The organism is Proteus myxofaciens ATCC 19692 (assembly GCF_001654855.1).
GTDB lineage: Bacteria > Pseudomonadota > Gammaproteobacteria > Enterobacterales > Enterobacteriaceae > Proteus > Proteus myxofaciens.
Genome location: NZ_LXEN01000040.1, coordinates 1 through 54,891, shown reverse-complemented (window position 1 = coordinate 54,891; position 54,891 = coordinate 1). Strand labels below are relative to the sequence as shown.

43 protein-coding genes and 1 riboswitch are annotated in these 54,891 nt (G+C 34.7%); of the genes, 25 read left to right on the top strand and 18 right to left on the bottom strand.

Going from position 1 to position 54,891, the window contains the following annotated elements; translation table 11 throughout:
- The 3 genes from M983_RS04840 to M983_RS04830 form a co-directional block, all read left to right on the top strand.
- A partial coding sequence (locus tag M983_RS04840) for an OB-fold protein (RefSeq protein WP_066747875.1) occupies positions 1 to 600 on the top strand: 600 nt, incomplete at its 5' end.
- A gap of 211 nt (positions 601 to 811) precedes the next feature.
- The gene (locus tag M983_RS04835; RefSeq protein WP_066747873.1) at positions 812 to 1,495 is read left to right on the top strand and encodes a hypothetical protein; all 684 of its coding nucleotides are present in this window, start codon (positions 812 to 814) and stop codon (positions 1,493 to 1,495) included.
- Between the two features lie 613 nt (positions 1,496 to 2,108).
- On the top strand, positions 2,109 to 3,524 hold the full coding sequence (locus tag M983_RS04830) for an NAD(P)/FAD-dependent oxidoreductase (RefSeq protein WP_066747871.1): 1,416 nt from the start codon (positions 2,109 to 2,111) through the stop codon (positions 3,522 to 3,524).
- A 131-nt stretch (positions 3,525 to 3,655) separates the two neighbouring features.
- On the opposite strand, the gene M983_RS17365 is transcribed toward M983_RS04830, so the two are convergent.
- The 3 genes from M983_RS17365 to M983_RS04820 form a co-directional block, all read right to left on the bottom strand.
- The gene (locus M983_RS17365) at positions 3,656 to 3,802 is read right to left on the bottom strand and encodes a Hok/Gef family protein (RefSeq protein ID WP_157091929.1); all 147 of its coding nucleotides are present in this window, start codon (positions 3,800 to 3,802) and stop codon (positions 3,656 to 3,658) included.
- 282 nt (positions 3,803 to 4,084) lie between these two features.
- Complete coding sequence (locus M983_RS04825; protein ID WP_066747868.1) at positions 4,085 to 4,576, bottom strand: acetyltransferase; 492 nt, start codon at positions 4,574 to 4,576, stop codon at positions 4,085 to 4,087.
- 163 nt (positions 4,577 to 4,739) lie between these two features.
- Complete coding sequence (locus M983_RS04820) at positions 4,740 to 5,492, bottom strand: YadA-like family protein (RefSeq protein ID WP_066747866.1); 753 nt, start codon at positions 5,490 to 5,492, stop codon at positions 4,740 to 4,742.
- Between the two features lie 559 nt (positions 5,493 to 6,051).
- Between M983_RS04820 and M983_RS04815 the strand changes: the two genes are divergently transcribed.
- The 5 genes from M983_RS04815 (at position 6,052) to tehB (ending at position 10,693) form a co-directional block, all read left to right on the top strand.
- A complete protein-coding gene (locus M983_RS04815; RefSeq protein WP_066747863.1) occupies positions 6,052 to 6,606 on the top strand; it encodes a cytochrome b in 555 nt (184 codons plus the stop codon).
- Between the two features lie 35 nt (positions 6,607 to 6,641).
- Complete coding sequence (locus tag M983_RS04810) at positions 6,642 to 7,220, top strand: YceI family protein (RefSeq protein WP_066747860.1); 579 nt, start codon at positions 6,642 to 6,644, stop codon at positions 7,218 to 7,220.
- Between the two features lie 261 nt (positions 7,221 to 7,481).
- Positions 7,482 to 8,564, top strand: a complete 1,083-nt coding sequence (locus M983_RS04805; RefSeq protein ID WP_066747857.1) for a linear amide C-N hydrolase — start codon at positions 7,482 to 7,484, stop codon at positions 8,562 to 8,564.
- Positions 8,565 to 8,584: 20 nt separating this feature from the next.
- On the top strand, positions 8,585 to 9,760 hold the full coding sequence (locus M983_RS04800) for an NAD-binding protein (RefSeq protein WP_245684011.1): 1,176 nt from the start codon (positions 8,585 to 8,587) through the stop codon (positions 9,758 to 9,760).
- Positions 9,761 to 9,838: 78 nt separating this feature from the next.
- Positions 9,839 to 10,693, top strand: coding sequence for an SAM-dependent methyltransferase TehB (gene tehB / locus M983_RS04795; protein WP_066747854.1), 855 nt, complete (start codon positions 9,839 to 9,841; stop codon positions 10,691 to 10,693).
- Between the two features lie 72 nt (positions 10,694 to 10,765).
- Here tehB and clcA read toward each other — a convergent pair whose 3' ends face one another.
- Positions 10,766 to 12,205 (bottom strand): H(+)/Cl(-) exchange transporter ClcA, encoded by a 1,440-nt coding sequence (gene clcA, locus M983_RS04790; protein WP_066747851.1) that lies wholly within the window; start codon positions 12,203 to 12,205, stop codon positions 10,766 to 10,768.
- A gap of 193 nt (positions 12,206 to 12,398) precedes the next feature.
- Between clcA and M983_RS04785 the strand changes: the two genes are divergently transcribed.
- A complete protein-coding gene (locus M983_RS04785) occupies positions 12,399 to 13,799 on the top strand; it encodes an alanine/glycine:cation symporter family protein (RefSeq protein WP_066747848.1) in 1,401 nt (466 codons plus the stop codon).
- A gap of 164 nt (positions 13,800 to 13,963) precedes the next feature.
- Here the strand turns inward: M983_RS04785 and M983_RS04780 are convergent, their stop codons facing one another.
- Entirely contained in the window at positions 13,964 to 15,445 is a 1,482-nt protein-coding gene (locus M983_RS04780; RefSeq protein WP_066747845.1) for an aldehyde dehydrogenase family protein, read from the bottom strand.
- 468 nt (positions 15,446 to 15,913) lie between these two features.
- On the opposite strand from M983_RS04780, the gene hcp reads away from it, so the two are divergent.
- The 4 genes from hcp (at position 15,914) to M983_RS04760 (ending at position 20,748) form a co-directional block, all read left to right on the top strand.
- On the top strand, positions 15,914 to 17,566 hold the full coding sequence (gene hcp, locus M983_RS04775) for a hydroxylamine reductase (protein WP_066747842.1): 1,653 nt from the start codon (positions 15,914 to 15,916) through the stop codon (positions 17,564 to 17,566).
- A gap of 57 nt (positions 17,567 to 17,623) precedes the next feature.
- On the top strand, positions 17,624 to 18,628 hold the full coding sequence (gene hcr, locus M983_RS04770) for an NADH oxidoreductase (RefSeq protein ID WP_066747833.1): 1,005 nt from the start codon (positions 17,624 to 17,626) through the stop codon (positions 18,626 to 18,628).
- Positions 18,629 to 18,885: 257 nt separating this feature from the next.
- On the top strand, positions 18,886 to 19,212 hold the full coding sequence (locus M983_RS04765; RefSeq protein WP_066747830.1) for a DUF6694 family lipoprotein: 327 nt from the start codon (positions 18,886 to 18,888) through the stop codon (positions 19,210 to 19,212).
- Positions 19,213 to 19,410: 198 nt separating this feature from the next.
- Positions 19,411 to 19,599, top strand: a riboswitch (M-box (ykoK) riboswitch).
- 75 nt (positions 19,600 to 19,674) lie between these two features.
- Complete coding sequence (locus M983_RS04760; RefSeq protein ID WP_066747827.1) at positions 19,675 to 20,748, top strand: magnesium transporter; 1,074 nt, start codon at positions 19,675 to 19,677, stop codon at positions 20,746 to 20,748.
- A gap of 73 nt (positions 20,749 to 20,821) precedes the next feature.
- On the opposite strand, the gene M983_RS04755 is transcribed toward M983_RS04760, so the two are convergent.
- Positions 20,822 to 21,328: a SprT family zinc-dependent metalloprotease gene (locus M983_RS04755; protein ID WP_157091928.1), complete on the bottom strand. Its 507-nt coding sequence runs from the start codon at positions 21,326 to 21,328 to the stop codon at positions 20,822 to 20,824.
- A 104-nt stretch (positions 21,329 to 21,432) separates the two neighbouring features.
- Here M983_RS04755 and M983_RS04750 point away from each other — a divergent pair, with 104 nt between their 5' ends.
- The 3 genes from M983_RS04750 to M983_RS04740 are packed head-to-tail and all read left to right on the top strand — an operon-like array spanning position 21,433 to position 22,612.
- A complete protein-coding gene (locus tag M983_RS04750; protein WP_066747821.1) occupies positions 21,433 to 21,750 on the top strand; it encodes an ArsR/SmtB family transcription factor in 318 nt (105 codons plus the stop codon).
- Between the two features lie 11 nt (positions 21,751 to 21,761).
- Entirely contained in the window at positions 21,762 to 22,187 is a 426-nt protein-coding gene (locus M983_RS04745) for a YeeE/YedE family protein (RefSeq protein WP_066747817.1), read from the top strand.
- 11 nt (positions 22,188 to 22,198) lie between these two features.
- Positions 22,199 to 22,612, top strand: coding sequence for a DUF6691 family protein (locus M983_RS04740; RefSeq protein ID WP_066747815.1), 414 nt, complete (start codon positions 22,199 to 22,201; stop codon positions 22,610 to 22,612).
- A gap of 76 nt (positions 22,613 to 22,688) precedes the next feature.
- Here M983_RS04740 and bcsC read toward each other — a convergent pair whose 3' ends face one another.
- The 5 genes from bcsC to bcsR are packed head-to-tail and all read right to left on the bottom strand — an operon-like array spanning position 22,689 to position 31,840.
- Positions 22,689 to 25,961, bottom strand: a complete 3,273-nt coding sequence (gene bcsC / locus M983_RS04735) for a cellulose synthase complex outer membrane protein BcsC (RefSeq protein ID WP_083954550.1) — start codon at positions 25,959 to 25,961, stop codon at positions 22,689 to 22,691.
- Positions 25,962 to 25,964: 3 nt separating this feature from the next.
- Positions 25,965 to 28,262: a cellulose biosynthesis cyclic di-GMP-binding regulatory protein BcsB gene (bcsB, locus tag M983_RS04730; protein WP_066747813.1), complete on the bottom strand. Its 2,298-nt coding sequence runs from the start codon at positions 28,260 to 28,262 to the stop codon at positions 25,965 to 25,967.
- A gap of 47 nt (positions 28,263 to 28,309) precedes the next feature.
- Entirely contained in the window at positions 28,310 to 30,895 is a 2,586-nt protein-coding gene (bcsA, locus tag M983_RS04725) for a UDP-forming cellulose synthase catalytic subunit (protein WP_066747811.1), read from the bottom strand.
- 5 nt (positions 30,896 to 30,900) lie between these two features.
- Positions 30,901 to 31,638, bottom strand: coding sequence for a cellulose synthase operon protein YhjQ/BcsQ (locus tag M983_RS04720; protein WP_066747809.1), 738 nt, complete (start codon positions 31,636 to 31,638; stop codon positions 30,901 to 30,903).
- 4 nt (positions 31,639 to 31,642) lie between these two features.
- On the bottom strand, positions 31,643 to 31,840 hold the full coding sequence (gene bcsR / locus M983_RS04715) for a BcsR/BcsP family cellulose biosynthesis protein (RefSeq protein ID WP_066747799.1): 198 nt from the start codon (positions 31,838 to 31,840) through the stop codon (positions 31,643 to 31,645).
- A gap of 749 nt (positions 31,841 to 32,589) precedes the next feature.
- Here bcsR and bcsG point away from each other — a divergent pair.
- Positions 32,590 to 34,302 carry a cellulose biosynthesis protein BcsG gene (bcsG, locus tag M983_RS04710; RefSeq protein ID WP_066747796.1) on the top strand — a complete coding sequence of 571 codons (1,713 nt, stop codon included), beginning with the start codon at positions 32,590 to 32,592 and terminating at the stop codon, positions 34,300 to 34,302.
- A gap of 163 nt (positions 34,303 to 34,465) precedes the next feature.
- Here the strand turns inward: bcsG and metK are convergent, their stop codons facing one another.
- Complete coding sequence (gene metK, locus M983_RS04705) at positions 34,466 to 35,620, bottom strand: methionine adenosyltransferase (protein WP_066747793.1); 1,155 nt, start codon at positions 35,618 to 35,620, stop codon at positions 34,466 to 34,468.
- A 694-nt stretch (positions 35,621 to 36,314) separates the two neighbouring features.
- Between metK and speA the strand changes: the two genes are divergently transcribed.
- From speA to M983_RS04680, 5 genes are all read left to right on the top strand, one after another.
- Positions 36,315 to 38,222, top strand: coding sequence for a biosynthetic arginine decarboxylase (speA, locus tag M983_RS04700; RefSeq protein ID WP_066747790.1), 1,908 nt, complete (start codon positions 36,315 to 36,317; stop codon positions 38,220 to 38,222).
- Between the two features lie 106 nt (positions 38,223 to 38,328).
- A complete protein-coding gene (gene speB / locus M983_RS04695; protein ID WP_066747787.1) occupies positions 38,329 to 39,249 on the top strand; it encodes an agmatinase in 921 nt (306 codons plus the stop codon).
- A 327-nt stretch (positions 39,250 to 39,576) separates the two neighbouring features.
- Positions 39,577 to 40,356: an acetoin reductase gene (locus tag M983_RS04690; protein WP_066747784.1), complete on the top strand. Its 780-nt coding sequence runs from the start codon at positions 39,577 to 39,579 to the stop codon at positions 40,354 to 40,356.
- A gap of 168 nt (positions 40,357 to 40,524) precedes the next feature.
- On the top strand, positions 40,525 to 40,860 hold the full coding sequence (locus M983_RS04685; protein ID WP_066747781.1) for a type II toxin-antitoxin system RelE/ParE family toxin: 336 nt from the start codon (positions 40,525 to 40,527) through the stop codon (positions 40,858 to 40,860).
- A gap of 14 nt (positions 40,861 to 40,874) precedes the next feature.
- Entirely contained in the window at positions 40,875 to 41,219 is a 345-nt protein-coding gene (locus tag M983_RS04680; RefSeq protein ID WP_066747877.1) for a helix-turn-helix domain-containing transcriptional regulator, read from the top strand.
- Between the two features lie 72 nt (positions 41,220 to 41,291).
- On the opposite strand, the gene mutH is transcribed toward M983_RS04680, so the two are convergent.
- The 6 genes from mutH to leuA form a co-directional block, all read right to left on the bottom strand.
- The gene (mutH, locus tag M983_RS04675) at positions 41,292 to 41,969 is read right to left on the bottom strand and encodes a DNA mismatch repair endonuclease MutH (protein WP_066747778.1); all 678 of its coding nucleotides are present in this window, start codon (positions 41,967 to 41,969) and stop codon (positions 41,292 to 41,294) included.
- 631 nt (positions 41,970 to 42,600) lie between these two features.
- Positions 42,601 to 44,277: an HTH-type transcriptional regulator SgrR gene (sgrR, locus tag M983_RS04670; protein ID WP_066747775.1), complete on the bottom strand. Its 1,677-nt coding sequence runs from the start codon at positions 44,275 to 44,277 to the stop codon at positions 42,601 to 42,603.
- A gap of 262 nt (positions 44,278 to 44,539) precedes the next feature.
- Positions 44,540 to 45,142 carry a 3-isopropylmalate dehydratase small subunit gene (gene leuD / locus M983_RS04665; RefSeq protein WP_066747772.1) on the bottom strand — a complete coding sequence of 201 codons (603 nt, stop codon included), beginning with the start codon at positions 45,140 to 45,142 and terminating at the stop codon, positions 44,540 to 44,542.
- Between the two features lie 12 nt (positions 45,143 to 45,154).
- A complete protein-coding gene (gene leuC, locus M983_RS04660; protein WP_066747769.1) occupies positions 45,155 to 46,567 on the bottom strand; it encodes a 3-isopropylmalate dehydratase large subunit in 1,413 nt (470 codons plus the stop codon).
- A gap of 2 nt (positions 46,568 to 46,569) precedes the next feature.
- Positions 46,570 to 47,661, bottom strand: coding sequence for a 3-isopropylmalate dehydrogenase (gene leuB / locus M983_RS04655; RefSeq protein WP_066747766.1), 1,092 nt, complete (start codon positions 47,659 to 47,661; stop codon positions 46,570 to 46,572).
- A 2-nt stretch (positions 47,662 to 47,663) separates the two neighbouring features.
- Positions 47,664 to 49,223 carry a 2-isopropylmalate synthase gene (gene leuA / locus M983_RS04650; RefSeq protein WP_066747764.1) on the bottom strand — a complete coding sequence of 520 codons (1,560 nt, stop codon included), beginning with the start codon at positions 49,221 to 49,223 and terminating at the stop codon, positions 47,664 to 47,666.
- 871 nt (positions 49,224 to 50,094) lie between these two features.
- Between leuA and leuO the strand changes: the two genes are divergently transcribed.
- The 3 genes from leuO (at position 50,095) to cra (ending at position 54,631) form a co-directional block, all read left to right on the top strand.
- Positions 50,095 to 51,039 carry a transcriptional regulator LeuO gene (leuO, locus tag M983_RS04645; protein WP_066747761.1) on the top strand — a complete coding sequence of 315 codons (945 nt, stop codon included), beginning with the start codon at positions 50,095 to 50,097 and terminating at the stop codon, positions 51,037 to 51,039.
- A gap of 516 nt (positions 51,040 to 51,555) precedes the next feature.
- Positions 51,556 to 53,361, top strand: coding sequence for an AMP-dependent synthetase/ligase (locus tag M983_RS04640; RefSeq protein WP_066747758.1), 1,806 nt, complete (start codon positions 51,556 to 51,558; stop codon positions 53,359 to 53,361).
- Between the two features lie 262 nt (positions 53,362 to 53,623).
- Entirely contained in the window at positions 53,624 to 54,631 is a 1,008-nt protein-coding gene (gene cra, locus M983_RS04635) for a catabolite repressor/activator (RefSeq protein WP_066747755.1), read from the top strand.
- Positions 54,632 to 54,891: the final 260 nt, after the last annotated feature.

Sequence of the window (54,891 nt, the reverse complement as noted above, 5' to 3'; positions counted from 1 at the left end):
GATGATGTTATTGCTTCTTTAAATGGTGATTCATCTACAGTGAAAACGGATTACATCTCGCTTTCTGCAAAAGAATTACAACAATCTTATGCAAGTAATGAAGCCAGAGGCGATAAAAATTATAAAGGAAAAAATATCATTATTACCGGCATTGTTGAGTCTATCGATTCTCGTTTTGGTGATATCCCTGTAATTCGTTTGAAAACAGGTGAAATGTTTTCAAATGTGATGGTGAATTTAGCTAAAAAATATAGAGATATCGCCGTTGATGTCGATAAAAATCAAAAAGTCACTCTTGCGTGTATTGGAGATGGCATCATTATTGGTTCGCCAACGCTTAAAGAGTGCATTCCTGTATCTACAGTTGTTTCAAAAATAACAAATGAGCAAATGGGGTTGGTGAATAAATTTATAAAAGGTAGTCATGATGTGCCTGATTTTACAAAAATGATTGTTTTAGCGACTAAAATTATGGGAAAAACAACGAATGACTTTACGCAATGCAAAGAAATAAATAGCCAATGTTTAAATGATGCAGCAAAAGCTATCAATTCAGAAAAAATGCAAGAAGAAGCTAAAATTTTAAATGTAGAAATTTAATAATTAGGCTTTAATTAAGTCTCTTTTATAAGGGGCTTAATCTTGATTTAACAACATGATTATTAGACTATTTTATTTTCCTTCAAACATATAAAATGGAGTGCTATTAATGGTGATAAAATGACAAAACAATAAATAAATCGACTTGAATAACTAAGGTTATATACTTACGCTTTGTTTATTCTGATTTTTACTACGGATTTTTATCAATATGCGAATTTTATTTATACCTTTCCTTGTTATTAGTACCTTATCGGGTTGTGCCATAACTGAATATAATTATGAACCCGATCACCTTAAAATTAGTGAGCCGAAAGTGGGAAGTATTAAGCATGTCACTATTGGACAAGCATTAATTAGAGAGGGGGATATTAGTGAAATCGATGGAATAAAAATTAGCAACCCTATTCAAATTGATATGGCCTATAAAATTATTCCTGGTGTATTTAAAAAAGTTGGTTCTAGCAATAAAGGTGATTTCTATATGCCTGAAGGGACAATTGATTCAGGTTCAGTTTCTGTTGAAGTATTAGGTCAGCCTTGGAACTCTCTTTTAATTAAGAAAAATGCTAATAATAATGAAATTTGTATCGTCACCGATGTCAATGTTCCAGTTTGTAGTGATAAAGCGCAGATCCAACATTTAAAGCTGAATAATGCTGACGGAAATTCTTTTGAACAGGCGCTAATCTTTAATGGTATAAATAACAATGTTGTTAATGTGAGCTATAGAAAAATAGGCTCAAATATTGAAAGTGAAGGTTTTGGCGATAGTATTCAATATAATATTGAAAAGAACGATATAATTTCATATAAAAATGTGAAATTAAAAGTACTTGATAGTAACGACAATTCAATTACTTACAAAGTAATTAGTGATTTTTCTAATAAGTAACTGATTATAGTCTTAATTTTCATCTAATCAAAATTGTCATTTACAATTGAAAAATAGCGTTAATCTAGTTTGTTATGAATGTTTAACGCTATAATGAAAACATAAATAATAATTAGGTGATTTTTTCCCTTTCTTTCTTCTATTTAATGAATTATTAGTTCATTGCTACTTCATATACTGATGACTTAATTATTTTCTCTTCAAAATCATTTTGATAACCCTTTGTTATTATAAACTCATATTTAATTTCATATTGTTAATAAATCGTAACAATAAATAACTACTCTCCTTCATAAAAAGATAGTCGCTATGCGTGATAAATAGTCACATTGTGCGAAAACCCTCCTATTAAATATTTTCATAAAAAAATTATAAAGTTAGTATATATCTATATGATTATACAAATATTATGTATGTATAATCAAAATATATTATATATATCAATGTAATAAGTCTTGTACTTTCCTTTCAAATAAATTTAACAATACAAAACATGTTGAAATAATTTACAGCAAAAATAGTTACAAGTGGTTTACTTACGATTCACAAATAAAATAAAATGATGTGACTATTAAAATGATAATTATTCACCATGTGGAAGGATCGTTTCAAAATGGCAATAAGTAGAAGAAAATTTATTCTTGGAGGAACTGTTGTTGCAGTTGCTGCTGGTGCTGGGATTTTAACACCAATGTTAACGCGTGAAGGCCGATTTGTGCCTGGTACGCCAAGACATGGCTTTGTTGAAGGAACCGAAGGCCCATTACCAAAACAAGATGATGTTGTAGTGATTGGCGCCGGTATTCTAGGGATTATGACAGCGATTAATCTTGTTGAGCGTGGATTATCTGTAACTATCGTTGAAAAAGGTAATATTGCAGGTGAGCAGTCTTCAAGATTCTATGGGCAAGCAATTACCTATAAAATGCCTGATGAAACGTTCCTGCTTCATCATTTAGGAAAACATCGTTGGCGAGAAATGAATGCCAAAGTAGGCGTTGATACTAGCTATCGTACACAAGGGCGTGTTGAGGTTCCTCTTGATGAGGAAGATTTAGCAAATGTAAGAAAATGGATTGATGCCAAAAGTAAAGATGTAGGTTCTGATATTCCATTTAAAACGCGTATTATTGAAGGTAGTGAATTAGAAACTCGTCTTAAAGGTGCTAAATCATCTTGGAAAATTGCCGGTTTTGAAGAAGATTCAGGTAGTTTAGATGCAGAAATTACAACTTTCGTTATGGCTGAATATGCTAAGAAATTAGGTGTTAAAATATTCACTAATTGTGCAGCGAGAGGATTAGAAACACAGGCTGGTGTTATTTCTGATGTTGTGACAGAAAAAGGACCAATTAAAACATCTCGCGTTGTAGTTGCAGGGGGTGTGTGGTCTAGATTATTTATGCAGAATTTAAATGTTGATATTCCAACATTACCTGCTTATCAATCTCAACAGTTAATTAGTGCTGCCCCTAATGCGCCAGGTGGCAACGTAGCTTTACCTGGTAATATTTATTTCCGTGAGCAAGCTGATGGAACATATGCTACCTCTCCTCGAGTTATTGTTGCACCAGTAATCAAAGAATCCTTCATGTATGGCTATAAATATTTGCCATTACTTGCTCTTCCAGATTTCCCAGTTCATATTTCATTAAATGAGCAATTAATTAATTCATTTATGCAACCAACTAGTTGGGCGTTGAATGAAGAATCTCCATTTGAAAAATATAGAGATATGACAGCATTACCTGATACACCAGAGCTTAATGCTTCTCTTGAAAAACTAAAAACAGAATTCCCAGCATTTAAAGATTCTAAATTAGTGGATCAATGGAGTGGTGCAATGGCAATTGCACCAGATGAAAATCCAATTATTTCAGAAGTTAAAGAATACCCTGGTTTAGTTATTAATACGGCGACTGGTTGGGGTATGACAGAAAGCCCAGTATCTTCAGAAATTACAGCAGATTTATTACTTGGCAAGAAACCTGTTATTGATGCTAAACCATTTAGCCTTTATCGTTTCTAACGCGATTTTATTTATTATATTATTAGCCCTCTATTTAGAGGGCTTTTTAATAAAAAGAATAACTAGGGTGCTTAAATCAATATACCGCGACATTTTAAATAGAAATTGCGGGAGATAGCTCCCCCACAAAATTAATGACGATTAAAATCGAAATTAACTTGAACGTTTAAATATTCACTGATTATTGATAATGACTGAATACGATCATTATTTAAAATAGAAATAGTGATCAGTGTTGAGCACACTACCATAATACCGAATAAAAAATAAGAGTTCATTTCTATTGACTGCTCCTTTAAAAGGAGGCAAAATCAAATTGTCTGCTTTGATCATGCCTCGGTTAATATACTATATTACCGGGGCTTTTCTCATTCTGGAACAAATTAGTTGCTTGAACCAGATTGATTCAAACACCCGTAAAGAGAATAGCAAAATACTTTTATTGAGCAACACATTTATTATCAATAATAATATTATAAATAAATATATCGTACTCTTAATTATTAATTAATTTCTTAAATTAAATATATTAAGTTTTAAATTTACATTTTATAGTCATTTTAATTTCCCACCATTATCCACCATAATTTATCTTCAAATTTAAAGCTAGTAACAGGTTGCATACCTATTTTTTTGTGAGCTTTTAATGACGGAATATTTTCACTATTAATAAATGCAACAGGGTGCCCGCCTTGTAATGCACAAATATGTTGATATATAGTTAAAAGCAACGATTTTCCTCTATGTCTTTTATCAATACACACAGGACCATAAAACCAGTTATTTTTCGTTATTTGAGGGAATTGTAAATGTATTTGCCGGGCTATAGGAGGAAGAGATAACGAGGTCACAGGAAAGCTAAAGACTACAGCAACAATTTTTTGGTTAAAAAGAGCAATAATAGTATTTGTACTACTTTGATACATTGCCTCAACTTTTTGGTAGGGATACTCACCATATAGTCCACCATGTTGAGAGGTTGAATTAGCTTGTAAAAGCTGCGTTACAGAAGATAAATCCTCGTAGATCATTTTTCTAAATGTATAGTTCATTTTTAGTTCCTTTTATAACGGACTACTTATTAAAAGAATACCTAAAAAATAAAATATCGCATTAAAAATTAAATAAAAACGAGAGTTTATCTTTTTCAAAAAAGATAAATGCAGTAATAAATGATGAATATTACTGCATTATTAATCAAAGAATTATCCTTTTTTACCAACCATAGGCAAGACCACCCCCTATAATTATTTCACTTTCACTATTTATAGATGAATTTATCCTGACAGCAATATCATCGGCAGGTTTATATTGAATACCACCTGCAATAGCAGTTCCCGTTCGATAATTACTAATGCCAATCCCACTACTGAATCTATCATGAGCAAGATAAGGAATACTGGCTATAGCGACTGAAGAGGCAATACCGGCAAATACTTTTTTTTCTAATGAGATTATTTTTTTATCAACGACTTCGATAGCATCAGTAATAGTGGCTTGTCTTTCTCTATAATATCTATCGAAGTCTGTTAAATTTGTTTTAAGTTGACTAATTTGCGTTGTTACCGTTCTTTTTAATTGGTTAACAGCGTTATCTCCGATTCTTTTATTTTTATCTACTAATGTTTTCATTTGAATAACATTAACAGCATCATTATTTTCTTTACCTTCACTGATGTTTACTAGCCGAGATGTGACTTTTTTTTCTTTATTACCAAATGAAACTGTTTTTTCTTCAGTTGCCAATGATTGATAACCTATAGCTACTGATTGTGACGCTTTAGCCTGGCTATCTATACCAATTGCTGTAGATTTATTTCCTTGTGCATGGCTATCTAAGCCTAATGAATAACCTGGTACTATTTTTTCTGGTAACGTGTTTTCTTTCTTATCTAAAGGTGTATTAGAGTATGCTAAAAGAGGAAAAAGTAGAGGAATAAGTATTAATGTATATTTTTTTAGTGCCATTTTATTAAATCCTATTAATAATTAGGAGAGAATGAAAATGCTAAATGATTATATTTATCATCTCAAATGAAATGGAGTGAAATTACTCTTAAAAATAAATAGCTTGTATATTTTTATTTAATTTATTTATTATGTAATAAATAAATATTGTATCGAAATAAGATGTGGAATAAGTTAAATGATAAATTTACTAAATATTTTTCTTGATTGGCTCTAATTTAGAATGATTGAGTTTCTGTCATTTTATTCTGAAAGCTCAATTCTTCATCCATTATTCTAGTTATATTTTGTTACTCTTTTTAATAAAGAGTCATTAATCATGTTCTCTTTAATATAATCGTTATTGTCTATTTTTGATGTAAAAGAAATTAATATAAATTATAAGTAAAAGTTATATGTATAATAATCAACAAGGTGACTATTAAATGGTTATTACTTATTGATTATTATTGAAAAAGATATACAAATTATTTGTTGAAGTAAACACTAACATTTTATTTTCAATCAACTAATATAGATATAACACAATATCGATAAATGAACTTACTGGAATTTAATTATGCAATGGCGAAATAATGCGTCTCGCTATGGTCACTTGTCACTCCTTTTGCATTGGGGTGTTGCGTTAACTGTCTATGGCATGTTTGCGCTAGGATTGTGGATGGTTACGCTTGGATATTATGATAGTTGGTATCATTCAGCACCTGAAATACACAAAAGTATTGGGATATTATTATTTATTGTTTTGATTTTTAGAGTTATATGGCGTTGGATTTCACCGCCACCAAAAGCATTATCAAGTTACAGTAAATTAACGCGTATTAGTGCACATGTTGCACATATGCTTTTATATCTGATTCTATTTTCTATTCTTATTAGTGGATATTTAATTTCTACAGCGGATGGTCAAGCAATATCTGTTTTTGATTGGTTTACTGTTCCTGCTCTATTTAAAGGTGAGGGTGAACAAGCCGATTTAGCAGGAAATATTCACCTTTATTTAGCATGGGCTGTTGTTGTGTTATCTCTATTACATGCGGCGGGTGCTTTAAAACATCACTTTATTGATAAAGATATTACGTTAAAGCGTATGTTAGGAATGAAAAATAAATAATTAAATATATTTATAACGATATTATGGAGAGAATAATGTTAAGAAAAACACTATTAGGTTTAACTGCAGGTGCTTTATTATTTAATGCAAGTTCAGCGTTAGCTGCTGACTATGCAATTGATAAACAAGGCCAGCATGCATTTGTTCAATTTCGTATTCAACATCTGGGCTATAGCTGGTTATACGGTACTTTTAAAGACTTTGATGGATCATTTAGCTACGATAAAGAAGATCCTTCAAAAGATAAAGTTGATGTTGTTATCAAAACAGCAAGTTTAGATACTAATCACGCTGAACGCGATAAACATTTACGTGGTGCTGATTTCTTTAATTCAAGTAAATATCCTGAAGCTAAATTTGTATCAACAGATGTGACTCGTCAAGGTGAAGACTATATTGTTAAAGGTGATTTAACATTAAATGGTGTGACTAAGCCTGTTACATTAAATGCAAAATTAATTGGCGAAGGTGCTGATCCTTGGAAAGGTTATCGTGCTGGTTTTGAAGCAACAGGTAAAGTGAACTTAAAAGAATTTAATTTTAAATCTGATTTAGGGCCAAAATCTCAAGATGCAGAGTTAATTATCTCTGTTGAAGGTGTTAGAAAAAGCTAATTTAATAAAATTAGATTGAAATATAACCATAGTACTTACCTATGTAGCTTATAAACCGATGCTTATTGCAGTATCGGTTTTTTTGTGGGCTAATTAGACTAATCATCTTGATATAACAGCATAATCATACTTATTATCTTAAGCTGTTGATGAATAGTTAATTGCGGTTTTGTCTATTTTTAAGTAAGGTCAAAACGGTAAGAATAAAATTTATTTATAATAAATATCCTAAATTTCTAATTAACAATAAATGAGCTAACAATGAAAAAATTACGACATGCGATTTTGAGTACTTTGCTTACATCCAGTTTTTTTCTTGCTGGTATTACACAAGCTGATGCGTGTACGCGACTCGTTTATTTAGGAGATAACGATCAAATCATGACAGCCCGTTCCATGGACTGGAAATATGATATTGGTACTAATTTGTGGATTTTCCCTCAAGGTATGGAACGCTCTGGTGAGGCCGGTGATAATTCAGTTAAATGGGTATCTAAATACGGTAGTGTGATTGCATCAGGATATGATATTTCAACAACTGATGGCATGAACGAAAAAGGTTTAGTGGCTAATTTACTTTGGTTAGCAGAGTCAGATTATCCTAAGTATACAAAAGAGAAGCCTGCTATTTCTATTTCTGCATGGGCGCAATATGTGTTGGATAATTTTGCAACTGTTGATGAAGCCATTAAAGCGCTAGAAAGTGAGCCATTTATAGTGATAACAGATAAAGTGCCAGGACAAGATAGAATGGCGACATTACATCTTTCGCTTTCTGATGCCTCTGGTGATAGTGCAATTATTGAATATGTAAATGGTAAGCAAGTTATTCATCATAGCAGGGAATATCAAGTGATGACTAATTCACCACTTTTTGCTGAGCAACTAGCACTAAATAGCTATTGGCAACAAATTGGTGGAACGGTAATGTTACCTGGTACAAACCGTGCATCAGACCGTTTTGCAAGAGCATCTTTCTATGTAAATGCGATTCCTAAAAATCAATCTAATAAAAAATCACTGGCTAGTGTTTTTGGTGTGATTAGAAATGTATCGGTTCCTTATGGATTAAGTACGGTTGAATCCCCAGAGATTTCATCAACTCGTTGGAGAACCGTTGCCGATCATAAAAATAAACGTTATTTCTTTGAATCAGCGTTATCACCAAATATTTTCTGGGTTGATTTAAACGAAATCGATTTTTCTAAAAATACCGGTAAAGTAAAAATGCTATCGTTAGGTGAAGAACAATCGACAATTTATTCTGCAGATGCAACGGGTGCATTTAAACCAGCTAAGCCCTTTAAATTCCAGGGATTAGACCATATACCGTTACATGATTAATTGGTAATTTATGATAAAAAATGATGAAAATATCGTCAGTCGTTAATTTTATAGAGGCATCGTCATTTATTAGAAAGATGATGTCTTTATTACTCATTTGTAATGGGCTATTTATAATCTACTCGATATTACTTTCTCGAGGCGTTTATCTTGATTGGGAAGTACATGGATTTTCTGCATGGTTAAAATCATTAGGTATATTGAAATTACTTGATATACCTAAAGTATTATTGGCCTGTGCACTTATTTTGCTTTCTATCTTTATGTATTTAGGTGCGAGGATTGCCTGGTGTGTGTCTCTTATTTTATTGGCAACAGTCGTTTTTTTAGATGTTGCGGTCTATAAAGAAATAGGTACACAAGCTTATTGTTCATTTGCATTAGGTATTGGGCTGCTAATTAGTTGGCGAGCATTCCCTCACCATAGTTTAACGAGTGCTGGTTTTGTTGCTTTTATTTGTATTATCTCCTTGTTGTCATTTTCTATGCTTGGCAGTCTTTATATTGGTGAGGAATTTAAACCGCATATTACAAGTTTAATGGATGCGTTTTATTTTTCTATTGTTTGTATGACAACATTAGGATTTGGCGATATTGTTCCTATAACAAGTAATTCTCGTATATTTACACTGACTGTGGTGATTTTAGGTATTACCGTTTTTACCACATCTATTGTTTATGTGATGGGATTTCTTGCTCGTGGTACTCGAGATATTGTTAAGAAAAGGATAGCTAAGATGCACAACCATTTTATTATTATTGGGTCTTCTGTATTGGCCTCTCAATTAGAAAAAGGATTAAGAGAACAGGGAAAACCTGTTATTGCCATTTGTTCTGATAAGAATAATGCGTTTTATGATGCAAGCGCTAATATTGTTGAAGGTGATCCTACAAATATTAAAACCTTACAAGCAGCAAATATTAGTCGAGCAAATTGGGTCGCAACGCTATCAGAAAGTGATGCAGAAAATACTTTTATTTTACTCACTATTCAAGAATGTCCAGAAACCAGTGCAAAGCTTATTACTATCATCAATAAAGATGAAAACAGGGATAAAATCAGTCGGTTACGTCCTGATATGCTCTTTTCATTAGCCTCTCTTGGTAAAGAAATTATGATGAAAGTATTATGTGATGAATCAATAAAATCATCAGATGTAACGGATTTACTTTTAAATAAATACTTAAAATCATAAATTGAGTAAAACGGCTTTACCTAACTAGGGGATTGCCATAAGATGTATTTAATATACATCTTATTAAAGGGTTGAATTATGGAACTGGTTAGTTATAAAGAAATGCCTGAATGGACACGTACTGCTATTCCTTTAGCATTCTTAGAGCGTCATAACACGAAAGAAGGTACTTACGCACAAATGAAAGTGCTACAAGGTAGCATGACATTTATTGTATTCAATGATGATGGGTCACAAGTTTCTGTTAAGTGTGATGTTGAGCATCAACCACCATTAATTCAGCCTCAACAATGGCATAAAATAGATTCAGCCAGTGATGATATTCGTTGCCAACTCTCTTTTTTATGTCACCCTGAAGATAAGTTTTTTAAAGAAAATGATCTTTCTTTGCCTCACTCAGAGGTTCGTTTTATGACAACATTTACTGAGCCTTGTAAGGTATTAGATTTAGGCGCAGGACGTGGTCGTAATAGCTTTTACCTGGCATCTAAAGGGTATGATGTTACTTCATTAGATATTAATGCTTCTCATATTGATGCAATTGAATCCGTTAAAGCTAAGACGGGTTTAAATGTGAAAAGTGGATTATATGATATTAATGACGCTACTTTAAAAGAAAAATATGACATTATTATCTCTACAGTCGTTTTGATGTTCTGTCAGCGCGAGTGTATTGAAGCAATTATTAAAAATATGCAAGAGAGTACAAATGATAATGGAATAAATTTGATTGTTTGTCCTGTTCAAACACAAGGAAGCAATCTTGCAGAAATTCCATTTAAAACATTTTTACGTGAAGGTGAGTTAGTCGATTATTATAAGGACTGGGAAATTATTAAATATAATGAAAATCCAGGGCACCTACATAAAACAGATGCAAACGGTAATCGAATTAAGCTTAATTTTGCAACATTAATTGCCCGTAAAAAATAGTTATCTATCTTACTTAAAAATATCCCAGTTCACATATTACTGGGATATTTTTTATGAAAAGAATGATTTCAATTATACTGTTTTTTCAGCATTTTTATTTTCATTCTTATTCTCATCAGCTTGCGTTTTATTCTCTGTATTATCTTTATTTTCTGAGCGTTGTAAGATTCGTTCTAATAAAACAGTGTAAATAGGGCGACCACCTAATAATTGAGCTAACATTGTGGCACCAAGACAGGTAATTATCATAGGAAGAATAAGTTGATAGTTATCGGTCATCTCTAGAACAAGAACAATACCTGTTAGAGGAGCCCTTACTGTAGCCGCAAATAAAGCCCCCATTCCTGCAATAGCAAAGGTTCCCACTTCAATGTGGTATTCAGGGAACAGCATATTTGCAATTAATCCGAATGCACTACCAAATAAAGTTCCTAATGCTAGTGTTGGTGCGAAAATACCACCTGGTGCACCTGATGCAAAGCTTACAATAGAGGTAATAATACGCAAAACAAAGAAAATTAATAAAGCAATCAGTGAATATTGACCACTGCTTAATGCAGGAATTAAATCAAAACCACCACCTGTAATTTCAGGAACAATCAGTGCAAGCAAACCACATAGCCCACCAATTACGCCCCCAGTTAAGATAAAACGAGATGTTTTATTTTGATAGAAGTTTTGAAAATGTGTTTGAACATAAAAAAGTAATTTATTAAAAATAGCACCAAGAACACCAAAAGACATACCTAAAATTAAATAAAGCCAGAGTGTATTGAGTGGTGCTGATGAAAATTTACCAATATGAATAATTCCGCCTTCACCGTTAAATAAGCGAAAAACAATGCAAGACATGATAACGCCAATAAATATCGCTTTTATTGAAATAAGGCTATATTTAAATTGAGGTCGCATTTCTTCAATAATAAATAAAATACCCGCAAGTGGTGCATTAAATGCTGCTGTTAAGCCAGCAGCTGCACCTGTTGCTAATAACGTATGTCGAGATTCTGGATCTTTAGTTCGAGACACATCATTAACAAGTTGCCCTATATTTGCACCTAATTGTACTGTGGGGCCTTCTCTTCCTAATACCATGCCAGAACCTAATGTACCGATACTGGCAAGAAATTTTACAGGTAAGACTCTCCACCAACGAACAGGACGAATATCTATCATTGCCCCTTCAATTTCTGGTATTCCTGAGCCACCTGATTCTGGTGAGAATTTTTTGACTAAATAATATCCTAGCATGGCAATAACAAAGGAAAAAATTAAAGTCACAATAGCGAGAACATAGGGATTACTAATAAATTGTTTGAGATCTTCTTGTCTAAAGTGAATTACCCAGCTAACACTTTTTTCAAATAAGACACCGACAAATCCGGCAAGAGCTCCGACTATGGCTGAAAGTAAAAGCGTTTTTACTGGAGCAAGATTAGCCTCTTGCACTTTTTTAAACAAATTGAAACGCAGTTCATTTTGAGTTTTGGGGGTAAGTTTGCGTTTATACATGATTTTATTTTATTAGTCTTGAAAGTGTTTTCTATAATAGCCTAAATTTATAGCTAAGTGATATTTCTCACATAATGTAATCAATTTTAAATTTAGCCGTTTTTTTTCTCGCATATTTCCCTTTTTTGATCTTAAGTATTAATGATAACAAAAAATATACATTTTAATAACAAATAACTCAAAAGGGCAATTTATGGATTTTATCACAAATATCTTAAGCACCATTAATGGGGTTGTATGGGGTGTTCCCATGCTTGTTGGTATTTTAGGAATTGGTCTTTTCATGCAATTTAGACTTTCTTTTTTACCAATAAGAAAGTTAGGAACTGGGTTTAAACTTTTATTTGAAAAAAATGACAAAAGAGGTGAAGGGCAAATATCACCTTTTAATGCATTAATGACAGCACTTTCAGCCACAATAGGAACAGGAAATATCGCAGGTGTAGCAACAGCGGTTGTGCTTGGTGGTCCTGGCGCTCTTTTTTGGATGTGGATGACCGCATTAGTCGGCATGGCAACAAAATATTCAGAAGCGGTACTCGCAGTACGTTTTCGAGAAGTTGATAAAAGTGGAAATTATGTTGGTGGCCCTATGTATTATATTAAAAATGGGCTAGGAAAAAATTGGATTTGGTTAGGAACTTTATTCGCTATTTTTGGAAGTATTGCTGGGTTCGGTATTGGTAATACAGTTCAAGCTAATTCAGTGGCTGATGTGCTACAAAGTAATTTTGGTATTTCAACTACTATAACAGCTATTATCCTCGTTATATTAGTGGGTGCTGTTTTAATCGGTGGTATTAATCGTATTGCAGATGTTGCTGGCAAGTTAGTCCCTTTTATGACTGTGGGTTATTTCGGAGCAGGGATAATTGTTTTAGCATTAAATATATCTGCTATCCCTGATGCTTTTATTTTAATTGTAAAATCTGCATTTACACCCGTTGCTGCGCAAGGTGGTTTTGCAGGAGCTGCAGTTTGGGCCGCTATTCGTTTTGGTGTCGCTCGCGGTGTATTTTCTAATGAGGCAGGACTTGGTAGTGCGCCTATTGCTCATGCAACAGCTAAAACACAAAATCCAATTCGACAAGGATTGATTGCGATGTTGGGCACATTCATTGATACCATTATTGTGTGCTCTGTAACAGGATTAACTATTGTTATTACAGGACAGTGGTTAACAGGACAAAGTGGCGCAACATTAACAGCAAGCTCATTTTCTGTTGCTATTCCTGGTGGGAATTACATTGTAGCCATAGCATTAGCTATTTTCGCTTTCACCACCATTTTAGGATGGAGTTTTTATGGTGAAAAATGTGTGCAATATCTTTTCGGTCCTAAAGCTATTATGCCTTTTCGTATTGCATGGTTAATTGCATTGCCTATTGGCGCGACACAATCACTTGAGTTTGTGTGGTTACTTGCTGATACGCTTAATGCAATGATGGCTATCCCTAACTTAATTGCATTAGCATTATTAAGTCCCGTTGTTTATAAACTAACGAAAGAATATATAAAAGATATCAATGCAGATCAGATTGAAATAAAAGAAGAAGATTCATCGTTAATAAAAGATAAAGCGGGATCAGAGTAACGCCTTTGAGAGTATATTTATTCTAAACCTTAATAACCATATGTTTTAAAAGGTTTTAAATATATGGTTTTTTTATAAGTAGAAAATAAAAAGCCTTCTGGGGAGAAGGCAAAGAGATGAGTATAGCTATTTATAATTATTAGGATATTGAAAATAGAGATTATTTATTCTTTTGTACTGATAAAAATATTTTTTACTTGGGTATAAGCATCTAACATCATTTTATGTGTCTCGCGACCTAAACCTGATTTTTTATACCCACCAAATGGCGCATGAGCAGGAAGTTCATGATAGGTGTTAACCCACATACGACCTGTTTCAACGGCTCTAGCAACACGTAATGCACGATTAATATCTTGAGTCCAAACAGCACCACCCAGTCCATAATCAGAGTCGTTTGCCATATCAATGACATTTTGTTCATTATCAAATGGAATAACACATAAAACTGGGCCAAAAATCTCTTCACGAGCAACACGCATTTGGTTATTTACATTGGTAATAATAGTTGGACGAATGAAGAAACCTTCGTCAAACCCATCACCTGTAATACGCTCGCCACCTGTTAGAATGGTTGCCCCTTCTTTTTTAGCGATATCGATATAACCTAAAATTGTATCCATTTGATCTTGGCTAACTTGAGTTCCCATTTGAGTATTCGGATCAAGTGGATCACCAACACGAATGTTTTCAAATTCAGTTTTTAACTCTTTTAAAAAGTCATCATGAATATCTTTATGTAAGAACAGACGAGAACCGGATTCACACGCTTGTCCTTGATTCATTAATATGGCCAATGCTGCATATTTGACTGCTTTTTTCATGTTAGCATCAGGGAAGACAATATTTGCAGACTTACCACCTAATTCAAGAGTAGCTGGCACCATTTTCTTGGCAGCAGCTTCTGCAACGGTGTAACCTATACTAGTTGAACCTGTAAACGCGAGTTTATCAATATCTTTATGTTCTAAAATTGCTTGTCCTGCGACAGATCCGCGACCCGTTACAATATTTATAACACCTGCTGGTAATATTTCATTCAAAATACGACCTAGTTCTAATAATGAAAGTGAGGTGAGTGTTGCTGGGTTGATAACAACAGTATCGCCAGCAGCAATTGCTGGAGCAAGTTTCCATGCTGCCATCAATAATGGGAAATTCCATGGAATAACTTGACCTACAACACCAATAGGTTCGCGAATAACCAGGCTAATTGTATTTTCATCAAGGATGGCACTTTCATCTGTATGAGAGCGTATCACACCTGCAAAATATCGAAAATGGTCAATACAGGCAGGTAAATCAATGTTTTTCGACTCATTGAGTGGTTTACCGTTATCCAGTGATTCAATCCACGCTAGACGTTCTTGTTCTTCCTCTAATCGATCAGCAATTTTTAATAAGAATGTTTGTCGCTCAGCCGGTGAGGTTTTACTCCATGTCGCAAATGCTTTTCTAGCCGCGCTTACAGCACGATCAACATCTTTTGCATCACCTAGTGCATATTCACTGAGTAACTGGCCTGTTGCAGGATTAAATGTCTGCGTTGTTTTTTGTGAAAGGCTAGAGACCCATTCTCCACCAATGAGCATTTTATAGCTTTCTAAAGGACGGAATTGAGATGGAACATTATCTAATTTGATCATTTTCTTCTCCGGTGTAGGGTGATTAGTATTCGGCACTATAATTTTTTTCATCACTCTTTGGTTAATAAAATATAACAATTAACGTCATTTTATTACCTATTACTACAATAGGTGATATTAACTAGAAAAAACAATAAAGAATATTTCTTAAATAGTCAGTTAAATCGATTCACTTCACAGATTTATTGCTTCAAAGTTATAAAAAATAAAAAATAGATTAATTAATCTTTATATTTATTAATGGTAATTAATATATAGATAGAATTAAGCAAATAGTTTTTCATATAGAGCGGTTAAATAATAATCAATTAATATTTAAAAAATGATGATGATTTTGCTTTAGATCAAACAAAACTGAGATTGTTTGATATTGCACTTTTCCTCTTATAAGAATGGCGTATCCTTATGTTGCATATTAAATGCAACTTATAAAAAAAGCGTTATAGTTATAATTAGAAGGAATTCGGTATGTATTGTGTGCAATGTGAACAAACAATGAAAACACCTGTGGGTAATGGCTGTGCTTATGCCCAAGGTATGTGTGGTAAAACCGCTGAAACCTCAGATCTTCAAGATTTATTAGTAGCTGTATTAGAAGGGCTATCAGCATGGGCAATCGCTGCACGTAGTGTCGATATTATTGATCATGATATTGATAGCTTTGCACCTCGTGCATTTTTCTCAACGCTAACTAACGTTAACTTTGATTCTGATCGTATTGTAGGTTATGCCAAAGAAGCGATTTATTTGCGTGAGAATTTAAAAGCACGAGTGCTTGCTAAAAATGCAGCTATTCAAGTCGTTAATCCTAAAGCTGAAATTCAACTTGAAGGTAATGATTTAGAGAGTTTACAAAAACAAGCTCAACGTTTTGCATTAAATGGTGATAAAGCAGAAATCGGTGATGATATTCATGGTTTACGTATGCTTTGTCTTTATGGTTTAAAAGGTGCTGCGGCGTATATGGAGCATGCGCATGTTTTAGGTCAATACGATAATGATATTTATGCAGAGTACCATGGCTATATGTCATGGTTAGGTACTAATCCTACTGATATGAATGAGTTATTGGAAAATGCGATGGGCATTGGTCAAATGAATTTTCGTGTTATGGCTATTCTTGATAAAGGTGAGACTCAAGCTTACGGTGATCCTACCCCTGTTTCTGTTAATGTTCGTCCTGTTGCAGGTAAAGCAATTTTAATTTCAGGTCATGATCTAAAAGATCTGCAAATGCTACTCGAGCAAACAGAAGGTACAGGTATTAATGTTTACACTCATGGTGAAATGTTGCCAGCTCATGGTTATCCTGAACTTAAAAAATATAAACATTTAGTGGGTAACTATGGTAGTGGTTGGCAAAATCAACAAGTTGAATTTGCTAAATTCCCAGGTCCTGTCTTAATGACGTCAAACTGCATTATTGATCCTAATGTTGGGAATTACGGTTCTCGCATTTGGACTCGTAGCATCGTCGGTTGGCCTGGTGTGAAACACATTACTGGCAATGATTTCTCTGAAATGATTGAACAAGCACAATCATTAGATGGTTTTCCATACAGTGAAATCGAGCACTTAATTACCGTTGGTTTTGGTCGCCAAACATTACTCAATGCGGCTGATACAGTTATTGATTTAGTCGCACAGAAAAAACTACGCCATGTTTTCTTAGTCGGTGGTTGTGATGGTAGCCGTGGTGAACGTAGTTATTACACTGATTTAGCAAGAGAAATACCACAAGATTGCTTAATTATGACATTAGCATGTGGTAAATATCGTTTTAATAAACTTGATTTTGGTACGTTAGAAGGCTTGCCTCGTTTACTTGATGTAGGTCAGTGTAATGATGCTTACTCTGCCATTATGCTTGCAGTTAATCTGGCTGAAAAATTAGGATGTGGTGTGAATGATTTACCACTGTCTTTAATTCTTTCTTGGTTTGAACAAAAAGCGATTGTTATTTTATTAACGCTTCTTTCATTGGGTGTAAAAAATATTTATACCGGCCCAACTGCACCTGCATTCTTAACTGATAATTTACTCGCAATATTAAACGAGAAATTTGGAATGCGTTCTATTACTACGCCAGAGCAAGATCTTCACGATATTCTGGGTGCTTAATGCTTTCATTCATCATCATTGCCGAAGCTTGCGGGCTTCGGTGAGGAGTTTTTATCAATGACGATGCCTACTTCTTATTGTCCTAATCGTATGCAAGTTCACTCTATTTTGCAGGAAACGCCAGAAGTGTGGACGCTGAATTTAATTAATCACGATTTTTATCCTTATAAACCTGGGCAATTCGCCTTAGTGAGTATTAATAATAGTGATGAAACAATGCGTGCTTACACGCTATCTTCATCTCCTGGACTAAGTCGATTTATTACATTAACTGTTCGTCGATTAGATAATGGTGTTGGTTCTAATTGGCTGACATCAAATGTTAAACCAGGTGATTACTTGTGGTTATCTGATGCTCAAGGTGAATTTACTTGTGCAGATAAAACGAATCACCGTTATTTAATGTTGGCTGCTGGATGTGGCGTAACACCTATTATGTCGATGACGCGTTGGTTGTTAAATAATCAACCCAAAGTTAATATTACGGTTATTTTTAATATTCATGAACGTAGCCAATTTATTTTTGAAAAAGAATGGTTGGAATTAGTGAATGAATATCCTCATCATCTTAATTTTATTTTGATGCCTAAATTACCTGAAGATGGTGGATTATTGAGTGGTCGTATATCACAAGAAAAATTAGCAGCACTTGTGCCTGATATTGCGAGTTGTACGGTTATGTGCTGTGGTCCCAATAGTTATATGGAAGATACAGGGCAGTTTGTAAAAAATTTAGGTGTACCAAGCGAAAATATTTTTATGGAACGTTTTGGTGATGAGCCTGCCTGCGTTGATAATAATAAACAATTAACGATGACAATTCGTCATTCTTTATCAAAAATAAAAGTACCTGTAGGCGTCACATTATTATCTGCGATGGAAGATAATAATGTCCCTGTATTAGCTGCATGTCGCGCAGGTGTTTGTGGTAGTTGTAAAACACGTATTTTAAGTGGTGATTATGACGTTACCAGTACAAGCACATTAACTGAAAAAGAAATTGCCCAGGGGTATGTTTTAGCTTGCAGTTGTCGCTTAAAAGGCGATGTAGAACTCGCTTAATATTCCTATTTTATTCCTTCTATTCTTATTCTTTTCTACATTTTACCCTGTTAATTTATTAACAGGGTTTTTCTTAATATTTTTATCAAAAATTGAGCGAGTATTAATTAAAATACGCTTTATTCGTTCTATATTAAAGTTATGCTCTTTATTTATTCAATATGATGACGATAAAATAAAAATATATTTTAGATAGTGGCAGTTTCCTTATTAACATTCTGCTATGATTTAATGAATCAAGGGAGAGGAGGGGATATATGAAAAAAATGTTATTTATTTGTTTATTCAGCATGATGCTTTCAGGCTGTGAAAAACCTCAAACCCTTGATGGTTCTAATGTTGAGTCACTGCGTAGCTCCATTGTTGAAATGAGAAGTTCTTTATCAGTTGAAGAACAGGAACGCTTTGATAAAGCAATAGAATTAGCGATGTTTAATGATATTGATTTTAATGATTTAGTTGTCGCTGGCCGTAATAAGAATGGGGATATTCTTACGAAAAAAATGTGCCAATCATTGGATGGTAAAACAGCCGAAGAAATTTTTTTACAGGCAGAGAATTTAAAACATAAAAAAGTGTATTAAATTGGCTATTAATAAATAGATTATCCTCAATGATATTAATTTATCTTTTTATTTATTCTCTTAATTAAACTCTTATCTATCATAAATAATGTGTTTATTTATCTATTGCAACGTTCAATAGAACTTAAACAGAAACGAGATGTTGCTTTTCATTCTATTTTAAGTGGTTATAATGCGCGCCGCATTCGTAAGAAAAGTGCAGTATCTCGTTAGGCGAGGCTCCTATACAAACATAGGTTACTGATCTGACGACGTCGAGAGACGCCCAAGATTAGGACAGGATATATCGATCGAAGGTATATCCCCATGTAACTTCTATTATTTATTGGTATCCAATAGAGACTAGATACGTTGTATAGTGCTAAAACCGAGACGTGTAGATGGCTTTTGCATTCTCGCTTCTGGTTTCGCCCCTATGGAGAACTGATTTGCTAAACACAAACAGTAATAGGGATCCCCAAAATGAAAGTGACAACTCAACATAAAGTTGATGCAACATTAGTTGCTGATAATACTTTAAACACACAACAAAAAAATCCTCAACAAGATAAACATCAACGTTTAAAAGATGATACCACCGTTAGCGCTTATATGAGCCAGTCTTATATTGCCGTTTCTGTGGCTGATCCTATTGAGCGAGTAAAAGCGCAACTAGTTAATGATTTACAAGATGAGGTTATTCCAACCTATCTTTATGTTATTGATAAAGATAATTATTTAAATGGTATTTTACCCGTTAAGTCATTATTAACCGCCAGTAATGATTTATTTGTATCAGACATTATGCGACAAACTTTTTTTTCTGTTTCACCCGATCAAAATCGTCATGATGTTTACCAATTAATTAACCACAGTGGCTTAGATAGCGTACCTGTTATGCACTTTGGCAAATTAGTGGGTGTATTACGTCCTCAAGATATTGCTGAATTAATTGAAGACGAAAATACACTTGATGCACAAATGCAAGGTGCAACATCGCCTTTAGATCAGCCCTATTTAGAAACAAGCCCTGTCGTATTATGGCGTAAACGGGTTGTATGGTTATTGATGTTATTTATTGCAGAAGCTTATACCAGTACAGTATTACATGCTTTTGAAGATAGGTTAGAAGCGGCTATTTCATTAGCATTCTTTATCCCATTGTTAATTGGTACAGGTGGGAATAGTGGTACGCAAATTACATCAACATTAGTACGAGCCATGGCGCTAGGTGAAGTGAGCTTACGCAATGTATGGTCTGTATTAAGAAAAGAGATAACAACATCAATCATGGTTGCCGTGACTATGGGACTTGCGGGCTTTGCTCGCGCTTGGTTCTTAGGTGTAGGTATGGAAGTTATGATGGTTGTTGGATTTACACTAGTTTTAATTACGGTATGGAGTGCAGTTGTCTCCTCTGTCATTCCTATGGTATTAAAGCGTGTAGGTATTGATCCTGCTGTTGTTTCAGCTCCCTTTATTGCTACTTTAATTGATGGGACAGGGCTGATTATCTATTTTGAAATTGCTTCTCATATTATGAGTGAGTTTGCTTAATACAATACTAAAGAATTACACAAGAAAGCCGATGTTAACTCAATGAGGATATCGGCTTTTTGATTTCATAATATTATGGTTTGATAAGTTGTAAAATGGCTTGGCAATGTCGACATCGATATTGAGTTTCTCCCCTTTGTATTTTATTGTGACGTCGAATCGTTAATTGATGTATCTCTTCACACAGACAAGCATAACTAAACGTTTTTGCACAGACATTACTGATATCAAAGTGGTGTGTGCGCTTTGCCGAGACTTGAAGGACAGTTTCCATCATCCATTTCCACTCTTTTCCATGAGGCGCAACACGGCCAAAATGCTTATTTACCAATAAATGAGCTAATTCATGAGGGATAACTTCATCAATAAAATTCTGTTTATTTTCAATCAATAATGTAGGATTGATTCGGATTTCCCAATTTGCATAATAAGCACTGCCAGCAATTGTTCCTCTTTGATTATAAAGTAGGGTAGGTTCTGGATAATTTGTATTAAGATAAATATTCGCCTGCTGCAGTTTTTCACGCAGTGTTCGCATAATACTTTGCACTAGGGCGATGGGCACTCTAACTGTTTTCATGATAGAGAGCATATAGCGCCTTATAGAAACACGCAATAAAAGAAAACTTGCACAATATATAAATTAACATATTATTAAAAAGTATATTGATTATGGAGTTTACCATGACACAACAAGCTCAACTTGATTTATTAGAAGCAATGAAATTAGCTGCCAATGAAGCTTCCACCATGCTAAAAACGCTTGGGAATGGCGACAGATTACTTTTATTGTGCCAACTAAGTCAGAGTGAAAAAAGTGTAAGTGAATTAGAAAAAAGTGTGGGTATTCGTCAACCTACGCTTTCTCAACAACTTACTGTTTTACGCAACGAAGGGCTTGTTAATACTCGTCGTGATGGTAAACGTATTTTTTACTCTATTGCAGATGAAAAAGTATTGGTATTACTTAATACGCTTTATCAGCTTTATTGTCCAAAATAGTAGGTTATTTTATGAACATTGATTGGGTTCACTTTTCGCCATTAAGTTCGGCAATTGGTGGATTAATGATAGGCGTAGCCGCTACTATCTTGTTGATTTTTAATGGTCGCATTGCAGGAATAAGCGGTATTTTAGGTGAGGTTTTATCGAAAAAACAACAAGGTAATGGCTGGCGTTGGGCATTTTTAGCCGGCATGCTAGTAGCACCTGCTCTTTTCTATATGATAAATGAACCGTTATTACCAGTAATTGATGCTTCACCCTTGATGTTAATCATCGCAGGATTGCTGGTGGGAGTAGGGACTCGTTTAGCTAATGGATGTACAAGTGGTCATGGTATTTGCGGATTAGCGCGTTTATCACGCCGGTCTATTATTGCTGTAATTATTTTTATGGCGACGGCATTTATTACTGTTTATTTACAACGCCATCTATAGGAATGTAGATAATGACTAAATTTATTGCGTTCTTAAGTGGCTTGTTATTTAGTGCCGGTTTGATAATAGGAAAAATGAGCGATCCTCAAAAGATACTCGCTTTTCTTGATATTACAGGAAATTGGGATCCATCATTATTCGTACTTATGATAAGTGCACTTTGTATCAGTGCGGTGGGGTATTTATTTGCTCGCCAACGTCAACATACTTTACTAGGATGCACTTTTTCTATTCCCAAAAATAGAAAAATTGATAAGCCTTTAGTGATAGGCAGTATTTTATTTGGCATTGGCTGGGGATTAGTGGGAATTTGTCCTGGCCCAGGCTTAATACTTGTTGGTGGTGGTTTTTATCAAGGTGCTATATTTGTTGTTGCAATGATTGTAGGCTCATTTTTAATAGGACAGATACGTAAATCTCGCTAATCACTATTTTATACAAATAAGCTTAATGGAAAGTAAAAGTGACAACTTCCCATTAAGCTATAAATAGCAAGACTATCTATTTAAAATCAGCATAAGGTGTTAATGGATTAGGTGGTAAATCTAAATCACCATTCCAACCATCAAATGAATAACGCAAATAAAGTAATGCATGACTAGGGGTATAGTTTTTTGCCTGCTGAATATCAATCGCACCCCCTATAAACCAATGTGGTGTTAGCCGATGTTCTACTAATGCTCTTGTTGTATAACCAAAACCGTTACTTGAGCTTCCTTTATCTACGGTATCTCTTTCTTCTGATGGGAATATATTGGGATAACGATTAAATTTATCTGGTGAAACAAGATGTTGTAATGGGTAACGTTTTCTATCATCAGTTTGAGAATAAGACCACGAAAGAGAACCTGATAACTCCCAAGACCAATTTTCAGTCCGTTGACGATAATTAATCGGTAATCCTAAAGAGAGATATTTTTGGGGGCTATAATATCCGCCTTGTCCTAAGGTATAGTCACTTAAATCTTTATCATAGTGCCAAATCATGGTATTTAAACCAACAGAAACACGACGATTATTTTCATTAATAAGTTTGTAATAATAGCCACCCATTCCTCTGATACTACTATTGTCTTCAACATTCTTTCCCGTTAATTTATCAGCGGAAATTTCACCCCAATAACCGTCTTTTCCTCCTTTATCGTAACTCCCACTTAATCGTACTCCTGTTCTTCTTACACCACCCCAAGTTTGATTAGTCAAAATATCACGTTGGCCACCAAAAGCGAGTAAAGAGCTATTTACAGGCCGACGATGAAGATCAACTGTCCAACCTACATTATAAAAATCATGGCTGTAGGCAATTTTACCAACCCAATCCGTCACTTCAAAGCCAAGCGGTGTTGTCCCAAGATCCCATTGCCATTGATTATTTTCAAAACCTATTGCAGGACTAATACCAAAGGCTTTTTGTTCTAAAGGGAAACATCCTGAGCGATAACAAGTCCCAAATTTAGAGTCATAAGGTGAATCACCTAGTTTACCACTATTAAGATTAACGAGATCAGCACGCCAAAAGAAACGGCCATCATAAAGGGGATTATCGAGCTGTAACATTGTTGTATGAGCCTGTAATTTTGAGTATCCACTATTCCCAGTCGAACCCCAGTAATCATGTTCAAGTGTAAATCGCCATTCTTGTTGGTGATAAAGTGATTCAGCATTAGCCCGTAAACTACGAGATAGCCAATTATCTTTTTCGTTATTACGCATTAATTGGGTATATTCAATATTATCTTTTGGCTGTGTTTTTGTTATTCCTGCTTTTTGCATTGCCTGTTGATAATAATAACGAGCTTGCTTGCTATCTTGATTTTCCTGATGAAAACGCCCAATATCACGTAACAAAAGAGCATTTGCATTCTTTGAGTCTTTTTCAACTTTCCTTGTTAAATAAGCAAAGTAATGTTGTGCTTTTTCTTGATTTCCTATCTCTTTTTCTGCATTGGCTAATTGCCTTATTGAATTAAGATCGAATTCTTCTGGTGATAATGCTTCTATTTTAGTGAGATAGATATTCGCTTGAGCTTTATCATTTTGTTCTAAGCTTGTCTGTACTGCATTTAATAATGCGGTTTCGTTATTATTTGCTAAATTTAAGACCTGTTTATAATAACTGAGCGCCTCTGTGGGATTATTTTGCTCCCTAGCCCATTGTGCTAATAATAAATATGTGGGTATTTTTTGCTCAGATGAAATGTGGGTGAGTAGATAATTGGTAGCTTGTTTTTCATAACCTTGTTTTCTTAAAGATTTGGCATATGCAACTACTTGATTAAAGCGCAATCTATTTTCGAGCTCGCCCATACTTTTACTACGTTGTGAAATAGGGATCTGATTGAGTGCATCGAGTGCTTGTGCTTCCTTTCCTATTTTATTGAGATATAACGCATAAGCATAAAGGCGAGAAGGATCATTAGGGATACGTTGATTCAAGCGCTGAAAATAATCATCAGCAAGTTGATTTTGTTGCATGATTAAAAGATCGTCCGTGAGACGATAAATATTCCAAACATCATTAGGATAATCTTTAGTTATTGCTTTACGTTTTTCAATTGCATCAATATATTGACCTTTCTGTTCATCATCTGCTGCAAGATCTTGTCTAATACCTGAAATTATATAGCTATAATCTTCTGCTAAATGCGCATATTGGGTTGAGGTTAAACCTTTAATAAAGCGATAGGCTTTTTCATGTGATTGTTGTCGATAAAGCTTTGCTAAACGATGAAGCGTTGTGCCTTGATTAGGTTCGTATTTTAATGCTTGCAAATAATAGTGCTCAGCCTTCTCTAATTGTTTTTTTGCAATAGCGATATCGCCTAAACCAATATAAGGTTCACTTTTATAAGGGCTTAATTTATTAGCTTGAATAAATATACGTTCAGCTAACTGATAATTATGCTGTAATAATACTTCATCACCTTTAGAAAGCAGATACCAATATTGGTTGGAACGCATCATTGTTCGCCATTGGCTACTGTCATCATGATTTGGTGATAATCTAAGTGCTTTTGAAAGGTAATAAATGGCAAATCTTCGCTGATTAGCACGAGAATAATGTATTCCTAATGCACCAAAAATATCGGCGTTATTAGGTTTGTTATGTAATTTTTGTTTTAAGGTTGCAATAGGCAATGCAGAAATATCAGAGTTTGATTTTTTTGCTGTAGTGACTGATGTTATCTGAGAAATTTGTTGTTGATATATCTTTGCTATTTCCGCATCGTTTCCATATTGACGGTAGATTTGGTTTAGTTTATTTCTTTTATTTTTAGATGAAGATTGCATCAATACTTGAAGATATTCTAAAGCTGAGAGGGAGTCAGGAGGAATACCTTGATATATTTCATCATATAAATTTAAAGCCTCATCAAAACGACCCGCAGTGTAATAAAGCTGTGCACGTTGAAGTTTCTGTTTATTCTCTTTTGTTGTGAGAGATAAGGTTTTGATAGCTCTTTGATATTGTTGTGATTGGGGATATTGTGAATGTAATTGCTCTAACAATCGTTGCACGTTCTCATTATCTTTCTGTTTTATTGCAAATTGGATTTGTAACAATAGTATATTGGGATCATTAGGCTTAATAAGAGATAAACGGTGTAGTGATTGGGCAACTAATGTTTCATTCCCTGTTGATGAACCTAAAGCGACTTGCTCTTGCAAAAAGGCTTCTGCTTTTTCATCGCTTGCTTGCGTGACAGGCAAAAAGCCTGTCAGCAAAAAGGGGATGATCATCGTTTTATAATAACTATTACGAGATATCCACATAGCTTAGTCCTTGGCTGCTAAACGACGTTGGCTTCTTATTTTCATTGCTCGCCAAATAAGAAGAGAAATAATTGTAATACCGATTATTGCCGCTAAACCAAGCCAAATAGGGTGTGATGCGAATAGATACCAAGCCTCTTCCCACCATGGTAAATACCCCACGTAATAGGTATCGCCAACGCGTAAACTATTTACGCCAGATTCTCTAATAATCACCGCTGAGCCAAACATAGCATCACGTTTACCACTATCGCTTATTGCTTCATTTAATAGTTTATAACCTTGAGTACTGTCTGCTAATAAAGCAACGACACTACGTTGTGAAAAAAATGGGGATTGAAAACCAATAATGGCGCCCATTGATCCTTTTGATGTTAATGAAGTGCGACTATCAGGACGTTTATTTATTTCTTGGTAATTAGCATCGCTAAATATATTGGTATCACGTGAAGGAAGTGTGATTTCACTACGAGTTTTATCGATTATTAAATTTATTTTTTTATCATTACTTAATGTGGGTGGCAGTGCACCTATTAACAATAAATCTGCATCTTTTTGTTGTAATTCTTCAAGTGAATTGGTGAGTGAAACATTAATTGCAGGGTATCCGGTTTGCGCTCCAATATTTCCTGTTGAAATTAACAAGGTTGATAATTGGGTTGGAGAAGGTTGATTATTAACAAAAATGACGGTTTCAGAAAGATCTGCATAACGACTAAATGGGAAACCAGAATGACTATAAACACGTAAATCTGGCAGTGCAATATAGTGTCGATAGCTACCTGTAAAATTAAAGTTAGATGATTCATCAATCGCAACAGAATTAGGAACTGGGTGATAGGTAATACATTGGTCAATAGAGCCACCAGGAATAGGATTAGTATAATCAAAAGCAAAAGTAACTTGATTACGTTCTCCTAATTTTATTGCTGGAATATTTAATAGATTTTTATATTCAATCCATCCTTGAATTAAAGGTAAATAAGCAATAATCGTGTTCTCTTTTTTATCATTTTCAATCGGATAAGCTTTAATAAAGTGATCGTTAATAGAAATGGAGAGTCGCGAATCATCTTTAAAAGCAGGAGCGGTATAACGATAAAGTAATTGCATTTGTAACCCTGTATTATTAAACATAAATATATCAGGGGGTAATGTCATATTTAAGGTTATTGGATTAGGCTCTAAACCTCGTGATTGAAGCTGGCCTTCATAATCTTGAAGTGTATTAAAATAGATAGGTTTATCGAGTTGTACCCACTTTGGTGCATCATAAGGTTCACGAGGATTAATTTCTTCTACTTTATTAATTGTGACACTATTCCCTCTAAAAATAATTTGCCCTCTAGCTATTCCATTTACCGCCGTCATTAAATCATCATCATCACGCCCCATAATGAGTAATAATTTAACGTAAGGGTTAGTAGGATGAGTTATCATTTCAATAGTGGGTTCTTTAACATCAGCATGTTGTTTTAAAAAATCAGGTTTTTGTTTATTTGTTGCAAAAATAATGCTGTGTCTATTCGGTAATTCGTTGTAATAAACAGGATAATCTTGCTGGCGCCAATCAACTTGAGTACCAAACCAAGACGCTAATATTGCGGCTGCTTTTTGTTGTACTAAATTGGGTGACTGAGTAAAAACAATCGGTAATGTTACTGCCCCAAAATCACGTTTATCAAAGAAAGGTGCCGGAAAATTAGCTAATTCATTTTTTAAGTTTAGAGATTGATACGTTAAATTTAATTGGCTGTTTTTACTGACATCAAGCCAAAGTGTACTATTAGCCTGATTTTCACAGATTTCACGATAATGGCCTATAAACGAGATTTTTATGTGGTTAAGATCTTGAATAAAGAGCGGATCGATAGGAATCGTGATTTGATTCTTCTTTCCTAAATCTTCTTCTTTTAACGTAATGACTCCCATTAACTCATCATTTAGATAGACATTAAGATGTGATTCAATCGGCAATAATGACGGTGATGGTGTGAATTCTAAATTCAATATAGCTTTTGAAACATATTCATCACTACGTACACCAAATTCTAAATAGCCATCAGAGCTAGAGCCTGTTAAATGCATACCACCATAAATAGGTGCTGTTTTTGCAAATTTTAATACTTTTTGATGTGCTGGAGGCACTGTCTCAGCGGTTGTTAATTGATCTTTTTTAGGCTCTGCCTTAAATAAAGCGATTATTTTTTCTGAAATATTGCCTTGATCTAGTTGCGTATCAGCTCCATAAACAGAAGTCGTGAGCATAATTAAGACAAATATGAGGAAACGTTTTTTCATTACTGTTACCCATGAAGTTATTGTTAGTAATAACGATGTTTTATTCTTTAAGATTGACGAACAATTTGTGAAAGATTGACATGTTGAGGAAGTAGCGATGAAAGCCACTGTAAAAATAAACCAAATAAGCAAAACGTAGCGTAGATAAAATAAGGTGCCCGTTTTAGTAGGGTGCTATAGCCTTGCATGCTGATATAGATAATATTTTTTAAACTATGTAGTGGTCTATCATTAGGAAGATCGTGTTGCCACTTAGCCCAGGTATCAGCGCGCTCAAAAGTACAAGCAATAAAATGGTTGGTTTCTTGTGGCGTCATATCCAGAAGCTGCAATCCAATGATTTGTTTATCTATACGTGCAATAGTTGCTTTAAAAACATATTCACGCTGATTTTGTTTTAGCAATAAGCGAACTTGATCGTTTTTAGCTAAAGAAAGTGTGATATTTTTGGGTAATAAAACAGCGCAGCTATTGTCAGAAAAGTCATGAAGGTTGCAGGGATAAAGTGATCCATCATCTAATAAAATCATGGCAGGAAAATTAACTCGAACACGAGGAAATTGACGTCGTTGCTTTGTTTCTGCTGAAACTTCAATAGCAACACCTAATAACATTAGATTATAAAACACCCACAATAAGCACATAAAAATGGCTAACATTTCATCAGGTGAGCCCGTGATAATTCGCCAACAAGCAAATAAAACACCTAATAAATTCAAATTAAGAAAAAGTAAATAAGGCCGATTGATATCCCAATCAATAAAGTCTTTTTCCATCATTTCCCCTTTTTCTGTCACATTAAATTTACCTTTGTGTGGTGAAAAAAGGGTACTTAATACAGGGCGAGTGGTGTACCAAGCTAAAATAGTTTCATAGATTTCACCCCAAAATGAGTGTCGATAAGGGCCTTGTAATTTCGCACTAGCAAGAGAAATATGAACAAGATATGGCACAACATAGATCATAATAGCGATAGCTGGTGCGTAGATAATGTAAGCATGAAAAATAAGAAATGTGAGTGGTGCTAATAAGAAGATCATACGAGGTATGCCAGAGAAAAAATGTAGCATGGCATTTAAATAACAAAGTCGTTGTGCCAGCGTTAACCCTTTGCCAAATAGAGGGTTATCAAGGCGGAATATTTGTACCATGCCTTTAGCCCAGCGAATGCGTTGATTGATATGTGCTGAAAGTGAACCTGTAGCTAAACCGGCTGCTTGTGGGATTCTAATATAAGCAGATTTCCAACCATGACGATGTAAGCGTAGTGAGGTGTGAGCATCTTCTGTGACAGTTTCAACAGCAATGCCCCCAATTTCATCAAGCGCGCTACGACGTAAAACAGCGCATGAACCACAGAAAAATGTGGCATCCCAAGTATCGTTTCCATCTTGTACTAAACCGTAAAAAAGTGCACCTTCGTTAGGAGTTTCACGAAAATTATCTAAATTTCGCTCAAATGGATCCGGTGAGAAAAAATGATGTGGTGTTTGTACTAATGCTATTTTTTCATCTTTTAAAAACCATCCCATAGTGAATTGTAAAAATGAGCGTGTTGGAATATGGTCACAATCAAAAATAGCAACAAATTCACCCGTTGCTTGTTTTAAGGCATTATTTACATTACCTGCTTTAGCAAAATCATGTTTTTCGCGAGTGATATAACGAATACCGACTTCTTCAGCAAACGCTTTAAATTCAGGACGATTACCATCATCAAGCAGATAAATTGTTAATTTATCTTTAGGCCAATCAAGGTTTAAACTGGCATAAATAGTGGGTTTGACGATTTGTAGATCTTCATTATAAGTAGGAATAAAAATATCTACATTTTGCCATTTTGTAATATCGTCAGGCATTGAAATAGGTTTACGATGAAGAGGCCAAATACATTGCATAAAACTAAGAAATAGCACACACCATGCGTAAGTTTCTGCAAGTAATAGTAATAATCCACAAATAAGACTGAAATTATCCGTCCAATATAAAGTGGAATGATATCGCCACCAGATATAACGACAAGCAATCGTCAGTGCTAGCATCGTCATCATAATAGACGCTAAACGTCCTGGTATATCTTGAATTGCTAACGCTATAATCCAAAGTGTAATGACAAATATAAATTGGAACGTGAGATCAAAAGGTTGAGTAATACTCAGTAAAATAAAGAAAACAGCTAAAATAGCGATTCCTGAATAAAGAAGATATTGCCAGAATGATAAAGGTTGTTTTTTATTTTCAACAATCTGCGAAACAATTGGTGAAGCATGTGTGAAAACGCGTCTATCGACACTTTTTATATAAGCAATCAACGTGATTGGTTTTTTAATAAAAAAATACACAGCATACTGACCAGTTAGCCAGATACTTTGCAGTAAATATCTCAATGGATCGAATAATTTAGGACACCGTGGATTAATATGAGGAAATAATGCGCGTTGTTTTTTTACAATATTTTGCCAAAAAGAGGATTCCATACGTAAAAAAAACCACATTATTCCTTGAAATAATTCACTAATAATAGCGGCACTACGAGATGCCCCATTGTGACGATAAAATGTGTAGTAACGGATTAATATATGTTGAATTTTTTTTCTTTGTTTTTTTTCCGTTATATAGTAAGGGGATGGCATTATTTTTATCCTTCTTTCCTTATTAATAACGCTAAACACCATTGTGTGAGTTGATTAATTTCTTCAACTAACATGCAGTTAGAACGATAATCATATAAAGGTAATTGTGAAGCACAGGCTTCTAATGACGCTTCATCTTGATGAAGAACAATGGGACATAATGGCAATGATGTTGTTTGCCAATATTGGCGGAAATCTTGTTGAACTTGGCTGGTGGCTCTGAATTGGTTAATTAACACATACTCATTTGCGCTAAATTTATGCTGATTAAGTCGGATATGACAGTTACTTTCAGCCATAGTAATAGTGAGTAAAATGTCTGCTTTTTCTAACCAAGATGAAAAAATGGTATCTTGATATTGTGAATACTGTAGATCCATTAAAATAATGGTATCAGGATTATGTTGAATAAAGTGACTAAGAAAATTATCAACATTTTGTTTTACTGATAATGATGATTGTAAAAGTAAACTATCCTTTTGATCTACAACTCCAAAAGGTAAAATTTGAAGGTGAGATTGATAGTCAAAAATAGCTTCTTGTATGGGAGTCTCTTTTAATAATGCTTGACTTAATGTTGTTTGTTTTTTTTCTCCTGATAAATAGCAGTACAATATATTTTCAATACAATTATCAATGATAATTACTTTTTTCTTTTGTAGTGTTAATTGTCTGGCAAGTGTAATTGTTGTAGATGTTGCTCCCACTCCACCTCTTATCCCGTTTAAAATAACAAGTGGCATAAAATTAACCTCGTTGAGCTATATGATTAAATGATTTAAGTAATGGCCAACGGTAAGTAATGGCACTTTCTTCTTCTTTTTTATTTATATTTTTATACTGATAATTATTTAGAGTAAACATAGATTGCAATTTTTCAATATCCTTCCCTGGATTGCTTTTTTCATTATTTATCTTTGATTTAATAAATATTTTGTTGTTCATTTTTTTCTCTCTAAATGAAATGGCAAGAAAACACATCCCAATATTTATATCAGGAAAAGGTTGATTAAATTAATTCTAATAGATTTTGTATAACTATCGTATTTTAGAGTATGCCTTAAATATCATTATTTCAATTTAGTAAAAACACTTAAATTAGTTTATTTTTTAATTGTTTTTTGATAAAAAATAAAAAAAGAATCTAGTTCAAATAAGTGTAAAAACTATAAAATTTATTTATAACACCTATATTTCTAATCATAATTCGACTATCGGATTTATATGTTGATCTATATCATTTTTAATTAAATATCACTTAAAGATTATCATAAAAGGAGTAAAGTGTTTATTTTTTGTTTGTTTTGTTATTTTTATGATACTTATGTTTTATTTATGTTTGTAATTATCGTTATTTGTTTTTTTGTTGTTTTTTTATATCTTGCTTGTAATAAGATAATTCTGTGTTTTATAGTTTAATGTAAGTTATGAATTTTTTTTTAAAATTTAAGCGCTATCATCATAAATGTCGAAGGTTGTTTTTTATATCGCATATATATTAAAAATTACTTATTTATATATAAAAGGGATGGTGCATATTTAAATAGTTTATATTTTTATTTATTTTTTAATATTTTTTATGACATCGTAATGAGTGGTTTTAAATTATTGATGGAATTTAAGAGGTAATAAGAAAACAGATATGATTAATCATATGTCTGTTGATTTTTTATACTTATATTTAGGGTTTTAATATGAAAAAGTCTAATAGTTCTCATTTTAGATTTTTAAATTACTGGCACGGGTTAGGAGCATGGAATTTTTATTTTTTGTTAAAATTTGTTTTACTATGGTATGGGTACTTAAATTTTGATGCTTTTAGTAATTTGCTTTTTATCGCATTTTTAATATTCCCATTACCTGATAATTTATTATTTAAAATACGTAATTGGATTGCTATCCCGATAGGTATAATTTTGTTTTATCATGATACTTGGTTACCTAGTTTTTCAACCGTTTTATCTCAAGGTAGTTTGCTTAAACAATTTTCATTCGATTATTTAATGGAGCTAACAGCAAATTTTATTAATTTAAAAATGATTGGTGTCGCTTTTCTTTTATTAGTTGCTTACCTTTTTATTGAACAGTGGTTGAGAATTTCTGTTTTTATTATTGCTGGAGTACTATGGCTAAATATTGATGGGATTACTCATTTTTCGCAATCAATGGTACCTTCTGTACTAGCCAATAATGCTGTGTCTGAGAATAACATCAGTAATAAAGAAGAAATCAACTCAGCCAGCCAATCAGATGTTTTAGTGGATAAAGCAGATGCTGAATCAGCGAACTCCTTTTCTCTTTCTTCTGAGCCTATAAATTCTTCTTCACCTCAGTCATTGGATAATTGGCTTACGCAATTCTATAAGGGTGAGAAAAAAAGAATGACTACATTTCCGACTAAATTATCTTCTGATGCTCAACCTTTTGATATATTGATTATTAATATTTGCTCACTTTCAACCGCGGATATGGCAGCGGTAGGGCTACAAGGGCATCCTCTTTGGGGGAACTTTGATGTGTTATTTAAACAATTTAACTCGGTCTCGTCTTATAGTGGCCCAGCTTCATTAAGATTATTACGAGCAAGTTGTGGGCAAGGCCGTCATTCGGAGTTATATGATCCTACTGATACGCAATGTTTATTAATGGATAATTTAGCTTCTTTAGGATTTACAAAAGAATTAGCGCTCGATCATAACGGGAAATTTGGAAACTATCTTCAAGAGATCCAGCAATTAGGTGATCTTAATATTGAGATGCAAGATCAAAAAGGTCTTTCTTATCAGCTTACTGCTTTTGATGGATCGAAGATTTATAACGATAAAGAAACATTATCTCGTTGGTTACAATCTCGAGAACAATCCAAGGATAAGCGTAGTGTTACCTTTATGAACTTTGTGACATTACATGATGGTAATCGCTTTAAAGGTGAAAATAGTACAGCAGATTATGGAAAACGAGCGGTTACATTATTAGATAATTTAAATAACTTTATTAATGAGCTAGATAAAAAAGGTAGAAAAGTTATGGTTGTGGTTATTCCTGAACATGGCGCCGCCTTGCAAGGGGATAAAACCCAAATGTCAGGATTACGTGATATTCCAAGTCAGCGTATAACAACAGTCCCTGTAGGAATTCGCTTTACTGGAATAGAAGAGAAAGGGCCTCGCTATTCACCTACTATCGTTAATAAACCAAGTAGTTATTTAGCTATTTCCGAATTTATTTCACGTAATGTTGATGGTGAGGTATTTAAACAATCTACCATTGATTGGAATACATTGATTAATAAATTACCTCAAACAGAAAAGGTTAATGAAAATCAAGGAACAACCGTTGTTGAGTATCAAAATCAATCTTACATTAAATTAGGAGAACAAGGAGAATGGATTCACTATCCTAACTAATCTATTTAGTCAGCAATAAAATTTGATATAAAAATAAAACGCGTTTGTTATTGAATTTATTATTGCTTTAAAAATTAATGTAAATGATAAGTATAAAAAAACCACCTTTATTTTAGGTGGTTTTTTATGCGCATTTAATATGCGATTGCGATATAAATACGATTTATTTTAAACCCGCAGCTTCTCGCAAAATTTCTGCTTTGTCTGTCGCTTCCCATGGGAATTCTGAGCGACCAAAGTGACCATATGCAGCTGTTTTTTGGTAAATAGGGTGAAGTAAATCTAACATTTGAATTAAGCCATAAGGGCGTAAATCAAAGAACTCGCGAACTAATAAAGTCAGCTGAGTGGTTGGGATTTTTTCTGTGCCAAATGTTTCCACCATAATTGATGTTGGTTCAGCAACACCAATCGCATAAGACACTTGAATTTCACAGCGATCAGCAAGACCTGCAGCGACGATGTTTTTAGCAACATAACGTGCAGCATATGCCGCAGAACGGTCTACTTTTGATGGATCTTTACCAGAGAATGCTCCACCACCGTGACGTGCCATACCGCCGTATGTATCAACGATAATTTTACGGCCAGTTAAACCACAATCGCCCATAGGCCCACCAATCACAAAACGACCTGTTGGGTTAATGAAATATTTGGTTTGTGGATTTAACCATTCTGTCGGCAGAATAGGCTTAATAATCTCTTCCATCACCGCTTCATGAAGATCTTTTTGAGAAATATCTTCTGAATGCTGAGTTGATAATACTACTGCGTCAATACCAACAATTTTACTATTATCATATTGGAAAGTGATTTGGCTTTTTGCGTCAGGGCGTAACCAAGGTAATGTGCCATTTTTACGAACTTGTGCTTGGCGTTGAACTAAACGGTGAGCATAAGTAATTGGTGCTGGCATTAAAACATCAGTTTCGTTAGTTGCATAACCAAACATTAAACCTTGGTCACCGGCACCTTGTTCTAAAGGATCAGCACGGTCTACACCTTGGTTAATATCAGGTGATTGTTTTCCTATTGCACTGATAACTGCGCAGGAATTAGCATCAAAGCCCATATCGGAACTGGTATAGCCAATCTCACGAACGGTGTTACGTGTGATTTCTTCGATATCAACCCAAGCCTTGGTGGTAATTTCTCCGCCGACCATTACCATGCCCGTTTTTACATACGTTTCGCAGGCAACACGTGCTTTTGGATCTTGTTGTAAGATAGCATCTAAAACGGCATCAGAAATTTGATCCGCGATTTTATCAGGATGTCCTTCTGATACTGATTCAGAAGTAAAAAGGTGTGTGGTCATAATTTATCATTACCTTAATACAAAATGGTTAAGGATGGATGTTTTAACATCTAGACGTCCATTTTAGGTCTGTTCTCTCTTTAATTCCAGTTTTTTTTAAACAATTATAGCGATAAACTAGCAACAAGCAGTCAATCTTGTTTTTTTCATAAGTGCTATTTTGTTTTAAAAAATAGGTAAATGATATAATTAAGTATTTTATGCATTTTATTTTTGCATTTTTAGTTAACTACAGGTATAAACTCGCGGTTACTGTAAAATATGCATACAGTGTAAACCGCAGGGTGCTAATCCTGTTTCTCGTTAGGGAAATGACTTATTGAATTAAGTCATGTGTGGAGTGAATGGGTAATGATCCATTGTCTACCGGTTGTTTTTTTGCAAAATTCAAATAGTACTCGCCATACTTATGTTCGCGATATATATAGTATGTTTCGAGTCATCTCCTCTTTAAACTCTTTTTCTTTAGAGCGAAGTTGTCTGTTACTTGTCAATAGGTGATTGTGTTAACTTCTTATAGGTTAGCCTGATTACTTTCTACTATTATATCCCGCGTGGAGCAGGATAATCACATAAAAATATAATGAGCCATTACTTATAACTGTTATTTATCAGTCATTTCAGCATTATGTGAAATTTTTGGCTACTATAGTGACAGGCAAGGTATAAACTCATACTCCCTAAGGAGAATGTCATGAATGATAATATCACTCGTAAGATGGAACAAACTTACAACATCACCTATTGGGGTGGTGGGTACTACTTAGCGAATAATCGTGGAAATATTAGTGTTTGTCCTAACCCAGATGCTCCTGAGTCAACCTTGGATTTAACGGAGCTCGTTAAACAAGTACAAGAAGAATATTCACAACTTCGTCTTCCTGCTCTCTTTTGTTTTCCTCAAATTTTACAACATCGTTTGCGCTCTATTAATGCTGCATTTAAACGCGCACGAGAAGCTTATGGCTATAAAGGCGATTATTTTTTAGTTTATCCAATAAAAGTTAACCAACAGCGCCGTGTCATTGAATCATTAATTAATGCAGGCGAGCCTTTAGGCTTAGAAGCAGGTTCTAAAGCTGAATTAATGGCAGTACTTGCACATGCAAACATGACAAGTTCAGTGATTGTGTGTAATGGTTATAAAGACCGTGAATATATTCGTTTGGCACTAACGGGTGAAAAACTTGGGCATAAAGTTTTCTTAGTGATTGAGAAAATGTCTGAGATTAAAATGGTGTTAGAAGAAGCTGAACGATTAAATGTCATCCCTCGTTTAGGGGTGCGAGCTCGTTTAGCCTCTCAAGGTTCTGGAAAATGGCAGGCAAGTGGTGGTGAAAAATCTAAATTTGGATTAGCAGCGACTCAAGTATTACAACTGATTGATACATTACGCCAAGCTGGTCGTATTGATAGTTTACAACTATTGCATTTCCATTTAGGTTCGCAAATGGCGAATATTCGTGATATTGCAACAGGTGTACGCGAATCAGCCCGTTTTTATGTGGAACTGCATAAATTGGGGGTCAATATTCAGTATTTTGATGTGGGTGGTGGCCTAGGTGTTGACTATGAAGGGACTCGCTCTCAATCTGATTGCTCTGTTAACTATGGCTTAAATGAATACGCAAATAACGTTATTTGGGCTATTGGTGATGCTTGTGATGAAAATGATTTACCACATCCTACGGTTATCACAGAATCAGGACGCGCATTAACCGCACATCATACCGTATTGATTTCTAATGTTATTGGTGTTGAACGTAATGAGTTCAAACCGATTACGTCGCCAGAAGAAGATGCACCAAGAGCGATTGCAAGCCTTTGGGAAACATGGGAAGAGATGCAAACCAAAGGAAATAGTCGTTCATTACGTGAGTGGCTACATGATAGTCAGCTCGATTTGCATGATGTTCACACCCAATATGTACATGGCATGCTTAGTTTGACAGAGCGTGCATGGGCTGAAGAGCTTTATTTAAATATTTGTCGTCGCATTCAATACGATTTAGATCCAAGTAATCGTGCTCATCGTCCTATTATTGATGAGTTGCAAGAGCGCATGTCAGATAAGCTTTATGTTAATTTCTCTTTATTCCAATCACTTCCTGATGCTTGGGGTATTGATCAGTTATTCCCCGTATTACCGATTGAAGGACTAGATAAACCGCTTGATCGCCGTGCTGTTTTATTGGATATCACCTGTGATTCAGATGGTATTATTGATCATTATGTTAATGGTGATGGTGTTGAAACTACAATGCCAATGCCTGCTTATGATCCTGAATATCCACCCATGATTGGCTTCTTTATGGTCGGGGCTTATCAGGAAATTTTGGGTAACATGCATAACTTATTTGGTGATACCGCGGCATTTGATGTCTATCTTGATGAAAGAGGTAATTTGACTTATCGACTCAGTGAAGAGGGTGATACCGTTGCTGATATGCTTCAGTATGTGAAATTAAATCCTGCTGTTTTGCTAGAGCGTTTCCGTAATCAAGTAAAAAATGCCAATTTAGATGAAGATCTTCAAAAGCAATTTATCACTGAATTTGAAAGTGGTTTATATGGCTATACGTATTTAGAAGAAGAAGAGTGATCTCTATTTTCTCGTGTATAAGTGATGTTAACGCATCACTTTTATCTATCACATTGATTTATATGTTACTTGTATATAAATATATATAAGTAACAGAGGTAATAGTATGAAAAATAGTACGTTAGGTAATGAGATTGACAATTCATTGATCTCTAATGCGTTTGGTTTTTTACGGTTCCCTTTAAACTTTCAGCCTTATAGTAGCGATGCTGATTGGGTTATCACTGGTGTACCTTTTGATATGGCAACGTCAGGTCGAGCTGGAACTCGCCAAGGTCCTAGTGCTATTCGCCAAATTTCTACTAATTTAGCGTGGGAAGGTCATCGCTGGCCTTGGAAATTCGATATGCGTGAGCGTTTAAACGTTGTCGATTGTGGCGATTTAGTTTTTAACTTTGGTGATGCACAGGATATGAGCGATAAACTAGAAGCTCATATTGAGAAACTACTGGCTGCGGGTAAAAAATGTCTAACATTTGGTGGAGATCACTTTGTTACTCTGCCACTGTTACGTGCTCACGCTAAACATTTTGGTAAAATGGCACTTGTACATTTTGATGCGCATACAGATACGTATTCTAATGGTAGCAAGTTTGATCATGGTACGATGTTTTATCATGCGCCAAAAGAAGGTTTAATCGATCCTCATCATTCTGTACAAATCGGTATTCGTACTGAATATGAGCCTGATAATGGTTTTACTGTCTTAGATGCAGCTCAAGTCAATGATCGTGGTGTTGATGATTTAGTCAGTCAAATCACTAGTATTGTTGGTGATCTCCCGATTTATCTTACGTTTGATATCGATTGCCTAGATCCTGCTTTTGCACCAGGAACAGGTACGCCTGTTGTTGGTGGTTTAACCACGGATAAAGCACTAAAAATTCTACGTGCTTTACAGCCTTTAAATATTATTGGTATGGATTTAGTTGAAGTTTCTCCTGCTTACGATCAATCTGATATCACTGCATTAGCAGGTGCAACGATCGCACTTGATATGCTTTATTTACAAGCTGCAAAAAAATAAAGTTTATTTATTTTCTGAATACAAAAAAGGCGATGCTGAAAATGATGTGTCGTCTTTTCTTTTATTAATGAAGATGTTAAGCATTTTTTGCCAAATTTATATTTTTAGTGATAAATTCATTTCTGCTATTTTCAGCCTTCAAACCTTGTTCTAAATACTTATTTTTACTAAATGATAACTATTTACAGTATGTTTTATTCATATAGTTCACTTTATTAGTGAATGATCGTTATTTTGTCATCTGTAGTTTTAATTGCTATTGTTAATATATTAATCGAATCCCTTTTAAAGGAATTTTTTATTTAATATCTCTCTAGGAGAAAGACAATGGCTTTGAATGGTAAAGTAATTCTAGTTACAGGTGCTGCTCAGGGAATTGGTCGCGGTATTGCATTACGTTTAGCAAAAGAAGGTGCTGATATCGCACTGGTTGACTTAAAAGCAGATAAGTTAGCTGATGTTGCTAAAGAAATTGAAGCATTAGGTCGAAAAACAACAACATTTGCGGCAGATATTAGTCACCGTGATGAAGTGTTTGCAGCGGTAAATCACGCTGAAAAAGAACTAGGTGGCTTTGATGTGATAATCAATAATGCAGGTATTGCCCAAGTTAAACCACTTGCTGATGTCACTCCTGAAGATATGGATAGGATCTTTAAAATCAACGTTAATGGCGTGATGTGGGGTATTCAAGCAGCGTCTGAGAAATTTAAAGAGTTAGGTCATAAAGGTAAAATTATCAATGCATCCTCGATTGCAGGACATGATGGTTTTGCAATGCTAGGCGTTTACTCAGCAACTAAATTTGCAGTAAGAGCCTTAACCCAAGCTGCTGCAAAAGAATATGCAAGTGCAGGTATTACTGTTAACGCCTATTGCCCAGGTATTGTTGGTACTGATATGTGGGTTGAAATTGATGAACGTTTTGCAGAAATTACAGGTGCACCAAAAGGTGAAACTTATAAAAAATATGTTGATGGTATTGCGCTAGGTAGAGCTCAAACACCTGATGATGTTGCTGCATTAGTTTCGTTCTTAGCAAGTGATGATTCTGATTACATCACGGGTCAAGCTATTTTGACTGATGGCGGTATTGTTTACCGTTAATTAATAAACAAAATCTCTTCTATCTATTAATGCCTTGTGCTTTATAGCACAGGGCTTTTTTATATATAAATATCTTTATTTTATTGACGATTGTCATTTATAAGTTACAATTCTTTATGGGAATTCTTAGCAAAACAAGGATGTATTGTTATTATTATAAGGATATAAATGTTATATAAAATAGTACGTTATCAAGATAAATATCAGAAAGTACCTTATACCGAATGGATAACAAAACTAAGGAAAAAGGATCCACAAACTGCCGCTAAAATTGAGATGCAAGTGACAAGAGCATGTACAGGAATCTTTGCTGATCATAAATTTGAAAGAGAAGGTGTATGGGCTTTACGAATTAATTATGCACAGGGATATCGAATTTATTATTCGATAGAAAATGGATTAATTATTCTTTTACTTATCGGTGGCACCAAAGCTTCACAGAAAGCTGATATAGATAAAGCCGTTTCTTATCTCAAAGATTATCAAATAAGGACAAAGGAATGAGTAAATCTAACAAAATGACAAATAATATAATCAAAGTGAACAGTAAAAAAGTTTCAGCGTCTGTTGATCATGACCATCATATGGTGAAAGAATTAAGAGAAAATCCGGGGTATGCGGAAATCTATTTACAAACAGCGTTAGAAGATATCTATGAACCTGGCGGTATTGGTGCATTTCTCATAGTATTAAGACAGATTATTGATGCGCATGGTGGTGTCGGTGAAATAGCCAAAAAATCAGGTTTATCTCGCCAGCATATCTATCGTGCCTTATCAGAAAATGGAAATCCTACGTTAACAACACTAACTGAAATTACTCGTGCTGTTGGTGTGAGATTAGCATCTACCCCTTGTATATAAAGTACATCATAAAGAATAAAAATAGATTTATTAATGCCTTGTGCTTTATAGCACAGGGCTTTTTTATCTGAACTAAAGTTTGAAATAACGCGCAATTAATGGTGCTGTAAAATTCTTTTTCAGATAAAAACCACGAGGTAATGTCATAATACGTTGCCCATTTTCACCAATGGCTTCTGTTAATACTTTGCTATTAGCTGCCTTGGGTCTAATTTGCAAAACTTGCCCATGACGAGCAGTAATACTTTCCACTTTACCAAGAACAATCATATCCATGAGTTCTTCCCAGTCATGGCGTAGTAGTTCTTCTTCTACCTTATTTGGGCTCCAGAGTAACGGTGAGGCAACTCTTCGTTGTGCTAAAGGGATTTCTCTTTCTCCTTCAACAGGCACCCATAAGACGCGTGAGAGCTTGTGTTTGACATGGCTATTTTCCCATGTGATTCCACTATTTCCTGTTAAAGCAGCAACACAAACAAAAGTAGTTTCCAGTGGCATACCAAACCTATCAATAGGAATCGTTTTTAATTCGATACCGAGATCACTAAAGTCTTGTTCTGGTTTACTTCCTGCGCTGGCACCTAAATAATACTCTAGCAACATGCCAACCCAGCCTTTATCTCGTTTCAAATTTTCAGGAATAGGAAGCTTTGCATAAGCGGCAAGTTCACCAAAATTGTAGCCTGCTAAAGATGTTGCTCTATCGAGCAACTCTTGTTCATTTTTAGGTGATGCTGGAGGTATTAACATAATTATTTTCTTCTTGTATAAAAAATAAACAGAAAAAGAGAGCGTAATACTTAGTTTTTTTTATTATTTTATTTAAATCATAATAGCATGATATATCGCTATTTTTTTGTATTAATTCCTCGATTGAAATAAAAGAAAATAAGTTGTGCACGGTTATCCTGAAATCATGAACAGGCTTTTACACTAGGTTATCCACAGCTTTATGGGATAACTTGATAAAAGTGAGATCACTGTTCTGATTTACAGCCTTGACTTTTGTAGATCTTAGCCAAGATCTCCCTATTTTGTCTAACTAACCAGCATAACCTGTGGATAAAACAGGCTGAGGTTGTTTATTGTACGATTTGAGCATCAAGCTATTTCCATCGGTTTATCCAATCGCTGGAATAGGTAAATAAAAATGTCTATTGATTTGAATTATAAGTAATATTTTTTATTTTGTTATAATTACTTTTTTAGTGATAGAAAAACTATACCCTGATTATCTCACTCTTTTTCACATAGATATCCACAGAAAAAGTGAATAAATCCCCTGAGTCTTTACCTCCATGTTTATAACTTTTCTTTTTTCTGTGTATTAACGTAATTTAGGGAATGATTTAACAACATTATTTGGCTATTTTATCTTCACTTATTCAGTTTCAGTATCAATATCGGTGGTAAACCAGGCTGATTTAAAATCAAACCAACCAAATGTGTTCATTTTTATACCTCGCATTGTTTTTTCCCCTTGTAGTTCTAACAAATGATGAAAAAGAGGATAAAGCCAAATATCTTGAGTGAGTTGTTGGCACCATTGCTCTAAAGGGAGCTTTTTCTGATGCCATAATTCCAGATCTTTTGAAAATGACTTTCCTAAACAATGGTGGAAAAGTGGCAATTCATAAAGTGAAGCAAAAATTGAAAACTCTAATGGTTTATAAAAATTAACGGTGGCTAACCAAATATCACTTTCTGCATTACCATTATACCATTGCTCATAATCGATAATTTGCAGCGTTAGTTCGATATCATATTGCAATAGGATTTTTTTGATTAAATTCGCAATAGTAAGATATTCATGATGCTCTTTATAAAGCGAGATAGTGAGCTTAGTGAGAGAGTTGGGTTTTGGATGTTGTTGTATTAATTTACTATGATGCCAATGAAGTAATAAACCATAAGCAGGGGACCAGTGCCGCTGATAGAAAGCCTCGCAATTTGCTAAAATATTAAGAGGTGTTAATACGCTACTTAACCATTCCCTTATTTCAATTTGTTGGCACTGTATTGAGCGGCTATCATAAAGTAAAAAATAGCATCCTTCTTCTTTACGGCTTTCGAGTGAATCTTTATTGGTCTTATCATCAGTTAAATAAAGAGTGGAGCAAACCATTTTATTATTTAATTCTGGTACAACCCAAATATCAATCTTATCTAACAACGCCCTTAATCCAAAATAACGGTTAAATGCTTTGATTTGTAGTTTATGGTTGTCATTAGCAATAATTTGATAAGCACCTGTGCCGATAGGATGTTGTGCAAAGTTTTCAATAGATTGCCATTCACTGGGTAAAATAGCCGATTGTGGGCTACCTAATAGCGCGACAAATTGTTTATCAGGAGTGGATAAATAAATATCGATAACATAAGGTTGAGGTGAGACTATTTTTTCAATATGCGCATAAAGTGGATTGTTTTGTTTCATTCTCATTAAAGAGGTGGTGACATCTTCTGTTGTTAATTCACGACCATGATGAAAATAAATAGCAGGTCGTAGATAAAAACGCCAATGCTGTTTATTGATCATTTGCCAGTGGTGCGCTAATTCGGGTTCTATTTCCCCATTTTCCTCTTTTAAATGAACTAACGAGTTAAAAATTTGACTCATTAAATGTAATTCTGAGCGCCTAAGTGGTGTTCCTGGAAGTAAATTATGAAAAGGGCGATAATATATTATGCGTAATAATTGCTGGCTTGGATGAAAGCTTTTTTCAATTTGAGAAAGGATCATTTGACGCACATGATCTTTATCTCCCATTAATGTCACCAGCTTTTCAATATCGTTCTCTTCAATTAATCGTTCTGCTCGCTCTTGCAAGATTTCAAAGGCATTAGACCGAAAGATGAGTGTTGATTTTTTGCTTCTACCTGCTTGTGAATGCCATTCTAACCATCCTATTTCTTGCATTTTATTTAACAGTGAACGGATATGTCGACGAGTACAATGCAATATTTCAGATAGTGCTTCTAAACTGGTTTCAGATGTCTTTCCCTGAAAGGCTTGCCATAATCGAATAAATTGTAACTCTAAGCGGGATGAAGTCATAAAAGAGGAAATGCCTTGTCAAAGTGATCAATTTTAATTTCCTTATATTAGACCGATAATAGACATGTTTAAAGTTAGCTCTATTGTTAGTGATTTAAATTATGTGAACTCTAACAGACTCCCCATTTGAGCAATCGGTGATTACCGGCCAGTGATAATAATCACTGGCTATTTTGCTTTATTTTGAATAAAAAAAGCCGTAAATACATTTACGGCAAAGAATGACAACATTTTAAAGTAGAAGAAATTACACCTAATAAGCTTAACGCATAAAGGCAGGCTGTTTAGCTTCATAGTCACTAATCGCATCTTGATGCTGAAGTGTCAGGCCAATGCTATCTAAACCTTCAATCATGCAATGACGGCGAAATGAATCAATTTCAAATGAGAACGACAATTCACCTGCATTTACTTTCTGGGCCACTAAATCGACTGTAATTGGAGTGCCTACATGTTCTTGTACCCATGTAAATAATTGGTCTATCTCATCGTCGGTTAATTTAATTGGTAACAATTGGTTATTTAATGAATTACCGTAAAAGATATCAGCAAAACTTGGTGCTATCACCGCATGAAAACCATAATCAGTTAATGCCCATGGCGCATGTTCTCTTGATGAACCACAACCAAAATTTTCACGCGCTAATAAGATAGACGCGTCTTGGTATTGAGATTGATTAAGAATAAAGTCAGGATTAGGTTGTGTACCTGCATCATCTAAAAATCGCCAATCGTGAAATAGATGTTTACCAAAGCCAGTCCGAGTGACTTTCTGTAAAAATTGTTTAGGAATGATGGCATCAGTATCCACATTGGCGGTATTTAAAGGTGCCACTATTCCAGTATGTTGCGTAAATTTATTCATCTAGGCTCTCCTTTAAACAGTCTTTGTTGCAAAGGTACGAATATCAGCAAAGCGTCCATTAATGGCGGCAGCTGCTGCCATTGCTGGGCTAACTAAATGTGTTCTACCACCACGACCTTGGCGACCTTCAAAATTACGATTGCTAGTGGATGCACAACGTTCACCGGGATTTAAGCGGTCGTTATTCATAGCTAAACACATAGAGCAACCGGGTAAGCGCCATTCAAAGCCAGCTTCAATAAATATTTTATCTAATCCTTCTGCTTCAGCTTGTGCTTTAACTGGCCCTGAGCCAGGAACAATAATTGCTTGTACATGTGAGGCGACTTTGCGTCCTTTCGCTATTTCAGCCGCTGCGCGTAAATCTTCAATACGTGAATTAGTGCAGGATCCAATAAATACTTTATCAATAGAAATATCGGTTAAATGAATGCCTTCATCCAATCCCATATAAGCTAACGCTTTTTTAGCAGAAGCACGTTCAACAGGATCGTTAAAACTATTTAATGTTGGAATAATTTGATCGATAGCGATCACTTGTCCAGGATTAGTTCCCCATGTCACTTGTGGCGCGATATCGGCTGCATTTAATGTCACAGTGGCATCAAACTGTGCATCTTCATCTGATTTTAATGTTTTCCAATAATTAACGGCGTCATCCCATTGTGCATCTTTAGGTGCAAATTGACGGCCTTTTAAATATTCAAAAGTCGTTTCATCTGGTGCGACTAAACCTGCTTTTGCTCCCATTTCAATTGCCATATTACATAATGTCATTCGGCCTTCCATACTTAAGGCTTTGATAGCTTCACCAGTAAATTCAATAATATAGCCAGTACCACCAGCACTACCTAATTTGCCGATTATAGCTAAAACGATATCTTTTGCCGTGATGCCAGGGGCTGTTTTCCCTTGTACTTCAATTTTCAAGGTTTTAGCACGAAATTGTTTTAATGTTTGTGTTGCTAATACGTGTTCAACTTCTGATGTCCCAATACCAAAAGCGATAGCGCCAAAAGCACCATGTGTCGCCGTATGAGAATCACCACAAACAATCGTCATACCTGGCAATGTTAATCCTTGCTCAGGCCCCATGACATGGACAATACCTTGCAATGGATGATTTAAATCATACAAAGTAACGCCAAACTCTTCACAGTTTTTCATTAATTCTTGCATTTGAATTCGCGCCATATCGCCACACGCATTAATATCTTTAGTTTGCGTTGAAACGTTATGATCCATCGTGGCAAATGTTTTATTGGGTTGACGAACGGGTCGTCCTTTCGTTCTTAATCCATCAAATGCTTGCGGTGAAGTGACTTCATGCACTAAATGTCTATCGATATATAAGATAGGAGTTTCTTCGGCTTGTTCGCGCACCACATGTGCATCATAGATTTTTTGATACAATGTTTTTCCCATGTTTATACTCCTTCTCGAATATACTTAGTGATGTAATCACCCATTTCAGCTGTTGTTATTGCATTACCTTCTCCTGCTAAATCCGCTGTACGATAGCCTTGTGCTAATACTTTTGTAATAGCGTCTTCAATTGCTTTTGCTGCATTATCTTCATTAAAGCTATAACGTAGTAACAATGCGGCTGATAATATTTGTGCAATTGGGTTAGCGATATTTTTGCCTGCGATATCTGGCGCAGAGCCACCTGCGGGTTCATATAAACCAAAGCGCTCTTCATTAATACTCGCTGAAGGTAGCATACCCATTGAGCCTGTTATCATCGCGCATTCATCAGATAAAATATCGCCAAAAATATTTGAACATAAGATGACATCAAATTGAGAGGGATCTTTAATTAACTGCATCGTTGCGTTATCGATATACATGTGTTGAATTCCAACATCAGGATATTCTTTGGCAATTTCAGTCACAACTTCACGCCATAAAATAGAGCTTTGCAATACGTTGGCTTTATCTATAGACGTTACTTTGTTACGACGTTTGCGTGCTGAATCAAAAGCAAAACGTGCAATACGCTCAATTTCATAGCGATGATACACTTCAGTATCAAACGCTTTCTCTTGTGCGCCTTCACCTTCACGTCCTTTGGGTTGACCGAAATAGATACCACCTGTTAATTCACGTACACATAAAATATCAAATCCACGCTGAGCAATATCAGCTCGTAATGGGCAATAAGCTTCTAATCCTTCATACAAACGAGCAGGGCGTAAATTACAAAACAAGTTAAAATGTTTACGCAATGGCAACAATGCACCGCGTTCAGGTTGTTCATTTGCTGGCAGATGTTCCCATTTAGGACCCCCAACAGAACCAAATAAAATAGCGTCAGCTTTCTCACAACCTTCTAATGTTTCTTGTGGCAATGGTGTGCCATAGTTATCGATAGCAATGCCACCAATATCAAACTCTTTCGTTGTAATATTGAGTGAAAAACGCATATTTATAGCATCTATCACTTTTTGCGCTTGAACCATGACTTCAGGACCAATACCATCTCCGGGTAATACTGCAATTTGATAATTTTTAGACATAATTAAATCGCTTCTTGTGTTGTTTGTTGTTTGCGTTTTTCTATTTCGACTTGCTCAGAGCGCCAGATACTGTTGATAACATGCATCATGGCATTTGCTGAAGACGCGACGATATCTGTTTCTAATCCCATACCATGGAATTTTCGACCTTGATATTCGACGACAATATCGACTTGTCCTAATGCATCTTTACCAGCACCTTTAGCTGTTAACTGATAAGAAACTAATTGCAGTGGATAGCCTGTTGCTCGTGATATCGCTTGATAAACAGCATCTACAGGGCCATTTCCTGTTGCGGCTTCGGTAATTTCTTTATTTCCACAGGTAATTGAAACACTGGCAGTTGCAACGGTTGATGAGCTTGATTGGGTGTTAAAATAGTTCATGATAAATTGATCAGGTTCTTGTTGTTGTTGCCCCATAAAAGCCAATGCTTCTAAGTCATAATCAAAAATTTGGCCTTTTTTATCGGCTAAACGTAAGAAAGCGGCATATAAATTATCTAAGTTATAATCTGTATCTCTATATCCCATTTCTTCCATACGATGTTTTACTGCGGCACGACCTGAACGAGAGGTTAAATTTAGTTGTACTTCTTTTAAGCCAATGGACTCAGGCGTCATAATTTCGTATGTTTCACGATTTTTCAAAACGCCATCTTGATGGATGCCTGATGAGTGAGCGAATGCATTGGTGCCAACTATGGATTTATTGGCATGAATAGGTGTATTGCATAATTGGCTGACTAATTGGCTGGTACGATAAATTTCTTTGTGATTAATATGAGTATGCACATTCATCATTTGTTCACGTACTTTAATTGCCATGATGACTTCTTCTAATGCGCAATTACCCGCTCGTTCACCTAATCCGTTAATTGTCCCTTCAATTTGTCTTGCACCTGCTTGTACTGCTGTTATTGAGTTCGCAACTGCCATTCCTAAATCATCATGACAGTGGACAGAAATAATCGCTTTATCAATATTTGGAACGCGATTAAATAAGTCGCTAATAATTCCTCCAAATTGATAAGGTGTTGTATAACCCACGGTATCAGGAATATTGATAGTTGTAGCACCGGCATCAATGGCGTTTTCTACAATGCGACATAAATTATCAATATGTGTACGACCTGCATCTTCACAGGAGAATTCAACATCATCAGTATAGCGACGTGCACGTTTAATCGCATGAGTCCCCATTTCAATAATGTCATCAAACGATTTTTTTAACTTATGCTCAGCATGTAATGCAGATGTGGCTAAAAATACGTGAATACGAAATGCTTCAGCGACTTTTAATGATTCCGCAGCAATATCAATGTCGTTATCAACACAACGAGCTAACGCACAAATACGGCTATTTTTAATTTCCCGCGCAATAGTTTGCACAGATTCAAAATCGCCAGGAGAAGAAACAGGGAAACCAGCTTCAATGATATCAACACCTAAACGCTCTAGCGCATAAGCAATTTGCAATTTTTCTTTAACGCTCAAACTTGCTTGCAATGCTTGTTCGCCATCTCGTAAGGTTGTATCAAAAATAATCACATTATTGCTCATAATCTGTTCCTTCTATTTTCTGTAATTTTTAGCGCGCTCCCAGGTATAAAAAAACCCGCGACTAGCGCGGGTTTTTCTAAGGGGTGGTATGCTTCATTTTTTACCCATTAGCCGACCGCGCATCAATGTTGCGAGTAGTAGCAGGCTAAGTAGTAAAATTGCGTAAAACATGAAGCATCCTTAAAAAAGTTCTTAATAATATTTAATTATTGATACAGAATACCAATCACTATGTCAAGTGTTGATATTTGTTTTCTTGTTGATGCTTTGTGATTCATATGTTTTTCTTGGTAATTCTGACTAATATCTAAATTTTTAGTGATAGTTATATCTATTAAAGAATCATTGATTGGGTTAATGTTCTGTGCAGAGTTTAAAAACAAGTGAAATAGAAAATTAAACAATTGTTTGCTTTTTTTTTAATCAGAGAAGTAACAAGAAAATGGAGTAACTTCAAAAAATGATTGTTCTATAAATTAAAGCAACGTTTTGAATGTAAGAATAAAAATGAATGTATTATCAATTGCAATTACTCCGAATATGCTATTTTAGGAGAGAAAGATAATCATTTAATTATGATTTTTATCATGCTTTGTTTTATTATTTGCAAGGCAGAAGGTAAAACAACTTGTAATATATATCGATATAATCATTTTCTATACATATAATTTCAATATTAAATTTTCATTTTTAGATGAAAAATGAAAGAAAACATATTTTTTATATGTTTAGTTATATGCACGGACGATAAATAATAAATTTTAATAAATAGTTAAAGTAATGGTTAAAGCTTATATATTATTAATCTGAATTTTTAATAAATAATTAATAATAACTAATTAACTATTATGATAACATAGTGGAGTAAGAAATGACGGATTACACATCAGCAACAGCTACCAGCAAAGAATCAGCAGATATGCATTTACGTAATGTTGATCTTAATTTATTAACGGTATTTGATGCTGTTATGCAAATGCAAAATGTAACACGTGCTGCTCAAGTTTTGGGCATGTCGCAACCCGCCGTTAGTAATGCGGTATCACGACTTAAGGTAATGTTTAATGACGAATTATTTGTTCGGTATGGCCGAGGTATTCAACCTACGTTAAGAGCAAAGCAGCTTTTTGGACCAGTAAGACAAGCATTGCAATTAGTCCATAATGAGCTACCTGGTGCTGGATTTGAACCAGCTCAAAGTGAACGTATATTTAATTTATCTATTTGCAGTCCTTTAGATATTAAATTAGCTCCTCAAATAGTAGAAAGAATTAAAACACAAACACCAAATATTAATGTTAATATTAAGTCTTACTTAAATAGTAATATAGAACATCAATTAAAATACCAAGAAGTTGAGTTTTTTATTAATTATAAACAATTCGAAAAACCGGAATTTCATTCACATCCTTTATTTAATGACGAAGTTGTTTTAGTTGTTTCAAATAAACACCCTCGTATTCAACATAGCGTAACTGAAGAAATGTTATTAAAAGAACATCATTCAATTGTTTCTTTAGATGATGTTGGATCGTTTAGTATTCCTTATTATAAAGATACAGAATTAGAAGATTTAATTACCTACCAAGGAACAGATTTAAACAGTGTTTTAAATATTGTTTCTAAAACCTATATGGTCGCTATTGCACCTAGATGGTTAGTTGAATGTTATGCAGATCAGCTTAATATTAAAGCAGTACCCTTACCTTGGGAGAAAGCAGAACGTCCATGCTATTTAATTTGGCATGAATCTACAGCTCGTGATAAAGGTCACTTATGGATGAAAAATCTATTAAGTGAAGTTTGCAAAGATTAAGAGTGTTTTCGCTCATAATTAGTATTGAATGCTAATTATGCAGAAATAGTGGCAGACAGCATTAGTTCATACTAATGATCCATCAAGATAATTATGATGTTACTACTGAAAAAGAGTAAATTGGATTCTGTCACTATTTTTGCCCTATATTATTTATAATATCCCCGTTATGTCTTATTTACCTTTCCTAATACAAGTTTTATCAAAACTTTATAAATTTTTTAGAAAAAAAGAAATAATAGTTAATTTAACCAATTGTTTCATATGGTTTATTTTCTTTTGTTTGCTTTTTGTTCATTTTTTATTTTTAGCAGTTTATAAACGCCTTTTTATTGACAAAACTTTTCATGACTCACAATTTTACAAATTTGTGTAAATTTACATTCCTTTATTTTGGTGGATCACTTAGACTTTGATTATAGTCAGCGAACAGTTGTAAGCTGAAATTATTAGCAAGTTACTTTACTTATTTTAATTTCACTCTCTTATCGCTTTTCCCTAAATAATAGGAAAGTTATGACAAATAATAATAATTTATATGATTATCATATAGTTAAAAGGTTGCAGACACAGTTTTTTAGTAGAAAAAATCATATTGCTTATAAGCAGTGGGATACTCAATGTAATATTGATTTATCATGGGAAACACTTGCTAAGAAAACACGTGCACTCTCAAATGCCCTACTTAATATGGGCGTTGATATACAAGAAAATGTTGGGATTTTTTCTCAAAACATGATTGATTGGTCTATTGCTGATATTGCAACATTACAACTGCGTGCAGTCACTGTACCGCTTTACGCAACAAGCAGTGTTGACCAAGCTGCTTATGTTTTAAATGATGCAAATATTCGTATTCTTTTTGTAGGTGAACAAAAGCAATATGATATTGTGGCTGAACTTTTACAACAATGTCCACATATTGAGCAAGTTATTGTTTTTGATAATAATGTAGTATTAGATGAACACATTCCTTCCTGCTATCTCAGTTCACTGATTAATGAAACAGTGTTCAAGTACGATGATGAGCTACAACAACGTATTAACGATTGCCGTTTAGACGATCTTTTTACGCTTATATATACCTCGGGCACAACCGGTGAGCCTAAAGGCGTTATGCTCGATTATACAAATCTCGCTTCACAACTTTATCTTCATGATGAACGTCTTTCTTTATCTGATAATGATGTTTCATTATGTTTTCTGCCTCTATCACATGTTTTTGAAAGAGCGTGGAGTTTTTATGTCATGCATACTGGCGCACTCAATGTTTATTTAAAAGATACTCATGCAGTAAGAGATGCAATGAGTGATGTTAAACCTACGGTAATGTGTGCGGTTCCTCGCTTTTATGAAAAAGTGTATAGCGCAATTCAAGATAAAGTATCTCAAGCCTCTTTTTTAAGAAAACATATTTTTGCATGGGCGATAAAGCAAGGAGATAAACAGCGCAGAGCAATGTTAGATAATCATCAGCCTAATTTATTTTCTCGTTGGTGTTATCGTATTGCAGATAAAAAAGTGCTAGCACCTTTACGCCAAGTTTTAGGGGGACGTGTTCGCTTTTTACCTGCGGCAGGTGCGCGACTTGATGATACCGTTATTCACTTTTTCTTAGCCGCTGGTATTAATATCAAATATGGCTATGGGATGACTGAAACATGTGCCACTGTTTCTTGCTGGGAAGAGAACCACTATAAATTAGGCTCTATAGGTACTCCATTACCTGGTGTTGATGTGCGTATTGGTGACGAAAATGAAATACAAGTACGCGGTAATATCGTAATGAAAGGATATTTTAATAAGCCGGAAGATACTGCGGCCGCATTCACCGAAGATGGTTGGTTAAGAACTGGTGATGCAGGCGCTATGGATGACGATGGCTGCCTTTATATTACTGAACGTTTAAAAGACTTAATGAAAACATCAAATGGCAAGTATATTGCACCACAAATGATTGAAGGAACATTGGGGCAAGATAGATTTATCGAACATATTGCGGTCATTGCGGATACACGTAAGTTTGTCTCAGCATTGATAGTGCCTTGCTATGAAGCGCTAGAAGAGCATGCCTGTGCATTAAATTTAAAATATCACGATCGGATTGAGTTGTTACGACATGCCAAAATTAAAGAGCTTTTTGACGAACGATTACGTGATATGCAGAAAAATTTTGCAAGCTTTCATAAAGTGAAGCGCTTTACGTTATTAGCAGAAGGCTTTTCAATGGAATCGGGTGAGCTTACACCCACTTTAAAACTGCGACGAAAAATTATTTCAGAACGTTATCAAACTGAAATCGAATCTATGTATTTAGATTGATGATAAATAATAAAAAAATATCTTTTCGAAAATTAAACGACTCCCCAAAAGTTGGATATCAATTTTTGGGGTTTTTCTTGAGTGCTTATTGATTAATAATCAATAATAATAAAAATAATCGGTAAATGAGATAAACGGAAACGTTGACGCATACGGTTTTATCAGTAAATTGTGTTAAAATGCTAATTCAGATCAGCATTATGACTGAGAATTACAGAAATAATGTACCAATTAAATACCACTATAAGTAGAAGAGGCTAATGTGAAACTGGATGAAATCGCCCGCTTGGCTGGTGTTTCACGAACAACAGCAAGTTATGTCATTAATGGTAAGGCGAAACAGTACCGTGTAAGTGACAAGACTGTTGAAAAAGTGATGGCGGTAGTCAGAGAGCATAATTACCACCCAAACGCGGTTGCAGCAGGGTTACGTGCCGGTCGTACGCGTTCTATTGGTTTGGTTATTCCTGATTTGGAGAATACCAGTTATACAAGAATAGCTAACTATCTTGAAAGACAAGCTCGCCAACGTGGTTATCAATTATTAATCGCATGTTCCGAAGATCAACCCGACAACGAAATTCGCTGTGTTGAACATTTATTGCAACGCCAAGTCGATGCAATTATTGTGTCAACCGCTCTACCTCCAGAGCATCCTTTTTATCAACGCTGGGCTAATCGTTCATTGCCTATTATTGCACTCGATAGGGCACTAGAAAGTGAACATTTTATTAGTGTTGTTGGTGATGATTTAGAAGATGCCACCATGCTTGCAACAGAGCTTAAGTCTTTCCCTGCTGAATCTGTTCTTTATTTAGGTGCACTTCCTGAACTTTCAGTCAGTTTTTTACGTGAACAAGGTTTTCGTAATGTCTGGCAAGATGATCCTCGTAAAGTTTCTTACCTCTATGCAAATAGTTATGAAAGGGAAGCCGCCGCTGAGGCTTTCTCAGTATGGTTAGATAATAACTCTATGCCTGATGCACTGTTTACGACGTCTTTTGCATTATTACAGGGTGTAATGGATGTTACTTTGCAACGAAGTGGCCGTTTACCCACACAGTTGGTTATTGCAACTTTTGGTGATCAGGAGTTACTTGATTTTCTTGAATGCCCTGTTTTATCTGTGGCGCAACGTCATCGAGATATTGCTGAGCGAATATTAGAACTTGTATTAGCAAGTCTTGAAGAAGATGAAAAGCCACAAACAGGTATCACTCGAATTCGTCGTGATTTATGTCGTAGAGGTAGTTTAGGTCGTATTCGCTAAGAGACTCTTTGAATATTATTTCTATTTATTCGTATCCCCATTTTATTAATTTAGAATGGGGATACTTTATTTGGTTAAATAATGTCGAATTGCTTAGAGAAAATAAAATTTGAGATTAATCTTAAGATTTTTTTTACTATTAATCTGATTTCGTCTATTTAATAGATCGAAATTTGGCTTTTTCATTAGATATATTACACAAATAAAATGATGAATTTATTTTATTTAGAACCAAATAAGTAAAAAAAGAATAACTATCT

Excerpts from the sequence above, each read along its gene's own strand:
- M983_RS04835 (WP_066747873.1), top strand. The coding sequence starts at position 812 with ATGCGAATTTTATTTATACCTTTCCTTGTTATTAGTACCTTATCGGGT.
- M983_RS04830 (WP_066747871.1), top strand. The coding sequence starts at position 2,109 with ATGGCAATAAGTAGAAGAAAATTTATTCTTGGAGGAACTGTTGTTGCA.
- M983_RS17365 (WP_157091929.1), bottom strand. The coding sequence starts at position 3,802 with ATGAACTCTTATTTTTTATTCGGTATTATGGTAGTGTGCTCAACACTG.
- M983_RS04825 (WP_066747868.1), bottom strand. The coding sequence starts at position 4,576 with ATGAACTATACATTTAGAAAAATGATCTACGAGGATTTATCTTCTGTA.
- M983_RS04820 (WP_066747866.1), bottom strand. The coding sequence starts at position 5,492 with ATGGCACTAAAAAAATATACATTAATACTTATTCCTCTACTTTTTCCT.
- M983_RS04815 (WP_066747863.1), top strand. The coding sequence starts at position 6,052 with ATGCAATGGCGAAATAATGCGTCTCGCTATGGTCACTTGTCACTCCTT.
- M983_RS04810 (WP_066747860.1), top strand. The coding sequence starts at position 6,642 with ATGTTAAGAAAAACACTATTAGGTTTAACTGCAGGTGCTTTATTATTT.
- M983_RS04805 (WP_066747857.1), top strand. The coding sequence starts at position 7,482 with ATGAAAAAATTACGACATGCGATTTTGAGTACTTTGCTTACATCCAGT.
- M983_RS04800 (WP_245684011.1), top strand. The coding sequence starts at position 8,585 with ATGATGAAAATATCGTCAGTCGTTAATTTTATAGAGGCATCGTCATTT.
- tehB (WP_066747854.1), top strand. The coding sequence starts at position 9,839 with ATGGAACTGGTTAGTTATAAAGAAATGCCTGAATGGACACGTACTGCT.
- clcA (WP_066747851.1), bottom strand. The coding sequence starts at position 12,205 with ATGTATAAACGCAAACTTACCCCCAAAACTCAAAATGAACTGCGTTTC.
- M983_RS04785 (WP_066747848.1), top strand. The coding sequence starts at position 12,399 with ATGGATTTTATCACAAATATCTTAAGCACCATTAATGGGGTTGTATGG.
- M983_RS04780 (WP_066747845.1), bottom strand. The coding sequence starts at position 15,445 with ATGATCAAATTAGATAATGTTCCATCTCAATTCCGTCCTTTAGAAAGC.
- hcp (WP_066747842.1), top strand. The coding sequence starts at position 15,914 with ATGTATTGTGTGCAATGTGAACAAACAATGAAAACACCTGTGGGTAAT.
- hcr (WP_066747833.1), top strand. The coding sequence starts at position 17,624 with ATGACGATGCCTACTTCTTATTGTCCTAATCGTATGCAAGTTCACTCT.
- M983_RS04765 (WP_066747830.1), top strand. The coding sequence starts at position 18,886 with ATGAAAAAAATGTTATTTATTTGTTTATTCAGCATGATGCTTTCAGGC.
- M983_RS04760 (WP_066747827.1), top strand. The coding sequence starts at position 19,675 with ATGAAAGTGACAACTCAACATAAAGTTGATGCAACATTAGTTGCTGAT.
- M983_RS04755 (WP_157091928.1), bottom strand. The coding sequence starts at position 21,328 with ATGAAAACAGTTAGAGTGCCCATCGCCCTAGTGCAAAGTATTATGCGA.
- M983_RS04750 (WP_066747821.1), top strand. The coding sequence starts at position 21,433 with ATGACACAACAAGCTCAACTTGATTTATTAGAAGCAATGAAATTAGCT.
- M983_RS04745 (WP_066747817.1), top strand. The coding sequence starts at position 21,762 with ATGAACATTGATTGGGTTCACTTTTCGCCATTAAGTTCGGCAATTGGT.
- M983_RS04740 (WP_066747815.1), top strand. The coding sequence starts at position 22,199 with ATGACTAAATTTATTGCGTTCTTAAGTGGCTTGTTATTTAGTGCCGGT.
- bcsC (WP_083954550.1), bottom strand. The coding sequence starts at position 25,961 with ATGTGGATATCTCGTAATAGTTATTATAAAACGATGATCATCCCCTTT.
- bcsB (WP_066747813.1), bottom strand. The coding sequence starts at position 28,262 with ATGAAAAAACGTTTCCTCATATTTGTCTTAATTATGCTCACGACTTCT.
- bcsA (WP_066747811.1), bottom strand. The coding sequence starts at position 30,895 with ATGCCATCCCCTTACTATATAACGGAAAAAAAACAAAGAAAAAAAATT.
- M983_RS04720 (WP_066747809.1), bottom strand. The coding sequence starts at position 31,638 with ATGCCACTTGTTATTTTAAACGGGATAAGAGGTGGAGTGGGAGCAACA.
- bcsR (WP_066747799.1), bottom strand. The coding sequence starts at position 31,840 with ATGAACAACAAAATATTTATTAAATCAAAGATAAATAATGAAAAAAGC.
- bcsG (WP_066747796.1), top strand. The coding sequence starts at position 32,590 with ATGAAAAAGTCTAATAGTTCTCATTTTAGATTTTTAAATTACTGGCAC.
- metK (WP_066747793.1), bottom strand. The coding sequence starts at position 35,620 with ATGACCACACACCTTTTTACTTCTGAATCAGTATCAGAAGGACATCCT.
- speA (WP_066747790.1), top strand. The coding sequence starts at position 36,315 with ATGAATGATAATATCACTCGTAAGATGGAACAAACTTACAACATCACC.
- speB (WP_066747787.1), top strand. The coding sequence starts at position 38,329 with ATGAAAAATAGTACGTTAGGTAATGAGATTGACAATTCATTGATCTCT.
- M983_RS04690 (WP_066747784.1), top strand. The coding sequence starts at position 39,577 with ATGGCTTTGAATGGTAAAGTAATTCTAGTTACAGGTGCTGCTCAGGGA.
- M983_RS04685 (WP_066747781.1), top strand. The coding sequence starts at position 40,525 with ATGTTATATAAAATAGTACGTTATCAAGATAAATATCAGAAAGTACCT.
- M983_RS04680 (WP_066747877.1), top strand. The coding sequence starts at position 40,875 with ATGACAAATAATATAATCAAAGTGAACAGTAAAAAAGTTTCAGCGTCT.
- mutH (WP_066747778.1), bottom strand. The coding sequence starts at position 41,969 with ATGTTAATACCTCCAGCATCACCTAAAAATGAACAAGAGTTGCTCGAT.
- sgrR (WP_066747775.1), bottom strand. The coding sequence starts at position 44,277 with ATGACTTCATCCCGCTTAGAGTTACAATTTATTCGATTATGGCAAGCC.
- leuD (WP_066747772.1), bottom strand. The coding sequence starts at position 45,142 with ATGAATAAATTTACGCAACATACTGGAATAGTGGCACCTTTAAATACC.
- leuC (WP_066747769.1), bottom strand. The coding sequence starts at position 46,567 with ATGGGAAAAACATTGTATCAAAAAATCTATGATGCACATGTGGTGCGC.
- leuB (WP_066747766.1), bottom strand. The coding sequence starts at position 47,661 with ATGTCTAAAAATTATCAAATTGCAGTATTACCCGGAGATGGTATTGGT.
- leuA (WP_066747764.1), bottom strand. The coding sequence starts at position 49,223 with ATGAGCAATAATGTGATTATTTTTGATACAACCTTACGAGATGGCGAA.
- leuO (WP_066747761.1), top strand. The coding sequence starts at position 50,095 with ATGACGGATTACACATCAGCAACAGCTACCAGCAAAGAATCAGCAGAT.
- M983_RS04640 (WP_066747758.1), top strand. The coding sequence starts at position 51,556 with ATGACAAATAATAATAATTTATATGATTATCATATAGTTAAAAGGTTG.